The following is a 56,301-nucleotide window of genomic DNA, read 5'->3' on the forward strand; positions in this document are numbered from 1 at the left end:
GCGAGCTAGGCCGCGGCCGAGGCGGCAGCCATTGCATGAGCTGCCCGATCGCGCGCGATCCGATCGAGATCTGACGCGAGCCGGTCAACCCGAAACAAGGCTAAGGAAAATCACATGTTCAATGTCCACAATCGTAGTTATCTGTCGCTCATGGAGTACACGCCGCGTCAGATCCGTTATCTGCTCGATTTGTCGCGCGACTTGAAGCGCGCCAAGTATGCCGGTATCGAGACGCCGCGGCTGACCGGCAAAAACATCGCGCTGATTTTCGAAAAGACGTCGACGCGCACGCGCTGCGCATTCGAGGTGGCCGCGCACGATCAAGGCGCGCATGTGACGTATATCGATCCGACGGGCTCGCAGATCGGTCACAAGGAGTCGATGAAAGATACGGCGCGCGTGCTGGGCCGAATGTACGACGCGATCGAATACCGCGGCTTCGGGCAGGAAATCGTCGAGGAGCTGGCGCGCTATGCGGGCGTGCCCGTCTATAACGGCCTGACCGACGAATTCCATCCGACGCAAATGCTCGCCGACGTCATGACGATGCACGAATTCAGCGACAAGCCGCTGCACGACATCGCCTATTGCTATATCGGCGACGCCCGCAACAATACCGGCAACTCGCTCATGATCGTAGGCGCCAAGCTCGGCATGGATGTGCGGTTGTGCGCGCCGCGTCACCTATGGCCGCAAGAGGCGCTGGTCGAGGAGTGCCGCAAGATCGCCGCCTCGACGGGCGCACGTCTGACGTTGACGGAAGCCCCGCAAGAAGCGGTGAAGGGCGCCGACTTCATCTATACCGATGTTTGGGTATCGATGGGCGAGCCGTTCGAGAAATGGGGCGAGCGCATCGAGCAGTTGCTCCCGTATCAAGTGAACGCCGCCTTGATGGCGGCCAGCGGCAATCCGCGCGTGAAGTTCATGCACTGCCTGCCGGCGTTTCACGATGCGAATACGCACGTCGGCAAGCAAATCGCCGATGCCTATGGACTGCGTGACGGCGTGGAAGTCACGGACGAGGTGTTCGAATCGGACGCATCGATCGTCTTCGATCAGGCCGAGAATCGGCTGCATACGATCAAGGCGATTTTGGTCGCCACGTTGGCGATGTAAGCGCGGCGCGAGGAACGACACTATGCGAATCGTGATCGCATTGGGCGGCAACGCGCTATTGAAGCGCGGGCAGAAGATTAGCGCCGAGGCGCAACGCGCCAACATTCGGCTGGCGGCGGCGCAACTCGCGCAGGTGGCCGAGGGCAACGAAGTCGTGATCGTGCACGGCAACGGGCCGCAGGTGGGGCTGCTGGCGTCGCAGGAGCGCGAGGCCAGTACAAGTGCGGGTTTTACGCTCGACGTCCTCGATGCCGAAACCGAAGGGATGATCGGCTATCAGCTCGAACTGGAATTGCGCAACTGTCTGCCGAAGGGGCGCGTATGCGCGACGCTGTTGACGATGGTCGAAGTGGACGCCGGCGACGGTGCGTTCGAACGTCCCGATAAACCGATCGGCGCCATGATGACCGAGGCGAGTGCGCTCGAGGCGGCAAAGGCGAAGGCATGGTCGATCGCTCGCGACGGTACGGGCTACCGGCGCGTCGTACCGAGTCCGAGCCCGAAACGCCTCGTGCAATTGGCGCCGCTGCGTTGGCTCCTCGAACAGCACGCGATCGTCATTTGTGCTGGCGGGGGCGGCATCCCTGTCGTCGCCGACGAAGACGGCACGTTGCGCGGGATCGAAGCGGTCGTCGACAAGGATCGCAGCGCAGCGCTCGTGGCCGAGGCGATCGACGCCGATTTGTTCGTCATCGCGACGGATGTGGCCGGCGTGTTCGCCGATTGGGGCACGCCCAACGCGACGCTATTGCGGCATTTGGAGCCGAGCGTATTGCGCGAGCGTGCATTTGCGGCGGGTTCGATGGGTCCGAAAGTGGAGGCGGCGGCGCAGTTCGCCGAACGCACGGGGCGTCGGGCCAGTATCGGCGCGTTGACCGAGGTTGCCGCGCTCGTCGAGGGTACGGCGGGTACGAGCATGTTCGCACAGCGCAGCGAAGCCGGAGGGAAAGATTCGGCTGTTGCCTTGAAGACCGACTGAACGCGGCAAGCCGAACCGGATCGCTCGGCTCGGCTCGTATCTATCGAAACGAGCCGAGCGATCGAATACGACTCGATACTCGATACTCAATAACCGGTCAGCACGATCCGCCCATCGACCTTACCCTCTTTGAGCTTGGCGAATACGGCGTTGATGTTGTCGAGGCGGTCGTGGTGAATATGCGCACGCACTTTGCCTTCCGCCGCGAAATCGAGCGATTCCTGAAGATCGCGCCGCGTGCCGACGATCGAGCCGCGCACAGTGATGCCGTTGAGTACGGTCGAGAAAATCGGCAGCGGAAAATCGCCGGGCGGCAGGCCGTTCAGCGAAATCGTGCCCCCGCGCCGCACCATCCCCAACGCTTGAGCGAATGCGCTGCGCGAGACGGCAGTGACGAGCACGCCATGCACGCCGCCGATTTCCCGCTGAATGACGGCAGCCGGATCTTGGGTGGCCGCGTTGACGGTCAACGTCGCGCCGAGCTTGCGCGCGAGTTCGAGCTTATCGTCCGCGACGTCGACGGCAACGACATGCAGGCCCATGGCCACTGCATATTGCACGGCTACGTGCCCGAGTCCCCCGACGCCCGAGATGGCGATCCATTGGCCGGGACGCGTGTCTGTCACGCGAATGCCTTTATAGACCGTCACGCCGGCGCACAAAATAGGGGCGATTTCGTCGAAGGCCACATTGGCTGGGAGGTGGCCGACATAGTTCGGATCGGCCACGACGTATTCGGCATAGCTGCCGTTGACCGAGTAGCCCGTGTTCTGCTGATCGTGGCAAAGCGTTTCCCACCCTGTCTGGCAGTACTCGCAATGGCCGCAGGCGGTGTACAGCCAGGGCACGCCTACACGGTCGCCTTCCTTCAAGTGTTTGACGCGCGATCCGGCGGCCGCGACGTAGCCCACGCCTTCGTGCCCCGGAATGAACGGCAGCGCGGGTTTGACGGGCCAATCGCCGTCGGCTGCGTGTAGATCGGTGTGGCAGACACCCGATGCTTCGATTTTGACGAGCACCTGTTCGGGCTCGGGTGTCGGGACCGGGACTTCCTCGATACTCAACGGTTCGCCAAATGCATGCACGACAGCAGCTTTCATGACTCGGGCCATCGCCGACTCCTATTCGGTTGGGAGAGATGGCCAGTATCGATTCCTCGGCCGCCTACGCGGTTGAGGCAGATCAACTCAAGCGAGCGGATGCGCCTGCTTGAGCGTGTCGGAGGGGCGTACGCCGAATAGGCGGCGATAATCGGCCGAGAATTGGCTGAAATGCCAGAAGCCCCAGGCGGTGGCGATGTCTTGTACCGAAAACGCATGCGGCGCGGCCTGAGCGGCCTCGGCCAACTCGCGGCGAGCACCGTTCAGTCGCAGCGCGCGCAGGTAAGCCGCGGGTGCGAGGCCCGCGACGTCTTGGAAGCAGTATTGCAGCGTGCGACGACTCACATGCAATTGCTCGCACAACTCGGGCACGCCGATCGGCCGATCGCGATGGGCGATCGCATAATCGCGTGCGTCCATCACGAGCGCGAGCCGCCGGCGATAGGTCGATGTGCGCATCGATTCGTTCTCGGCGCGCGGTTGTGTAACGCATAGATCGAAGAGCGCCTCGAGCACCGACGATTGCAATTGATTGCGCGAAAACGCACTCGGTGGCGCGCCGAGGTGTGCGCTGTGATCGAGGATCGTGCGTAGCGACGCCACGAGCCGTGCCTTGCCCGCGGCGCCGATCGCGACGACTGAGCCGTCGAATAGCGGCTGCCCGAGCGCAAGGTGTTCGACGTCCGATGCATAGCGCCGCAGCGCCTCGCCTTTGACGACGATGCCGAAAAATTCGTGATGCGCGGGCGTGAAGAGTTCGAATTCGACGCCACCGGGCCGCAGCGCGAGGGCGTCTTGCCCGATCGGCTGTCCGTCGATACGACCGGCGCCCGCATCGCAGACGGGAATGCCGAACCAATAGGCATCCGATTTCACTTCGCAGCTTTGGCGTAGCGTATGGCTCGTCGTTTCGCGAAAGACGGTCATGCGATCGAGGAACAGTTCGACAAGCGTGCCCGTGAAGCGCCCGGCGCTCAACTGATCGTAGGTCTGATGCCAACCGTGCAAATTGCGGGCGTGCTCGTCGGCATCGTGCGCGATCGACATGCACAGCGGCTGGGCGCCGCCGGCCTCGCTGCGGTGCGGCGCATCGAAGCAGGGCAGCGAATGAGGGGAAGTGGGCGTCATGGCCGCTGCGATGCAAGAGCCACGCCAGAGGCTTCGAGCGCGTCGCTGTCGTCCTTTAGCGCGACGCCGGTCAGCGCGAGGCGCCTCGCTTGCGTTAGCAAATAGTGCAGCTTATGCGCGGCCTGCGCATAGCCGAGCCCTTCGGGCCGAACATTTGAAATGCAATTGCGTTCGGCGTCGGTGCGTCCCACGCGGGGACCGTACGTTAGATAGATGCCGAGACTGTCGGGCGAGCTCAAACCCGGGCGCTCGCCGATGAGGACGGCCACGATGTTTGCGCCGAGGACTTCGCCGATCTCGTCGCCGAGCGCGACACGCGCTTGCTGAGCGAGTACGACGGGACCGATGCGCCATCGCGCGAGCCTTTCGCGCGCGGCCACGAGAACGGGGAGCGCATGATTGGCAACGGCGAAGGCGGAAAGCCCATCGGCCACGACGAACGTCAGTTCCGGCGCATCGGCGCGCGCCTGTTCCAGCGTGCTGCGGCTCTCGGGCGAGAGGCGCCGTCCGAGATCGGGGCGTCGCAAGTATTGCGCGCGATCGCCGGCGGCGCTCAGCGCATCGAGCGTGGCGAAGCCGGCGTCTTCCAACGCCGTCCGCAACGGTTCGATCGCGAACGGGTGATGCACGGCATCGCGGGCCTTGGCATGCGAAAGTTCGAATGCGAGCAGTGCCTCGGTGGGCAGGCCGTGTCCCGTTCGGCCCAAGGCGATGCGCGCGCGCGTGAAGCGGCGTAGCGCGTGCCACGGATCGGGGGCGATTGAGCGATTCATGGCGAGTCCACCCAAGCCGATGCACTCTCCAGCAGCGGCTGGCGTGGGGAGGCCGGCAAGAGGGCGCCGCGCGCATCGACGATGCGCATCGATTCGAGCCAAGCCTCGAACTCCGGTGCGTGACGTAGACCCAATACGTCGCGCAGATACAGGGCATCGTGAAACGACGTGCTTTGGTAGTTGAGCATGATGTCGTCGGCGCCGGGAATGCCCATGATGAAATTGACGCCTGCCACGCCGAGCAGCGTCAGCAACGCGTCCATATCGTTCTGGTCGGCTTGCGCGTGATTCGTGTAGCAGATATCGCAACCCATCGGGACACCTAGCAGTTTTCCGCAGAAGTGGTCTTCGAGTCCCGCGCGCGTGATCTGCTTGCCGTCGTAGAGGTATTCGGGGCCGATGAATCCCACCACGGTATTGGTGAGCAGCGGTTCGAAGCGCCGGGCCACCGCATAGGCACGTGCCTCGCAGGTTTGCTGATCGACGCCGTGATGGGCGACCGCCGAGAGTGCGCTGCCTTGTCCGGTTTCGAAGTACATGACGTTCTCGCCGACGGTGCCGCGACCGAGCGAGCGCGCGGCGTCATGCGCTTCGCCGAGCAGCGCGAGCGAAATGCCGAAGCTCGCATTGGCCGCTTGCGTGCCGGCGATCGATTGGAAGACGAGATCGACGGGTGCGCCGCGTTCGATCGCCGCGATCGTGTTCGTCACGTGGGTGAGTACGCACGATTGGGTCGGCACTTGGTGGCGCTCGCGGAACTCGTCGATCATGACGAGCAGCGTCGTGATTGCCGTCAAACTGTCGGTGGCCGGATTGATGCCGATTACGGCATCGCCGCAGCCGTACATGAGGCCGTCGAGCATCGAGGCGGCGATGCCTTTGACGTCGTCGGTGGGATGGTTCGGTTGCAGGCGCACGGAAAGGCGGCCGGGCAGCCCGATCGTATTGCGAAAGCGCGTGACGACGGGCCGCTTGCGCGCAACCGAGATCAAATCTTGATTGCGCATGAGCTTCGATACGGCGGCCGTCATTTCGGGCGTCAGCCCCGGTGCGATACGAATCAGCGCGGCGGTATCGGCGTCATCCGAGAGCAGCCAATCGCGGAAATCGCCCACAGTCAGATGATCGATTTCGGAGAAGGCATCGGTATCGTGCCCATCGACGATGAGACGCGTGACTTCGTCGTCCTCATAGGGGATGACCGCTTCGCTCAAGAACGTACGCAGCGGGGTGGCCGCGAGCGCGAGTTTGGCGGCGACGCGTTCTTCCTCGCTCGCGGCGGCTAGACCTGCGAGTTCGTCGCCGGAGCGCTGCGGGCTCGCTTTGGCAAGCATCGTTTTCAAATCGGCGAACCGATATACGCGTGCGCCGACCGTCTCCTTGTAGCCCATGCGAATGACTCCCGTCGATGCTCAGTCTTCGATGAGTGCGTCGGCGGGCGCGAGGGCGCGCCGATGGCGTGTCGTCAAGAAGTAACCGTAGCCGAGCGCGACGAAGAGCGCAAATACGACTGCCACTTCCTGGTTGTAATAGACCATCGCCAGGAGGGAGACGACGGCGGCGGCCAGTGCAAAAGCCGGGAAATAGGGGAACAGCGGCGCGCGAAACGGCCGTTCGAGCGCCGGCTGCGCGCGACGAAGCTTGAACAGGGAAAGCATGCTGATGATGTACATGACGATCGCGCCGAAGACCGACATCGTGACGATGTTCGCCGTGAGCGTTTGGCCCGCGAATTGGACGAGCTCGTCGCTATAGATGGCGGCGATGCCGATCACGCCGCCCGCGATGATCGCCCGATGCGGCGTTCTGAAGCGCGGATGGACCTTGGCCAGCCATTCGGGGAGGTAGCCGGCGCGCGCCAGCGCGAAGATCTGACGCGAATAGCCGAGGATGATGCCGTGAAACGAGGCGACGAGGCCGAAGAGACCGAGCCAGACGAGCATATGCATCCAGCCGCTGTGCTCGCCCACGATGTATTTCATCGCTTGCGGCAGCGGGTCGTTGATGTTGGACAGGCGCGTCCAATCGCCCGCGCCGCCGGCGAAGATCATGACGCCGAGCGCCAGCGCGACGAGCGTAAGGATCCCGCTGACGTAGGCGATGGGAATCGATCGCTTCGGGTTGCGGGCTTCCTCGGCGGCCATGGCAACCCCCTCGATCGCTAGGAAAAACCAAATGGCAAACGGGATCGCGGCGAACATGCCGTGGAACGCACCGGTTTGGAAGTGCTGCGCGCCGGCCCAGCCGCCGTGCGCGAAGTGGCTCCAACTGAATCCCGGTGCGACGACCCCCATGAATACGAGCAACTCGAAGATGGCGAGCAACGTCACGACGAGTTCGAACGCCGCGGCGATTTGCACGCCCACGATGTTCAATGCCATGAACACGAGGTATGCGGCGAGCGCGGCATGCTTGGGCTCGAGCGAGGGAAACTGCACGTGCAGATAGGCGCCGATGGCGAGCGCGATTGCCGGTGGCGCGAAGACGAACTCCACGAGCGTTGCCATCCCGGCCAGATATCCGCCGAACGGTCCGAATGCTTGATGCGCATAGGCGAATGGCCCGCCCGCGTGGGGAATCGAGGTCGTCAGCTCGGTGAAGCTGAAGATGAACGTCGTATACATCGCCGCAACGAAGAGCGACGTCACCATAAATCCCAACGTGCCGGCGCTCGCCCAGCCATAGCTCCAGCCGAAGTACTCGCCCGAGATGACGAGTCCCACGGCGATACCCCACAACTGCCAGGTACCGAGCGTTTGCTTCAGTTCGTGATGATTGACGGCTCGCGCGGGGGCGATGTTTAAGTCGGGCGTCATGGATCTCTCTCCGGTGAGGACGGGGCGGCAAACGCCAAGCGGCATAAGGATCGATAGTAGGGAGCCATATTTCGCCCTGTTATCGAAATTCGGCAAAGTTGGCGCGATTCGCGGGAGGAGGAGAGAGCAATGCCGTATAGGCCGCACCGTCTTACGCGTGCTTGCCCGTACCGGCCGAGCGCCAGCCGGTGCGCGACAGACGCGCGAGCACCTCGGCGCCGTGCGGTGTTACGCGCAGCGCCGCGCGCTCGCCGGGGGCCGACACGCACTGAATGAGGTCGTGTTCGACAAGCGCTTCGAGTTCGGGGCTCGCGGTATCGGCGGTCTCGGGTTCATAGACGATGACGAAGAGCTGAGCGAGTTCGTGCGGCGACAACATAGGCGGGCTCCTGTATGCGAGAGGGGCGAGTCGGGCTTGCGATCCAACCTTGCAAGATGCCTTCAATGAAGCGTTCTTGCAGTTTCTCCGAAAGCTTTCGGCCGGACTATCGGTCGCTTGCCCCGTTTCGCGTCGGCAATGGCTGCCCGTGCGTAGGAATCGTTCGAGTTGTCGGATGATAGGAGGAATGCGCGCGGCCGGCCGACGGCGTCAAAACGTCGCGCGTCAGGCGATGGGCGTGCTGGCCCGGTGGGGGGAAATTAGAATGAAAGCATGGCCAAGTGGCTGCCCAATTCGTTAGGAGTCCTCCGATGATTCGTGTGCTCCTCGCGGATGACCATGCGGTCATGCGCGAATGTCTGCTGCACATTCTCGAAGCGGCGCAGTCGTTCGTCGTGGCCGGCCAGGCACACGACGGCGAATCGACGCTCGCACTCGTACGGGAGACGAATGCAGACGTACTCGTGCTCGATCTGACGATGCCGGCGGGCGGCGGCATCGCGCTCATCGAACGCGTGCGGACCGCAAATCCGCATCTACGCGTGCTGGTACTGAGCATGCACGTGGAGTCTCACGTGATGGAGCGGGCCTTCAGAGCGGGCGCCTCGGGCTATTTGACGAAGGAAAGCGCCGGTGTGGAGCTTGTAGCCGCCGTGCGCAAGATTGCGCGCGGCGAGTTGTATGCTGACCCCGGCGGCGCCCGGCACGGGGCGCAAGTCGACCGGCCGGCGGTGCGCCGGCCGCAGGATGTGCTCACGAGCCGGGAGTGCGACGTGCTGCGCCGTCTGGCCGCGGGAGAAACGAGCCGGCGTATTGCGCAGGTACTCGATCTCACGCCGCAAACGGTCAGCACGCACAAAAAGCGGATCCTCGAGAAGCTCGCGCTCGCGAACGATGCGGCGCTGATCCGCTATGCGCTACGCAATGGGTTCGGGGAGGAAGGCGACGAACTGAATCAGCCCTAGGTGTTTACGCGGACCTAAAGTATTAGGGCCGGACGCCGTAATCCTATGGAGCCATGCTGGCCGGTATTCGTGCTTCGACATCGCGCTAACGTTTGCGCGCTCCAGTCTGTCTGTCCTCTTGCGACTTCGTCTATGCAATCGACCGTGATTGATCGGAACGGCACGTGCGCCGCCTCGGTGCGCGCTGCCTTCAAGGCGCTGTACCTCGTGTCGGGCGCGGCCGCGCAGCTCGGCGCGCACGGCTTGCGTGTCGAAGACAGCCAATGGCAGGCGCTGGCGCAGGCCGCGCGCGATGCGAATACGGCGTTGCAGGCCCATGAGGATGCGAAGGACGACGCCACGACGGCGATTCGGCGTTTGTCGACGGTGTGCGATCACCTGCTCGAACGACGCGCGACCGGCCATCCGTGCCCGTCCACCGTATGGCGCGATCTCATGCGCGCCGGGCGCGACGCCTACGAGCAATTGGATCTCTAGCATCGCGCTCGATATCGCAACCTCAGAGTCCGCTCGACGCGGCGCGCTGACGCAAGAGCCCGAGCACGGCGTCGCAAAAGGGCGTCGGCACGTCGAGCTTTCGTCCGAGTTCGGGGAATACCCCGAGGATCGGGTCGATTTCGAGCGGACGTCCCGCTTCGACATCTTGCAGCATCGAGGTTTTGAAGGCGCCGAGTTCACGCGTGACGGCCACGCGCTGCGGGGCCGACATGCCCGTCGAGAGACCGAGGCGCCGGCCGATCGTATCGGCTTCCTCCATCATCCGTAAAACGAGCGCATGCGTGAGCGGATCGTCGAGCAGACGATCGGCCGTCGAACCCGTCAGCGCGCTGAGCGGATTCATATTCATGTTGCCCCAAAGTTTGGCCCAGATCTCGTTGCGAATGTCGTCGGTTGCGCTCGCATCGAATCCGCCGGACGCGAGCGCCGCGGTCAGCTCGCGCGCCGCCGGTGCGCATCGCGCGTCGGCGGCGCCGATGACAAGGCGATTGCCGCGTCCGCGCTTGACGAGTCCGGGCTCCACGCTGGTCGACGACAGATGGACGACGCAGCCGATGGCTCGCTCGGCGGGCAGCACGGCCGACACGCGCCCATCGGGATCGACGGCTTGCAAGGGCTCGCTGCGCGGGAAGCCCGTCAGTCCGTGCGCAAACCACCACGGCAGCCCATTCATCGCACTGACGACGAGCGTCTCGGGTCCGATCAACGGCCGCAGCGACTCGGCGAGTTCGGGCAGCGCTTGCGCTTTTAGTGCGATGACCACCACGTCTTGCTCGCCGATGAGGTCGGCCCGGTCCTCTGTTTGGACATGCACTGCGTCGGCGGGTCCGTCTTCAAGAAGGATTCGGATTCCGTGCGCTCGAATCGCGGTCAGCGTCCGGCCTCTGGCCAATACCGAGACCTGTTGACCCGCATGCGCGAGCGCGGCGGCCAGTAGCGCGCCGATTGCACCGGCGCCGACGACGCAGCTCCGCACCGGGCGCATGCCGTTTCGATTGTGCACGTCCATTCGCTTACTCCTTGTATGACGGATCGATTTTATCCACCTGACGCAATAGGGCGTCGAGTACGTCTTGGCCGGCTCCGTGGGCGGGATCGAATTGCAATGCGTCGCGCGTGCAGCGGGCCGTGATGTCGGGCGCGATCGCTCGAGCGCCGCCGAGCGCCGCCGTGGCAAGCTGAATCTCGCAGGCGCGATTGAGCGTCCACAGCCGCGCGAAGGTCTGCGCAATCGTCGAGCCAACCGCGAGCAAGCCGTGATTGCGCAAGATCATGAGGCGCCGCGCGCCGAGATTGGCAACGAGCCTAGGTCCTTCGTCCGAACGCACCGTGATGCCTTCGAAGTCGTGGTAGGCGACCATGCCGTCGAGTTGGGCCGAATAGAAGTTGGCGTTTTCGAGCCCTTGTTCGCAACACGCGACGGCCAAGCCTGCCGTCGTGTGGGTGTGCATGACGCAGTGGGCGTCGTCGACCGCGCCGTGGATTGCTGCATGAACGACGAACCCGGCCGGGTTGAACCTGTAAGGCGAGGGCTCGAGAACATTGCCCGCTAGATCGATCTTGAGAAGATTCGAGGCGGTGACTTCCGTGTAGTGCAGCCCGAACGGGTTGATCAGGAATTGCGTCCCGGGGCCGGGGACTCGCAGCGTGATGTGGTTGTAGATCAACTCGGTCCAGCCGAGCATGGCGAAGATGCGATAGGTGCCTGCGAGTTCGATGCGCAACGCACGTTCGGTGTCGTTCATGACCATCTCCTAAGCGCCGGGATGCGGCGCGGGTCCGGTCCAGCATAGTTCAAACTAGTTGCGCGCACAACTAGTTTGGCATGCGCACGGCGCGGGGCTGTCCGTGGATCGAGCGGCACGGATCTAGGGATCGAACGAAGCGGGAGCTAGAGGCGGGGGCGAAACGACAAACGCCTACCGGCAGGCGGTTGAGTACCGTCTGCCGGTAGGCGATATGCGGGGGTGAACCGATGAAAGAGATGGTGCGAGGAGCGGGACTCGAACCCGCACACCATTGCTGGCGTCAGGACCTAAACCTGGTGCGTCTACCAATTTCGCCATCCTCGCGCCGAAGCGGCACATATCGTGCGCTTCGATGTGTGGCTTGCTTCCATCTCACTGCATGAGCCCGCGTTAGCGGCGCTCCATGTGAGCGAAAGCGTAAGCGCGAGATTCTAACCTATCTGCGCGCGTTGTGTCGACGATTTCGGCAAGCGAGCGTGGACCTACGGGCGGCTACCGAGCGAATCCGAGTCTGAATCTCGTCCGAATCCGCGATGCGCCGCCGCGATTCATTGGCTGCCGGTCAGGGCATGCGCGATCACTTTATCGAGCGCTTGCCCGAGCGCTTGCGCCTGTGCTTCGTCGAGACAAGCGAACAAATCGGCATTCCATTTGCGCGCGATCGGCATCACTTTGCGAAAGAGCGCTCGGCCCTCGGGCGTGAGCGAAATGACGACCGAACGTCCGTCCTCGGGGCTCGGCGCTCGGGCGACGAGGCCGCGTTGGATCAGCGCTTCGGCCGCGCGGCTCGCCTGACTCTTGTCGAGATTCGCGTGCTTGGCCAAGTCCATGATCGAGAACGGCCCGAACGAGCCGACCGATGCGATGACGCGCGCCTCGGGCAACGTAATCCCGAGCTTGGTTTGATAGCGTTCGCTGATGCCTCGATCCGAGAGCTTGTTCAGCACGTGCATGCGGTAGGTCAGAAACTGCTCGAGCCCGGCTTTGGCTGCGGCCTTCATAGGTCGTATCGATCTCGTCGAGAGTGGGCGGGAAAGAGGCGTTGGGGCAGTGATTGTTGCCGCATCCGGCGCGCTCGGTCAACGCGGTCTTTCCCGGTGGCGGCCGGCGCGCAGGCTCGTAGGAGACGCGCCGGCCGGCGCTCAGGCGCCGAACTTCAAGCGCGCGAGTTGCTCGGCTTCGTTGGCGAGCAGGTGCGCCGCATCGCGAATCGCGACGTCGAGCGAGATCGGCCCGGGCGCGGGCGAGAAACATCCGCTGAAATGTTCGCTCAAGCGCGCGAGCGCTTTCGAATCGACGCCGCCCGAGAGCAAGGTGGCCGGCACGCCGGCCGCGCGCGCATGGCGACATGCGATGAAAGGTGCTTTGCCGTGCAGCGTCTGGACATCGGAGCGGCCCTCGCCGGTGATGAGCCAGTTCGCGCCGTCGAGCGCCGCGTCCAGCCCGACCTGAGCGGCCACGACTTCGGCGCCCGGCTCGAAGCGCGCGCCGAGCAGATGCAGCGCGAAACCGAGCCCGCCGGCGGCGCCGGCGCCCGGCAACGCACGGCCTTCGCGGCCGAGCGTGCGCTCGGCGAGTTCGGCGAAGTGGCCAAGGATGGCATCCAGCACGCCGACCCGCTCGGGCGTCACGCCTTTTTGCGGTCCGAAGACGGCGGTGGCGCCGTGTTCGCCGGTCAACGGATTGTCGACGTCGGACATCGCAACGAACGACGCTTGCGCGAGTCGCGGATCGAGCTCGCCGGCATCCACGCTCGCGAGTTTGGCGAGCCCTTCAGGCGTCGGTTCGAGCTCGCGCCCGTCGGCATCGAGCAGTTTCAAGCCGAGACCTACGAGCAGACCCGCGCCGCCGTCGTTCGTGCTGCTGCCGCCGAGCGCGACGAAAAAGCGGCGCGCACCGGCGTCGAGTAGCAGCCGAACGGCTTCGCCCATCCCGCGCGTGCCGCGCGCCTCGACACCGGTTTGCATCGCTGGCTCATCGGTGATGCCGACGATTTCCGCGGTCTCGATGATGGCGCTACCGTCGGGCAAGAGCCCCACGGCCGCTTCGCGTTCGGCGCGTGCCGCACCGCGTACGCGAAGCATGCGCCGCTCGCCGCCGCGCGCGAGCATCGCGTCGAGCGTGCCTTCGCCTCCGTCTGCCATCGGGCACAACCGCACGGTCGCATCGGGCAGGGCACGCCGCACGCCTTCGGCGATGGCTTCGGCAACCGCTTGAGCGCTCAGCGAGCCTTTGAACGAATCGGGGGCGATGACGACGGTGGGTGTGCTGCGAGGCATGGTGTCTCCGGATGAGGGTGGCGCAGGGCGTTGACGCTTCGGCGCTCGGTTTTTTCGCGGTGTGCTCGAACGCGAGCTTATCAGTGCGCGCGCCTCGTTGGATATACGCGAGCGCATGTCAGGCATCGCGCGGCGTTAAGGCTTTTAAGGCGGCTTCGCAGAAGGGCAAGGGCGCGGCGGCGGCTCGGCTCGGTAGGCTCCGCGTTGCGGCAAGCCCCAAATCAGGGTTGTACCGATCAATAGTTTGCTAGAATGTCCGATTCTTCCGATCCAACCCGTGCCGAAGGCGGCAAGATTCAAGCAGCCTGGGGCGGTGATTGCGGCATCCCCCAGGGCAAGACGCAACACGTGGGCACGGCGAGAGATAACTGATTCGCTTGAACAATTTAGGACGATTGAAGCCATGGCTAACGTTGTTGAAAACCTCGGCAAGCTTGAACGCCGTGTAACGATTTCCCTGCCGAAAGACACGGTGCAGAAGGAAATCGATTCGCGCATCCGCCAACTCGCGAAGAACGTCCGCATGCCGGGCTTCCGCCCGGGCAAGGTGCCGCTGAAGATGGTGACGCAGCAATACGCTGGTCAAGTCGAAGCCGAAGTGCTGAGCGACAAGGTCGGCAAGCAATTCTTCGACATCAGCCGCGCCGAAAATCTGCGCGTGGCCGGTCAGCCGAGCTTCAGCCCGAAAGAGGGTGCGGCCGAAGACATCTACGCGTTCGACGCGACGTTCGAGGTCTACCCGGAAGTGAAGATCGGTGACCTCGCCACTGCCGAAGTGGAACGCTCGGTTACGCAGATCTCGGAAGCCGAAGTGGATCGCACGCTCGACATCCTGCGCAAGCAGCGCGTGCACTACCACGCGCGCGGCGAAGCCGGCGAGCACGGCGACGGCGGTGCCGACGTCTCGGCCAAGAGCGGCGATCGCGTGACGGTCGATTTCGTCGGTAAGCTCGACGGCGTCGCATTCGAAGGCGGCACGGCCGAAGACTTCGCGTTCGTACTCGGCGAAGGCCGGATGCTGCCCGAGTTCGAGCAAGCCGCGACGGGTCTGTCGGTTGGCCAGCAGCGCGAGTTCGATCTGAAGTTCCCGGACGACTACCACGGCAAGGATGTGGCGGGCAAAACGGCTCAGTTCACGATCACGATGAAGACGATCGAATGGCCGCACCTGCCCGAAGTCGACGCCGAATTCGCGAAGACGCTTGGTATCGCCGACGGCGATTTGACTAAGATGCGCGCCGAGATCAAAGAAAACCTCGAACGCGAAGCCAAGCGCCGCACGCAGTCGCTGGTGAAGAACCAGGTGATGGATGCGCTGCTCAAGGTTTCCGAACTCGAAGTGCCGAACGCGCTGATCGAGCAAGACCAGCAGCGTCTGGTCGAAATGGCGCGTCAAGATCTCGCGCAACGCGGTGTTCCGAACGCAGCCGACGCACCGATCCCGGCCGAAATGTTCAAGGAACAAGCCGAACGTCGCGTGAAGCTGGGCCTCGTGCTGGCCGAGCTGGTCAAGGAAAACGGCCTCGAGGCGAAGCCCGAGCAAATCCGCGCGGAAGTCGAGGAATTCGCTAAGAGCTACGAAGACCCGAAGGAAGTGATCCGCTGGTATTATTCGAACAAACAGCGCCTCGCCGAAATGGAAGCGTACGTCGTTGAAAGCAACGTCGTCGAATTCATACTCGGCAAGGCGAAGGTGACGGATAAGGAAGTCAGCTTCGAAGCACTGGCGAGCGCCTCGGCGCAAGCGTAAAGCATCGCCCGAAACGGCGTGCAGGCTGTCGAGGCGACGGCCGCACGCCGTTTTTTATGCTGCGCGGATTTGTTGCGTCGCAGCGAGCGCGCGCTGTCTTCCTGCCGTTTCTAGACCCATTCCGAACAAGGATCCATTGCATGATCTCTCGCGCTCAACTGTTGGACACGTTGGCTTCCCACGCGCCGCGCGATTTCGAGGCGCAAGCGCTGGGGCTCGTTCCGATCGTCGTCGAAACGAGCGGCCGCGGCGAGCGTTCGTACGATATTTATTCGCGCCTGCTCAAAGAGCGTGTGGTTTTCATGGTCGGCGAAGTGAACGACCAAACTGCTAACCTGGTCGTGGCTCAATTGCTGTTCCTCGAGAGCGAGAATCCCGACAAGGACATCAGCCTGTACATCAACAGCCCCGGCGGCTCGGTGTCGGCCGGGATGGCGATTTACGACACGATGCAGTTCATTAAGCCCGACGTCTCGACGCTGTGCATGGGCCTCGCGGCCAGCATGGGTGCGTTCTTGCTGGCATCGGGCGCGAAGGGCAAGCGTTTCGCATTGCCGAATGCGCGCGTGATGATTCACCAGCCGCTCGGCGGCGCGCGTGGCCAGGCATCCGATATCGAGATTCAGGCGCGCGAAATCCTGTATTTGAAGGAACGGCTTAATCAGTTGCTCGCTCAGCATACGGGGCAGCCGGTCGAGCGTATCGCGCGCGATACCGATCGCGATAATTTCATGTCGGGCGACGACGCGCAGGCTTACGGCCTCATCGATCAGGTCCTCCAAAAGCGCCCTTGATGCATCGTGCGTGGGCTGGCGCTTCTCCGAGTTTGTTCTTAGGGGCGACGGCCGACTCAAGCGATGTTATAAATGGTCGATAATAGGTCTGGGCGCTGACGTCATTGCATATGCCGTCGCGCCGGCCAGCCGATTCGATCCGACCCTGCGGTAGGGCGGCGAACGGCGTGCCAGTCATTCGAGTGTCCGGAGGCTCGTATATCCATGGCGGACAAGAAAGGTTCGAACAGCGAAAAGCTGTTGTATTGCTCGTTTTGCGGCAAGAGCCAGCATGAGGTCAAAAAGCTCATCGCAGGCCCGTCTGTGTTCATCTGCGATGAATGCATCGACTTGTGCAACGAGATCATTCGCGACGAAGCCGCGGGAGCTGGCACGGACGCAGGCTTGTCGAAATCCGATTTGCCTAGCCCGCAAGAGATCCGCGACATCCTCGATCAATATGTGATCGGGCAGGAGCGCGCAAAGAAGATTTTGGCCGTGGCGGTGTACAACCACTACAAGCGGCTCAAGCATCTCGACAAGAAAGACGAAGTCGAGCTCTCGAAGAGCAATATTCTGCTGATCGGACCGACCGGTTCGGGCAAGACCTTGCTCGCGCAGACGCTCGCGCGGCTGTTGAACGTCCCGTTCGTCATCGCAGACGCAACGACGCTCACCGAAGCCGGCTACGTCGGCGAAGACGTCGAGAACATTATTCAGAAGCTGCTGCAAAACTGTAACTACGAAGTCGAAAAGGCGCAGCGCGGCATCGTCTACATCGACGAAATCGACAAGATCAGCCGTAAATCGGATAACCCGTCGATCACGCGCGACGTGTCGGGCGAGGGCGTGCAACAGGCCCTGCTCAAGCTCGTCGAAGGCACGATGGCTTCGGTGCCGCCGCAAGGGGGGCGTAAGCATCCGAACCAAGACTTCATCCAGGTCGATACGACGAACATCTTGTTCATCTGCGGCGGTGCGTTCGACGGTCTCGAAAAGGTCATCACGGACCGCACAGAGAAAACCGGTATCGGTTTCGGCGCGAGCGTGAAGAGCAAGCAAGAGCGCGACGCCGGCGAGGTGCTGCGCGAAGTCGAACCCGAGGATTTGATCAAATTCGGGTTGATCCCCGAACTGATCGGCCGTCTGCCCGTGGTGGCGACGCTCGGCAAGCTCGACGAAGCGGCGCTCATGAAGATCTTGGTCGAGCCGAAGAACGCCCTCGTGAAGCAGTACAACAAGCTGTTTGCGATGGAGCGTGTCGAGCTCGAGATTCGTCCGGCGGCGTTGCAAGCCGTGGCGCGTAAGGCGATTCGCCGCAAGACGGGCGCACGCGGCCTGCGTTCGATTCTGGAACAGGCGTTGCTCGACGTCATGTACGAATTGCCGGCGATGAAAGGGGTCAGCAAGGTCATCATCGACGATAACGTTATCGACGGCGACGGCAAGCCCCTGCTCATCTATGAAGAATCGCCTAAGGTTGCGGGCTCGAATTGATTAGCCCTAAACCTTTCGCAGGAATGGCCGTTCATGGAGACGTGAACGGCTTTTTTCGTTTATCTTGTGGGTAACACTGACTGCTTCTGCACACATCGAACTTTTCCCACACGCGCAGGCTTGCAATTCGCACCGCGGGCCTCAACTACCGAACGAACTGATTCCACTCATGGGGAAATGAAATGTCAGGAACCCAACTCCTCCCTCAAGAGCGCATTACGCTCCCGTTGCTGCCGTTGCGCGACGTCGTCGTTTTCCCGCACATGGTTATCCCCCTGTTCGTGGGGCGGCCCAAGTCGATCAAGGCACTTGAAGTCGCGATGGAAGGCGGCAAGCACATCATGCTCGTCGCCCAGAAGACCGCGGCCAAGGATGAGCCGACCGAAAAGGACATGTATGAAGTAGGGTGTATCGCCAACATCCTACAGATGCTGAAATTGCCCGACGGCACCGTAAAGGTGCTCGTCGAGGGCTTGCAGCGCGCGAAAACGCTGACGATCGAAGAGCAGGAAACGCAGTTTTCCTGCGAAGTCATGCCGCTCGAGCCGGATCACGCCGATAGCGCCGAAACCGAAGCGCTGCGCCGCGCGATCGTGTCGCAGTTCGATCAGTACGTGAAGCTGAACAAGAAAATCCCGCCGGAGATTCTTACGTCGCTCGCGGGCATCGACGAAGCCGGGCGTCTGGCCGATACGATCGCCGCGCACTTGCCGCTCAAGCTCGATCAAAAGCAGCACATTCTCGAGATGTTCCCGGTTGTGGAACGGCTCGAGCACTTGCTCGCTCAGCTCGAAGCAGAAATCGACATTCTTCAGGTCGAAAAGCGCATCCGTGGCCGCGTCAAGCGCCAGATGGAAAAGAGTCAGCGCGAGTACTACCTGAACGAGCAGGTCAAGGCGATCCAGAAGGAGCTGGGCGAAGGCGAAGAGGGTGCCGATCTCGAGGAACTCGAGAAGCGCATCGAAGCTGCTCGCATGCCGAAGGAAGCCAAGAAGAAGGCCGATTCGGAGCTCAAGAAGCTCAAGCTGATGTCGCCGATGTCGGCGGAAGCCACGGTCGTGCGCAACTACATCGACACGCTGATCGCTTTGCCGTGGCGTAAGAAGAGCAAGGTCAACAACGACCTCTCGAACGCGGAACGCGTGCTCGACGAAGATCACTTCGGCCTCGAAAAGGTCAAGGAACGTATTCTCGAGTATCTCGCGGTGCAACAGCGCGTGGACAAGGTGAAGGCGCCGATTCTCTGCCTCGTCGGGCCTCCGGGTGTCGGTAAGACGTCGCTGGGCCAGTCGATCGCACGTGCGACCAACCGTAAGTTCGTGCGTATGGCGCTTGGCGGCGTGCGTGACGAAGCCGAGATCCGCGGTCACCGCCGGACGTATATCGGTTCGATGCCGGGCAAGATCCTGCAAAGCCTGACGAAGGTCGGCGTGCGCAATCCGCTCTTCCTGCTCGACGAAGTCGACAAGATGGGTATGGATTTCCGCGGCGATCCGTCGTCGGCGCTGCTCGAGGTGCTCGATCCCGAACAGAACCATACGTTCGCCGATCACTATGTCGAGGTCGATTTCGATCTGTCGGACGTGATGTTCGTGGCTACGTCGAACTCGCTGAACATTCCGCCGCCGCTGCTCGATCGGATGGAAGTGATCCGCTTGTCGGGCTACACGGAAGACGAGAAGGTCAGCATCGCGCAACGTTATCTGTTGCCGAAGCAGAAGAAGAACAACGGCCTGCGCGACGGCGAAATCGAGGTTACCGAAGCCGCGATCCGCGACATCATTCGCTACTACACGCGTGAGGCGGGCGTACGTTCGCTCGAGCGCGAAGTGTCGAAGATCTGTCGTAAGGTCGTGAAGATGTTGCTGCTCAAGAAGGCCGAAGGCGCCGTGAAGGTGGACGGCAGCAATCTCGACACCTTCCTCGGCGTGCGCAAGTACGATTTCGGTCTGGCCGCGAAGGAAAACCAGATCGGTCAGGTCACGGGTCTCGCTTGGACGGAAGTGGGCGGCGATCTACTGACGATCGAAGCGGCGGTGATGCCGGGCAAGGGCAACGTCATCCGTACGGGTTCGCTCGGCGACGTGATGAAGGAGTCGGTCGAAGCGGCTCGTTCGGTGGTGCGTTCGCGCTCGCGTCGCCTTGGCGTCAAGGACGAAGCGTTCGAGAAGCAGGACATTCACATCCACGTGCCGGAAGGCGCGACGCCCAAGGACGGTCCGTCTGCCGGTATCGCGATGACGACGGCGCTCGTGTCGGTGCTCACGGGTATCCCCGTGCGGGCTGACGTGGCGATGACGGGTGAAATTACCCTGCGTGGCGAAGTGCTGCCGATCGGCGGGTTGAAGGAGAAGTTGCTGGCGGCGCATCGTGGCGGCATTAAGCTCGTGCTGATCCCCGAGGAGAACGTCAAGGACTTGGCCGACATCCCCGATAACGTGAAGAACGCGATCGAGATCGTGCCGGTCCGGTGGATCGACAAGGTGCTCGAGCTTGCCCTCGAACGTACGCCGGAACCGCTGGTTGAGGAAGAGGTGAAGGCTGCGCCGGTTGGCGAGGCAGCGAAGGATGCGGGGGCGACGGACGTCGTGAAGCATTAACGAGACTTAACGGCCGCTTAAGTGCGGCTGGTAAAACCCGCTAGCTATGCATCATGCAACGCTAGCGGGTTTTTTTATTTGTTTTTGCAAAGGCTTTCGTCGCTTATGCATCCGCGCCGCTCATATCGAATGCGACGGCAACGGCATGGCGCACATCCGGCACAACCCCCGTTGACACTCCCGTTTCGGCTACTTTTAATGGAGCGCGCGCAGCATTGATTGCGCTTTCTTGCGGCCGGCTCACGGGCCCATTCAGATGTTGGGAAACAATCATCATCGGGGATTCGGATGAACAAGACGGAACTGATCGACCACATCGCACAACAAGCGGATCTATCGAAGGCAGCGGCGGGCCGGGCGCTCGAGGCCGTGATCGGCGGCGTGAAAGGCACGCTCAAGAAGGGCGGCACCGTAACGCTCGTTGGCTTCGGCACGTTCGCCGTAGGCAAACGCACGGCGCGAACCGGCCGCAATCCGCGCACCGGCGCAGCCATCAAAATCAAGGCCGCGAAGGTTCCGAAATTTAAACCTGGCAAAGCGCTGAAAGATGCGTTAAACTAGCGGGCTCGCTGGTTGTGAATGTTCAAGCGCTCGCAACCCAGGCGAAATCAGCAAGCGAACGGGGTGCTTAGCTCAGTTGGTAGAGCGGCGCCCTTACAAGGCGTAGGTCGGGAGTTCGAGCCTCTCAGCACCCACCACCGTTCGCATTGATTCAGTTAGGTCCTTGGTGATCTAGCGTGGTACCCGGAAACCCGCGTCGGCATTTTAGGCCTCGCGGGTTTTTTGTTTGGGGCGCGGCTTTTTCGTCGGCAGTCTCACGTCGCAGCCCAGCATTGCCCAATCGAAGCACCCACGGCGGCTCCCGAGGAGCGATCGCCGCATGCCGCCATCGCCGCCAGCATCGCAGATGCCCACGCACCCGCGAAACCTTACAGGTTGACGGATGGCGCGCTTATATTTATTGATGAATTCCAATTAAATATAAACGCAGTCATCATGCGGATCGAACAATGTATGTCCCAAGACAAGCGGTATGCATCCGTCTTCGTCGACGGGAAAGACAAAACAGCTCAGATCAGCGACTGGGAGCTTTGGTGGGGTGATAAGCGCGACGAGTTGATGCTGACCTGTCATTTTCCCTCGGGAAAATCGTACTTTCGTCCGCTCAGCGAGTGCAAGATCGTCCCCACCGAGGTGGCGACCGGCAGATACCTCGTCAAGAAGGGAAGTGCCATATTCAGTGCCGTCGAAAAGGCCGTCATTTATGGCGGCAAATATGCCGTCGTCCAATACGCAGGGAATCCGAAAAACTATGTGATGCCTGCCGATGGCATCGCGTTCATGTCGGAGGCGTCGTTCAAGAACGAGGCGCCGTTCGAGTACTTTCTCTCCGTCGCGCAGGCTCGAGCGGACGAGGCAAAAACCGATAAGAATATTGCGGCCAATGTCCTGCGGCAGCTCGAGACGGTGGTTGCTCATGAGGACACGGCGCTGCATGCCTACTGCACGCGTCAAAATCAACCGCGGGTGCAAGCGGATGATTTCCTCATCTATCCATTCGGCGTAAACGAGAGCCAGTTGAAGGCCGTCGAGCGCGCTTTCTCTTCCCAGATCAGCTTGATCGAAGGTCCGCCGGGCACGGGGAAGACGCAAACGATATTGAACATCCTTGCCAATATAGTCGTGCGCGGGCAGAGCGTCGCGATCGTGTCGAACAACAATGCCGCGGTCGAGAATGTCTACGAAAAACTCGAAAAGGTTGGCCTCGAATATCTCGTCGCTAAGCTAGGCAACGCCGAGAACCGAGCCGATTTCTTCGCCGACCTGGCCGCGATGCCGTCGGAGCCGCCCGAGCCCGCGCCCAGCACGAGCAGCATCCAGTCTGTACTGACCAAGCTCAAACGGCTTTTACAAGCCCAAAACGAGGCGGCGCGCTTACAAGCCTCGATCGATGAACTGATGGTAGAGCAGCGGTACTTGCAGCAATGGCAGCTAGAGAACATGGAAGCGGGACCGGTCTCGCTGGAGAAATACAAGCTCTCCCCGCGGAAAAGCGCCGATTTGATGGCCTATCTAACGTACCTCGCCGAGAAGCGCATCAGCCTGAAGGACAGGATCGATCTGCTGCTCAACTTCCGAATTTTTCGCGCGAAGCCGTTCGGCGAACCTGAGCAGCGACGGTCCGCAATTTATGCGTTGCAACTGGAATTCTACGAAAAGGCGCTGCGGGAGAAGCGATCGGCATTGACGGCGCAACAAGCGGTTTTGGAAAGCGGCAACTTCGAGGCCTTGCTATACGAGCTACGTCGGGGATCGATGGCGTATCTCAAGCACTACCTCCATCGACATATCTCCGGCGAGGAAGTATTCGATTCGCTAACCTACCGGAGAAACTTCGACGCGTTCCTCAAGCGCTACCCGATTGTCGGCAGCAGCACGCATTCCATCGTCAACTCTATCGCCGGCGGGGCGATCCTAGACTACGTGGTGATCGATGAAGCCTCGCAGCAAGATATCGTGCCCGGCATATTGGCGTTGGGCTGTGCGCGGAACCTGATCGTCGTCGGCGATAGAAAGCAGCTTCCGCATATTCCGGCCAAGCTCTGCATTGCGCCGCCCGACCCATTTTACGACTGTGACAAGTACAGCTTGCTCGATTCGTGCGTCGGCCTATTCAACGATGCGATGCCGATCACGCTGCTGAAAGAACACTATCGGTGCCACCCGAAAATCATTCAGTTCTGCAATCAACAGTTTTACGACAATCAGCTTATCCCGATGACCCGTGACGCCGGCGAGCCCGCCTTGAAGCTCATCGTCACCGCGAAGGGAAATCACACGCGAGGCAACACGAACCGGCGCGAGTTGGATTCGTTGCTCGACAGGTTGGACAAGGTGGACGAGGCGGACTGGGACGGCGAGAACAGTAGGGGATTCATCGCGCCGTACAACGCGCAAGTCGCGCTCTCGCGCACGCAATTGCCCGGTGATTTCGTCAATAACACCGTGCATAAATTTCAGGGCAGGGAGTGCGATGAAATCGTATTTTCCACGGTGCTCGATAAGAAGCGTGCAAGCCAGGCCCGCTTGGGGTTCGTCGACGATCCTCACCTAGTCAATGTAGCGGTATCGAGAGCGAAGAACGCGTTCACCCTCGTGACGGGCGATAATGTTTTCGCGCACAACAACGGACACATCGCCGCCTTGGTGCGCTACATCGAATACTACGCTCACGAGCAGCAGATCCTGCGCGCCCCGGTCATCTCCGCCTTCGACCTGCTCTATAAGGAATACGATCGATCGCTGGAGCGGCTCAATGCCCGGCTGCGACCGAGCGATTCGAAATTCAAGTCGGAGCAAATCGCGGCGCAGTTATTGCGCGATGCGCTTTCCGTGAAGGCTCATCAGTCGATGATGTATCACGCGCAAGTGCCGTTGATTCAATTGGTCTCGTCGGCCAACGTGGCATTGACGCCGCGCGAGCGCTCCTTCATGAAAAACCGCGCGAGCTGCGATTTCGTCGTCTATTTCAAGGTGGGGAAGATGCCGTTGGGGGTGATCGAAGTGGACGGCGGCATGCATGACACGGTGGAGCAGACCGAGCGCGATGCGCTAAAAAACAGCATCCTCGAAAAGGGCGGCATTGCTTTGCTTCGCTTGCGAACCGTCGAGAGCCATATCGAAGAAAAGATCGCGGCGTTCTTGAGCCGATGGGCAAACGGGACCTCTACCACTTGAATCTTCCGTGAGCAGTCGACGACGCGAGCGGCGAAATCCGTTCGCGCCGGAATCGCGGCGCTTACGCCGCCTGCGCCCCCACGCTTGCTTTAGTACGAGCCGCCGTCTGCATCAGCGGCTCTCGCGCGAATACTTCGGCGACCCAATCCGCGAACACACGCACCTTGCGCGGCAAGTGTCGATTGCGCGCATACATGATCGAAATCGGCCGCGGCGGCGAGCAGTAGTCTTTCAAGATTTCGACGAGCTCACCGCTCTCCAGATGCGGCGCGATCGGATAGATCGCGCTCTTGAGCAGCCCGAGCCCATGTAGGCCGCAAGAGATATAAGCGTCGACGTCGTTTACGGCAATCAGCCCGTGCATGTCGACTGTCTCGACGACGCCGCCCACGACATAATCCCAGCCGCGCACGCGACCCGTGTTGCTCGAAACGTAGTTCACCCCAATGTGGGTGTGAAGATCGGCAATCGTTTTGGGCTCGCCATATTTCTCGAGGTATTTAGGCGATGCGCATGTGATGCGCCGCATATTGCCGATGCGCCGCGCCACCAGCCCCGAATCCTCGAGCTCCCCTGTCCGTATCACACAGTCCACACCTTCCTCGACGATGTCGACTTGCCGGTCGCTCAAGCCCATTTCGATTTCGATATCCGGATAGCGTTCGAAGAAATCGGGCAGGGCGGGGATGATGATCATCTTTGCGATCAGCGCGGGCAGATTCACTTTCAGCCTTCCCTTGGGGTTCAGCTTCGCGTGCGTGAGTTCGGCCTCCATTTCATCCACTTCGGCCAACACGCGGATGCTGCGCTGATAGTAGGCCTCGCCGTCGTCCGTGACGCTAATGCTGCGCGTCGTGCGATTGAGCAAACGGGCGCCTAAATGCGCTTCGAGCGCTTGCACCGTGCGCGAGACCTGCGGCGCTGCCAATTGCAGCGATTCGGCCGCCTTGACGAAGCTGCGCGACTCGACAACGCGCGTGAACACCTTCATTGCAAAGAAGCGGTCCATGACCTGACTCCCTCCGTATCGTTCTTTTATCGCCGCCCAATGGCTCGTGATCGGACAGCCGCGCGGTGCTGCGCCGAGCATGCCAGCCACGCCCGCCGATTGTTATCCCAGCGGCACCAATGAATTCCGGAAAAGCGGCTTTATCCGGGAAGACCCTAAGCCTACACTGCATTCACCTGCTGCACACGACTGTGTTCGCAGCTCCTTATAACAGTAGTCGGAGGTCGTCATCATGAATACGCTCATCAAGCAACTCGTCGTTGCCGTCGCGCTCGTCGCCCCTGTCGCATCGTCGTTCGCTCAGTCGAATCAACCGCTCACGCGCGAACAAGTGCGTGCCGACTTGGTGCGCCTAGAGCACGCCGGTTACAACCCGCGCGACTGGCTGCACTACCCGGAAAACGTTCAAGCCGCGGAACAACGCGTCAGCGCCGAACAAGGCGCGGCCAATACGAGCGGCTACGGGCCGAGCGTCGAAGGCACGTCGCAAGCGGGCCACAGCGTAAGCAGCGGTGCGGCTAGCTCGTACTCGCCGCCGATTTATCAGCACAACTAAGCACTCGAGCTTGCACAAGTTAAGCAACTGGGCGATGCGCTTTTGAGGCATCGCCCAGTTGGCGTAGCGCCGGAAACGGCGTATTCGTCCTTTCGTCCTTTCGTCCTTTCGACCTGCGACGCAATGCAAGTAGCCCGGCCCCTGTCAGGGCCGGGCAAGCGTAGCTCAATGTCTCCGAGCCGCTGGGTTTCCCGGTGGTGTTTGCCCAGGCCATCTCGGCCTGGGCTTTTTTCTTCGTACGCGCTTTAGACGAGCGTCAGCGTCACGTCGATGTTATTGCGCGTGGCGTTCGAATACGGGCAGACCATGTGCGCTTTTTCGATCAGCGCTTGTGCGCTCTCGCGGTCCATGCCGGGCAACGAAATCTTCAATTCCACTTCGATGCCGAAGCCGTTGGGAATCGCGCCGATGCCGACGCTGCCTTCGATCGATACGTCTTGCGGCAGGGCGATCTTGTCGCGTGCCGCCACGAATTTCATCGCGCCGATGAAGCAGGCGCTATAGCCCGCCGCGAACAATTGCTCGGGGTTTGCGCCGTCGCCGCCGGCACCGCCCAACTCGCGCGGCGTCGTCAAGCGCAGGTCGAGACTGCTGTCGGCCACCACAGCACGGCCGTCACGGCCACCCGTTGCACGAGCGTGAGCACGGTAGAGAACTTTTTCGATCGACATGATGCAACTCCTATCGGTAATTGAATGTTGAGGGTTCAGTCGCCCAGCCGATTCAAGCCAGGCCATTCATACAACACTGCCGGTTGCTGCGAACTGCTCGACCACTACTGCGTCGATATTATATCTATCTACTAGGAGATAGATAATCGAGCCAACAGAAAGGGCGCCAAAACACGCCCCGACTTCTAGTGATGCCGCTTTACCTCTACTTCGACGACTTGAACGTCGCTTCGACTTCCTCCAGCCGGCTCTTAGTGCGGAACAGTCGGCTAGCTAACCCGGCGCCCTGGAGTGCCGCGAAGAAAGCGCGTGCCGCTTGTTCGGGCTCGGCTTGCGTTGTCAGGGTGCCGTCGTGCGCGCCCTCGGCAAAAACTTTCGCCAGCCAAGCCTCATTGGCCTTGAAAAACGCTTGCACCGCGAGACGAACGGGCTCCGGCAACGTTTCGATATCGGCGGCAAGCATGCCGCATAGGCAAATCTGGTCGCCGTCACCAAGCGTTCGGCCGAACATCTTCGCGAACTTCGCGAGTTTGCCCTCGGCCGAAAGCCCGGCATCGATCGTTTGCACCGCGTCCTGCACTTCTCGCGTATAGGCCTGAACGGCTTCGAGCACCAGGTCGTCTTTCGACGGGAAATAGTAGTGAATGCTCGACGTCTTCACGCCGACGAGGTCCGACAAGTCGCGATAACTAAACCCGTTGTAACCCCGCAACATCATTAGGGTGACGGCGTGATCGAGGATTTGCTCGCGGACTGTCTTCGTCGTTTCCATGTGGCGTACTTTATCTACTAGTAGGTAGATAGTCAAGCGCTTTGTGCGTCGAGTCGAAGTTAGGCCTCGGATTCGGTCTCGGGCGCGTGGTGCCGGCGCTTGTCCTCGTACATGGCCACGTCGGCCTCGCGCAACATGTCTTCGAGTCGTTCGCCGCGGTCGCACGTCGACCAACCCATCGAAAAGCTCAAAGTCGGCCCCGAATAGAATTGATTGTTCAGCTCGACGATCTGACGAATCCCGTCGGCCACAACCTCCGTTTCGCGCTCGTTGGCGCCGGGGAGCAACACAGCGAACTCGTCGCCGCCGATGCGCGCGGCTTGATACGGTTTGTGGATCGCCTTGGCGAGCACCTCGCCGGCACGGCGCAGCAAGGCATCGCCGGCGGCGTGGCCGAGTTGGTCGTTGACCGTCTTCAGATGATTCAAATCGACGATGATCGCGCTCACGGGGAAGGGCCCCTTACGTTCGAGCCGGTTCAATTCGTCGACATAAAACGAACGGTTCTTCAGCTTGGTCAGTACGTCGTGCTTGCCGAGATACTCGAGGTAGGCCTCGGCCTTTTTCCGCGCGGTGATATCGGTGAGCGCGAGCAGCACGAGATCCCAGTCGCGCTCGTGGCCCGGAAAGACCGAGAATTGCAGGTGCAAATGCACTTCGCTGCCGTCGAGCGAGTAATTCAAAACCTCGCGTTGCTGAAAGAGGCGGCCCTCCCAGAGATCGATCAACTGCTCGCGGAAGTGCGGGCGCATGTCGTCGCGAAAGACTTCAGGCAGGCGGCCCAAGAGCGAGGCCTTGTCGTCCGCCTTGAACAAGTCGACCGTGTAGCGGTTGACGTCGAGCACGACGATTTCCTCCATGCAGCGCTCGACGAATTCCGGGTGAACATCGGTGAACGTGCGAAAGTCGCTGATGCCTTGCTCGCGTACTTCGTCGAGGAGCGTCTTGATGCGGCGGAAATCCTCGATCCACAACGACACGGGGGCATGCTCGAACAGCCCTTGCGCGTACTGATGACTTGCAAGCGCCCGCCGGCGTGCGTCTTCGAGGTCGGTGATGTCGTCGATGGCGACGAGCACGCGATCCCAGGTCGTTTCGTGCCCCGGCATGATGACGCCCTTGAGCATGATGTCGAGGCGCCGGCCGTCGAGCCGGTAGTTGACGCTCTTGCTCTCGAACGTCAGGCTGCCCGACCACATTTGTTCGAGCTCTTCGATATGCGCTTCGAGCATGTCGTCGCGCAGCACGTCCGCTAGGCGCGACGAGAGTTCGTCGAAGTCGCGCGCGCCGTACAGCGCTAGCGTCCGGCGGTTGACTTTGAGCACCCGGATGCAGGCGGAACATTGTGCGACGCGCTGGGTGTCGGCTTCGAGGAACGCGCGGATATCGGTGACGCCCTCGTCGCGCCAGGCGTCGAACAGGGCGCGCAAGAGGCTGTAATCCTCGAGCCATAACGACGTGGGTGTGAGATCGAATAAGTCGAGCGGGGCAACCCTCGATGCGTCGAGGGCCGGTCCTTCGTTCAATGTGGCTGATTTCATAGGGCGCTTTTCGGCGATGAGCATCGGGCGATGCGGTGATGCCGCATGGAAGTTCTCATCTCGGTTAACGGCGGCTCGGCATCCAAACTAAAGGCGGGAACGAAGCGGCAAATTGCCCCATTCGCAGGCCGGCGTTAGTGTGCCTCATGCATGCACAAGTTGGCTGCGGCCGCTTCCAGCATCGTCGTCACCTGGTCGAGCGAAGGCGCGACGTATTCGTCGATGCGCCGCATATACGGCGTCGTCAGCGACGCGATCGCATGGCCCGCCGGACCCAGGATCGGGAACGTCACGTCGGTCACCCCGAACGTCTGCGCGCTGTCTTTGCGCAAATGGCCGTGGTCGCGGATCGACGCCAACGTCGAGTGGAGCGCGTTCTCGTCGAGCGCGATTTCACCCTTGACCTTCGTGTGTTCGGCCAGCATGCGCGCTCGCTCGCCCTCGCTTTGGAACGCCAGCATGACTTGCCCTGAAGCCGTATCGATCAACCCCACGTGCGAGCCGAGCCGAATCGACAGTCCCCAGGTACCGGGCCCGTCGACTTGGGCGATGACGAGCAAGTTGCCGCGGTCGTAGACCGTTAAGTGGCACGACTGCTCGGCCTCGTCGGCGAACGACTGCATGACGGGCAGCGCTGCCGAGATAAAGCGATTCATCGGCGGGTGACGATGCGCCAGCGCGAACAGCTTCAAACTGAGCGAGTAGCGATCGCCGCCCGCGGAGCGCACGACGTATTGCCTCGCGACCAGGCGCTCGAGCATCCGGTAGATCTCGCTCGCGTTGCGGCCGAGCGCTTTCATGATTTCGGCGCGCGTTAGGCCGTCTTTTTGTTCGGACAACAACTCCAGGATGTCGAGTCCTTTATCGAGCGCCGGGGCACGGTAACGGTCCGCTTCGTCGAGCGCTGCGTCGACGGTGCTGTCGGCCGAGGGAGTGGATTTCGCGGATTTCACAGAGCGCAGCCTCGGAACATAGGGGTACTTAAGGGAAAACACGGGCAAGCGTCGGTCTTGACGTTCGACCGTCCGTATATGAATAATAAGTTCATCCATGAATCAATGCATCGGCGACGATCGCCGCCGGCGCACGGCACGGACCGACGCATCTTCGTCGCCTCCGATGCCCAAAGCAGCAGCATAACGAAGCCGCCGTAGAGCGGACCATAAGATCGGGCCAGATCGGCCCGCCCCCGTTGCGTCTTGCCGACGCAATATCGCGAAGCATGGAGCTCAAGGCAGCGTGAAAGCGCGCATTTGAGCCAGGAGACGACTATGACACCGAGCATGGAACCGGTTAGCGCCGGGCGTTGGGTAGTTCGTGCAGTTCGTTTCGCATCGAAGCGCTTGAGTGCGCCGATGCGTAGGGGCGGATCCGCTTCGCCCGCCAAGGGACGGGCGCGGCGCGCGGCCTCGATACTGGCCGTGGCGCTCGTCGCGGGCAGCGCGACGGGGGTGGCAAACGCGGCAAGCGACGCCATCGGCGCGAATCTGCCGTTGCTGACTTCGCCCTTCTGGCAGGCCTACAACAACTACCTGCCGCAATACGCCAAGCAGCTCGGGCTCGACATGCTCGCCCCCGTCAACTCCAACGGCGACCCGGCTCAGCAGATCACCGACATCAACAATTTGCTGAACCAAGGCGTGAAGGGCATCGTGACCGGACCGCTCGATTCGGCCGCCATCAGCCGCGCGCTGGCTGCGGCGTCGGCCAAGCAGGTGCCCGTCGTGGCGGTCGACGTGGCGCCCACGCAGGGCAAGGTGGCGATGGTCGTGCGCGCCGATAACCGCGCCTACGGCGAAAAAGCGTGCATGTACATCGGCGATCACGTCAGCGCGGGCAAGGTCGTGCAGATCATGGGCGATCTGGCTTCGGTCAATGGCCGCGACCGGTCGGAAGCGTTCCGGTCGTGCATCAAGAGCCACTATCCGAAGCTGCAAGTGCTCGAAATTCCGGCGGCGTGGAAGGGCGATGTCGCCGCTTCCGCGCTCGATAGCTTGCTGACGGCGAACCCCGACGTCAAAGGCATCTATATGCAGGCGGGCGGCGTCTATCTGTCTCCGACGCTGCAAACGCTGCGTCGCAAAAACATGCTGTTTCCCGTGGGCGACGCGAAACATATCGTCATCGTCAGTAACGACGGCATTCCGCAAGAGTTCGATGCGATCCGCAAGGGCGAGATCGATGCGACGGTCTCGCAGCCGGCCGATAGCTACGCCAAGTATGGCCTCTGGTACATGAAGGAAACGCTCGCCGGCAAAACGTTCAAGCCTGGCCCGACCGATCACGGCAGCACGATCGTTCAACTGGCGCCCGGCATCTTAGAAGACCAATTGCCGGCTCCGCTCGTCACGAAAGCGAACGTGGACGATAAGAGCTTGTGGGGCAATACGCTCAAGTGACCGGGGCGTATCCCCGGTGCGAACGCGACAGCCATCGACCCACCGTTTGAAGCGAGCCGATATGGGAGCCGTTCCTCTTTTTAGCGAAGCATCCGAGCCTTCGACGCCGCCGGTCGTCGAGGCGCTCGGCGCCACCAAGCGTTTCGGTTCGACCACGGCGCTCGCCGGCGTCGATCTGCGTGTTATGCCGGGCGAGTCGCATGCGCTCGTGGGCCGCAACGGAGCGGGCAAGTCGACGCTCGTTTCGCTGCTGACGGGCCTGCGCAAGCCCTGCCAAGGCGAAATCCGTTTCGGCGGCGAGAGTGCACCGCCTATCGCCGATCGCGATGCTTGGCGCGAGCGCGTGGCCTGCGTCTATCAGCATTCCACCGTCATCGCGGAACTGAGCGTCGCGGAGAATCTGTTCGTCAATCGGCAACCGGTGCGGCGGGGCATGATCGACTGGCGGGCGATGCGTCGCGAAGCGCGCGCACTGCTCGATCATTGGCATATCGATGTGCGCGAGGATGCGCGCTGCGGCGATCTGGGCGTCGAGGCGAGGCAACTCGTCGAGATTGCACGCGCCTTGTCGCACGGCGCACGCTTCATCATTCTCGACGAGCCCACCGCGCAACTCGACGGCGACGAGATCAAGCGGCTCTTCCGTCGCATCGAGGAGTTGCAGCGCGAAGGCGTGACTTTCTTGTTCATCTCGCATCACTTGCAAGAGGTCTACGAGATTTGCCAAGCGGTTACGGTGTTGCGCGATGCGCGCCGGATTTTGACTGCGCGCGTGGAGCAATTGCCGAGGGAAGCGTTGATCGAAGCCATGACGGGCGAGGCCGGTGGCGTCGCGTGCGCCGATGCCTCGCGCCGGGCCCCGCTGACCGGCGCCGCCGTTGCGCTCGAGGTCGACGCGCTCGGCGGTGCCGATTTCGAGGCGGTCTCGTTCGGCGTACGGCGCGGCGAAGTCGTCGGCCTCGCCGGCGCAACGAGCAGCGGACGCACGAGCGTCGCCGAAGCGATAGCGGGGCTACGCCGGCCCCAAGCCGGCGCCGTTCGCGTTCATCCGGCCGACGGCGCGGCCAGCGTGACGCTGCCCTATGGCGACGTGCCGGCCGCGCTCGATGCGGGAATCGGGTGCGTGCCGAAGGATCGTCATCGCGAGGGCCTCGTGCTCTCGCAGTCGATCGCCGAAAACGCCACGATGACGCTCACGCGCAAACTGGCTCGGTTCGGGTTCGTGCGCCCCTCGGTCAAGGCCCGGCTCGCCGGCGACGCGATCGATACGCTCGGCATCGTCGCTTCAGGGCCGCTCGTCCCGGTGTCCGGTTTATCGGGCGGCAACCAGCAAAAGGTCGTCATGGCGCGCGCATTGGCGACCAATCCACGCGTGCTCGTGCTCATCGATCCCACCGCAGGCGTCGACGTCAAGTCGAAAGAGGCGTTGCTCGCGATGGCCGAACGCGCGCGCGAGGAGGGCCGCGCCGTTGTCGTCGCGAGCGGCGAAATCGACGACTTGCGCGGCTGCGATCGCGTACTCGTCATGTTCCGCGGACGCATCGCCCGCGAGTTCACGGCCGGATGGGCCGATCAAGAAATGATCGCATCGATCGAAGGAGTCGATCTCAATGAAGCCTAGTTTCTCGAGCCCGGGGCCGCAGGCACGCGCGGCCGGATTTGCCGTCGCAAGCAGGGATCGCACGATCCGCGCTCGCATCGATCTCGCGCGTTGGCGCGATCTGGCGCTATTGCCCGCGCTGGCCGTATTGATCGCGGTCGGCGCCTGGGTCAGCCCGAGTTTTCTGACGCGCGCAAACCTCGTCAGCGTACTCGGCGCATCGGCGGCGCTCGCGCTGGTCGTACTCGCCGAGTCGTTGATCGTCATCGTCGGCAAGTTCGATCTATCGCTCGAATCCACGGTGGGCTTCGCGCCCGCGCTCGGCGCCATGCTCGTGATGCCGGCGAGTTCGGCGGGCTTCGGCTGGCAGTGGCCGCCGCTCGCGGGGCTTGCGGTCATCGTCGCCGTGGGCGCGCTCATCGGCTGGGTCAACGGGCTGCTCGTCGTACGGCTGCGCTTGAATGCATTCATCGTCACGCTGGCGATGCTGATCGTCTTGCGCGGCATGCTCGTCGGTGCAACCAAGGGCGGCACGCTGTTCGATATGCCGCCGTCGTTTTTCGCGCTCGCCACCGTGACCTTGTTCGGTTTGCCGCTTTCGGTGTGGCTCGCGGCCGCTGCTTTCGCGTTCGCCGCGTTCATGCTGCGGTATCACCGGCTCGGCCGCGCGCTCTATGCGATCGGCGGCAATGCGCAGGCGGCGCGAGCGGCGGGTATTCGCGTCGAGCGCGTGATCTGGGGCGTGTTCGTGCTCGGCAGTGCGCTTGCGTCGATCGGCGGGCTCATCGTGACCGGTTATGTCGGAGCCATCAACGCCAATCAAGGCAACGGGATGATCTTCACCGTGTTCGCCGCGGCCGTGATCGGGGGTATTTCGCTCGACGGCGGCAAGGGGACGATGTTCGGCGCGCTTACCGGCGTGCTGCTGCTAGGCGTCGTACAGAACCTGTTGACGCTGGCTCAGGTGCCTTCGTTTTGGATTCAGGCGATTTACGGCGCGATCATCCTCGGCTCGCTGATGATCGCTCGCGTAGCCGGCAGCCAGGAGTGACGAACGATGACGCTCGATTCACGTCTACTTTTGCTGTCGCCCGAGGACAACTGCCTTATTGCCGCGACGACGCTCGCCGCGGGTACGGCGCTCGAGATCGAAGGCGATACGGTCGTGCTCGCCGAGACGATCGCGCTAGGGCACAAGCTCGCCCGCCGCGCCTTGCCTGCCGATGAGAAGGTCGTGCGCTACGGCGCGCCGATCGGTCATGTGACGCGCGCTATCGCCAAGGGCGAGCACCTGCATACGCACAACCTGGAAAGCGACTATCTCCCGACGTACACGCTCGATGCGGGCCATGCCTACGTCGAGCGCGACAAGTCGTAACCGCTTCTTGACCTATTCGCCGAGACGTTCATGAACGAAATTCACACCGACGGCGCACCGCTTCTCGGATATGCGCGCAGCGATGGCCGCAAGGGCATCCGCAATGTCGTTGCCGTGGCTTATCTCGTCGAGTGCGCGCATCACGTCGCGAGCGCCATCGTCTCGCAGTTCGCGCCGCGTTTGGCCGATTTCGATGGCGGCGAGACCGGCTCGTCTGACGACGATTTCGAGCCACGCAACGCACACGAGGCGCCGCCCGAGGTTCACTTGATCGGCTTCCCCGGCTGCTATCCGAACGCCTACGCCCAAAAGATGCTTGCCCGGATCGCGACGCATCCGAACGTCGGCGCGGTGCTGTTCGTGTCGCTCGGCTGCGAAAGCATGAATAAGCATCGTTTGGCCGAGATCGTCAAAGACAGCGGGCGGCCGGTCGAGGTGCTGACGATTCAAGAGCGCGGCGGCACGCGCAGTACGATCGCTCGCGGCGTAGAGTGGGTGCGGCAAGCGCGGGCGACGCTGGCCCAGATGCGCCCGGTGCCGATGCGCCTCGACGAACTCGTCGTCGGCACCGTCTGCGGCGGTTCGGATAGCACGAGCGGCATTACGGCGAATCCTGCCGTCGGACGGGCCTTCGACGCCATGATCGAGCGCGGGACCGCTTGCGTCTTTGAGGAAACGGGCGAACTCGTGGGCTGCGAGCACCACATGAAGGCGCGCGCGGCGCGCCCGGAGCTAGGCGAGGCGATCGTCGCGTGCGTCGAAAAAGCCGCGCGCTATTACACGATCATGGGGCACGGCAGCTTCGCCGTCGGCAATGCCGATGGCGGGCTCACGACGCAAGAGGAGAAATCGCTGGGCGCCTACGCGAAAAGCGGTGCGTCGCCGATCGTCGGTATCGTCAAGCCGGGCGACATACCGCCGACCGGCGGCCTTTATCTGCTCGACGTCGTGCCCGACGGCGAACCGCGTTTCGGTTTCCCGAACATTAGCGACAACGCGGAAATAGGCGAATTGATCGCTTGCGGCTGTCACCTGATTCTATTTACGACCGGGCGCGGCTCCGTGGTCGGTTCGGCCGTGTCGCCGGTCGTCAAGATTTGCGCGAACCCCGCGACGTATCGCAACTTATCGGGCGATATGGATGTCGATGCGGGGCGCATTTTGGAAGGACGGGCATCGCTCGACGAAGTCGGACGGGAGATTTTCGATCTCACGCTGGCGTTGGGCCGCGGCGAACGGTCGAAGTCGGAAATGCTCGGGCATCAGGAATTCATTTTGACTTACAAGGCGTTCGATCCGATCGGTCCCGGCTGCCTGCCGATCGTGCCGGCAACGAACGTGCGGGTGAGCGCATGAATACCAGCGCGCTAGCGCAAGTGGGGCAGCGGCGGCGCATCGGACGCACTTCGCTCGAGGTCACGGCGCTCGGGCTTGGCTGCGCGGGGCTTGGGGGCTTGTATCGCGATGTGTCCGAAGCGCAGGCCCGCGCGACGATCGATGCCGCCTGGGATGCCGGCGTGCGGCTATTCGATACGGCGCCGTATTACGGCTACACGAAGAGCGAGCATTATGTCGGCGCGGCGTTGCGCGAACGCGAGCGCAACGCCTACATCCTGTCGACGAAAGCCGGCCGGCTCATGCGGCCGGACCGCGGCGATGGTGCGCGCGCGCCGCGCGACGGCTGGGCGCATCCGCTGCCGTTCGAACCCGTCTACGACTACTCGTACGACGGCATCATGCGTTCGTTCGACGACAGCTTGCAGCGGCTGGGCGTGGCCCGCATCGACATCTTGCTCGTGCACGATATCGGCACGTTCACGCATGGCGAGCGCAATGCGCACTATTGGCGGCAACTGAGCGAGGGCGGGTTCAAGGCGCTCGATGCGCTGCGGGGGGCGGGAGCAGTTCGCGCCGTAGGACTCGGCGTCAACGAAGAGGCCGCCGTTCTCGACGCGATGCGCGAGTTCGAGATCGACTGCGCGCTATTGGCGGGCCGCTATACGCTGCTCGAACAAGGCACGCTAAACGGACTGCTGCCCGAATGCGAACGCCGCGGCGTATCGATCCTCCTGGGCGGCGCGTTCAACTCCGGCATCCTCGCACGCGGCGTCAGGCATCTGCGCGAGGCACCCGGCGCCGGATCGAGCGCGCTCAAGTTCGATTACGGCGAGGCGCCGAGCGCGATCGTGGAACGCGTCGAGCGGATCGAGGCTGTGTGCGACGCGCACGGCGTGGCGCTGCCGAGCGCCGCCTTGCGCTTTCCGTACGCACACGATGCGGTCGCGAGCGTGCTGACAGGCGCCAGTAGCGCGGGTGAGTTCGAACAAAATGCGGCCGCCTTCTCGGCGCCGATTCCCACCGGTTTTTGGCAAGCGTTGCGCGAGCAGGGGTTGCTAGATGCCCGCGCGCCTACGCCCGGCGCATAACCGACACGCGCACCGACTCGCCGAAACGTGCTATCCGAAACCGACCGAAGCCGACCCATGATGGACACGATCGACGCACATCAGCACTTCTGGCAACTCGCACGCGGGGACTACGGTTGGCTGACGCCGGCGCTGGCGCCGCTCTATCGCGATTTTTCGCCGGAGGATTTGCGGCCGCTCGCGCGGGCCGCGGGTATGGGCCGAAGCATCGTCGTGCAGGCGGCCCCGACGCTCGCCGAGACGCGCTATCTGCTCGACTTGGCGCGCGACGATCCGTCGATCGCGGGTGTGGTCGGCTGGGTGCCGCTCGATGGCGCCGATGCGCACGCAGCGATCGCCGAGTTCGCGCGCGACGCGAAGTTCAAGGGCGTTCGGCCGATGTTGCAGGACCTGCCCGAGGACGACTGGATCGTTCGTCCTGAGTTGGACGGCGCGATCGATGCGCTGGTGGAACGGGCGCTCGTCTTCGACGCCCTCGTGACGACGCGTCATTTGCCGTATCTAACGGCTTTCGCACGGCGGCATCCGCGTTTGCGAATCGTGCTCGATCACGGCGCGAAGCCGCCGATCGTCGACGGCGCCGCCGGTTGGCTGCCGTGGGCCGAGCGCGTCGCCGAACTCGCGGCGCTGCCCAATGTCTTCTGCAAAATGTCCGGGCTCGTGACCGAGGCTGCCGCCGCGTGCACCGATTCGATGCTCGAGCCTTACCTTGCGCACCTCATCGAGCGTTTCGGCGCTGCTCGGACGATGTGGGGCAGCGATTGGCCCGTCGTCGACATGAACGGCGGTTATCTCGCCTGGCACGCCTGCGCCATGCGTTTTGCCGAGCGGCTGCGAGCCGACGAACGCGCCGCGCTGTTCGGCGGCACCGCACGCGCTTGCTACGGTATTTGAACGTCTTTTTTACACGGAGCCTCGTACGCAATGACCGCTATCGCCACGAACTTCCCCGAGCCGGGCGCGCGCCTGGCCGGTAAAACGGCGCTTGTCACCGCAGCCGCGCAGGGCATCGGCCGTGCCTGTGCCGAGCGCCTAGCTAAAGAGGGCGCGCGCGTCGTCGCCACCGACGTGCGCCCCGAGTTGCTCGACGGCGCGCCGTTCGAATGCCGTCCGCTCGACGTGCGAGACGGTGCCGCGATCGCGGCGCTGGCCGAGGCGATCGGCACCGTCGACGTCCTCGTCAATTGTGCGGGTTTCGTGCATGCGGGCAGCGTGCTCGAATGCGAGGAGGCCGATTGGGATTTTTCGTTCGATCTGAACGTAAAGTCGATGTATCGGACAATACGGGCGTTTCTACCCGCGATGCTCGAGCGGGGCGCCGGCTCGATCGTGAATCTGGCCTCGGCCGCATCGAGCGTCAAAGGGGTGCCCAACCGTTTCGTCTACGGCACGACCAAGGCGGCCGTGATCGGGTTGACGAAATCGGTGGCGGCCGATTTCGTGACGCGCGGCATCCGCTGCAACGCGATTTGCCCCGGGACCGTTGCCTCTCCGTCGCTGACGGCGCGCATCGCCGAGCAGGCGCTGGCGCAGGGCAAGTCGGTGGCGGAAATCGAGGCCGCGTTCGTCGCGCGTCAGCCGATGGGACGCATCGGCCGGCCCGAGGAAATCGCCGCGCTGGCTGCTTACCTGGCGTCGGACGAGGCCGCCTTTACGACGGGACAGATTCATCTCGTCGACGGCGGTTGGTCGAATTGATCGATTGGGTGCCGCGTAGGCGCGGTGCTTGGGTTAGCTATCTTTGGAACTAAGCGACAGATGAAACTTCTTCGATATGGCCCCAAGGGCCAGGAAAAGCCGGGGCTTCTCGACGCCGACGGCGTGATGCGCGACCTCTCGGCGGTCGTCGACGACATTGCAGGCGACGTGCTCGGCGAGTCCGGCCTAGCCCGGCTGCGCGGTCTCGATCCGTCGGCGCTGCCGCGTGTTCCCGACGGCGTGCGGCTGGGCGCTTGTGTCGGGCGCGTCGGCAAAATGGTCTGCATCGGCTTGAACTACGCCGACCATGCGGCCGAATCGAACCTGCCGGTGCCGACCGAACCGGTCGTCTTCAACAAATGGACGAGCGCGATCGTCGGCCCGAACGACGACGTCGAGATCCCGCGCGGGTCGACCAAGACGGACTGGGAGGTCGAACTCGGCGTTGTGATCGGCAAGGCTTGCAAGAACGTCGAGGCGGCCAATGCACTCGATTATGTCGCCGGCTATTGCGTCGTCAACGACGTCTCCGAGCGCGAATGGCAGATCGAGCGAGGCGGGCAATGGGACAAGGGGAAGGGCTTCGACACGTTCGGCCCCATCGGTCCGTGGCTTGTCACGCGCGACGAGGTGCCCGACCCGCAGCAACTCGACTTATGGCTCGAAGTGGACGGCCATCGCTATCAGAACGGCAACACGCGGACGATGATCTTCGGCGTCGCGCAGGTCGTCGCTTACTTGAGCCGCTGCATGAGCTTGCAACCGGGCGACGTCATCTCGACGGGCACGCCGCCCGGCGTCGGGCTCGGCATCAAACCCTCGCCGATCTACCTGAAGGCCGGGCAGACGATGCGCCTCGGTATCGCCGGGCTCGGCGAGCAATTGCAACGGACCGTGGCGGCCGAGTAACGCTTGGGCTCTACGCCGGCTGCGTCACAGCCCTTCTTCGTCGGCGAATAGGCTGTGCTCCGGCAGTGCCAGCTCTTCGTCGACGCATTGAACGTGCCAATGGCCGCGCGCCTTGGCGCTGCACAAGCGCGCGCTGCCGGCTTCGCCCTCGAACGGGCCGCCCTGGCTTTCCAGCTCTAGACCATCCAGTTCGCACAGCGGCGTGCCGTCATGGGGGTTACAGAGCAGCGTCGCGTCCGGGCGGGCGTGGACGACGCCCCATGTCGGTAGGTCGAGCCCGAAATGACTCTCGCGAGACCAGCGCTGCGCGTCGCGATCGATCCAGACGATCGCGTAGGCACAGGGATTGGTTTCCTCGAACGTGCTGAGATGGATCGTGATGCGCATCGTCGTATCCTCGTTTGCGCCGTAGGTAAGTTCGGTTGAATCGATAAGGGGCGCCGCCTTACTGGCTCAGCACCCACTGCACCAGCGTATGCGCGTCCTCGGCCGAGAGCGGTCCGCCGCGTTCGGCCGGCAACGGCATCGACATATCGCCCCAGTGCGCTTTGCCGCCGTGCCTAAGTTTCGCTTCGAGCATCGCACTCGCATGCGGCTGGTCGCGGTAGCGATCGGCGATCTGGCGGAACGACGGCGCGAGAAACGGTTTATCGACCGTATGGCAGAACATGCAATGCTGATGGTCGATGAGCGCGGTGGGCTCGGGCGGCTGCGCGAGCGCGCTCGTCGCCGCGGCGGCGCAAGCGGCCAAGCTCGCCACTGCCCTACGTATATGCGCGTTCATCGCTTGAACTCCTGCGTTCGTGGCCGTTCGTCGACCTTGAAAACAGTCTAGGGGCGTGGCAGGCGGACAGGGTTGACCCAGGTCAAGCGTCGCCGGCCGCCGCATCGACTATGCTTGACTCGACGGCGGCTCCGTACTGGGCCGCATTCTTCGAGGTGGCAGACATGCAGATCAGCTTTCCGCAAGAGCCGGCCGAATACTGCGGCCGGGATCTCGTGCTCGCGTTTCCCGCGATCGTCGACGATGAACGCGTGCAATGCGCGATCACCGCAGAGGCGCTCGAGGATCACTTCGGCGCCGCGTCGCTGCGAGAGCAGGACCTTGTGAGCGCGTTCGAGGGGCATCGCCGCGAAATCGAGCGCGCGGCGCGCGAGCTTTTAGCCGAGATCGGCAAAAAGCCCGTCCTATTGCATAGCGGTTTTTTCCGTTTCTACAACGCATAACGGATAAGCGCGGGGCGCCCGCTAGGGGCGCTCCGGCTGCGTTGCGGCGCGAGGGCAGGCGCGCTTGCGCCTTGCAAGGCTAGGAGACGACATCGGACAACGGGCGCCGCGGCGCGTGAGCGATACGCGGGCCGCGCCCGAGGCGCAGCAGCAGTTGCGGCGCGCCGTCGATGCTCAAAGTCACCCGCAGCCGTTCGCGCATCGACTCGACTTCGATCGGCTGATTCAGATACGACGCGGTGAGACCCTCCGTGACGCCGGTGAGCAGCAACCGCTCCAACGCCTGTCCGGCGGCGAGCCACGATTGGGCATCGTCGGCGCTGGTTGCAATGCATGCGATTAACGGCGACCCGGTCGCCAGCGCCTGATGCGCGGCCGCCACGCCCCCGCCGATGTCGAACGTGCGGATCGCGAGCGAGACGAGCGGCGAGGCGAAATCGAGCAATGCGCTCAAGCCTTCCGCATAAGCGGGCATTCCGTCGTCGTGACGGCTCGAATGGATCCAGCCGGCTAGCTCGCGGCGAAAGCGCGGGTCGTCGAATTGCCGTCGATCGGCCTCGGCGATCCATTCCGCGAGCCGCACGCGCGCCTCGTGGGCATGGACGCAGGCCAGCTCGGCGCCCTCGGCCTGGACCGCTTGCGTCAGTCGCGCGCCGACTTCCGGCGCGATGGGAGCTTCTGAGAACGGGAGCCGCGTTGTGACCCGCGCCGTGATCGCATCGAATAAATCGGCGAGCCCCGTGTCGACATGTCCGCCCGGTACGAGCCGCAGGCTTGCCAACATGTCCGGGTCGGCCGGCGACGGAAACAGCGTGATGGCATAGGCGAGCCCGAAGCGGCTCAAGGCGACGCGAAGATTGAGCAGCGCGGCGCCGCAACTGATGACGAGCTCCCGGTCGTACGGATCGGCCACGGGCAGTGCGCGAAGGCGATCGGCGTTCAACGTGACCGTATCGCCGTCGACGATGAAGCGCCACGGCTGGGTGTTATGGCTCGACGGTGCGAGTACCGCGTATCGCAGCGCGAACCGCAGCTTCTCGGCCGGGGTGGCATCGGCCGCCAGTGCGCTCGCATCGACGGACCAAGCGTCTTGAATGTGTGTATCCATCGCAAAGCCTCCTAGAGGAATGCATGTGGTGAGTACTGGCCTCATGGCCGTCGTCGTTGCCGCGACGTTGGCGGCGCACCGCACCCGTCATGAACGATGGTGACGCGTGCGCACGGCGATCGCTTTGCTCTGCATCAAGACAAACCAGACGAATTGCGCTGAAATGAACGGCGAACGAGGCGGGTGAAACACTTCAGGCAACCGTCGGTTTCCGAGGGAGGCAGCGAAATGCGAGCAATGGTCTTCGATGGACGTAGTCCCGTGTTGCAACTGCGCGATCTGCCCGAGCCGCGGCCACGGCCGGGGCAAGTTCTGATCGACGTGCGCGCCTGCGGCGTTTGCCGTACCGACCTGCACGTCGTGGACGGCGAATTGACGCACCCGAAGACGCCGCTCGTGCCGGGGCACGAGGTGGTCGGGATCGTGGCGGGGCTCGGCGAAGGGGTGACGCAGTTCGCTTTGGGCGAACGCGTCGGCGTACCTTGGCTCGCGCATTCGTGCGGCCATTGTCCGTTTTGCGCGCGCGGCAAGGAAAATCTCTGCGATGCACCGGGCTTCACCGGCTATACGATCGACGGCGGCTACGCCGAGCGAACGGTCGCCGACAGCCGATATTGCTTTCGCCTGCCGGCGCGTTATTCGGACATCGAGGCCGCGCCGCTGCTCTGTGCGGGGTTGATCGGATATCGAACGCTGTCGATGGCGGGCGATGCCGAGCGCATCGGCATTTACGGATTCGGCGCCGCGGCGCACATCGTGGCGCAGGTAGCGCGTCATCAGGGCCGCGAGGTCTATGCGTTCACGCGCCGGGGCGATACCGCGGCGCAGGCGCTCGCGCTCAAGTTAGGCGCGAATTGGGCCGGCGCGAGCGACGAGGCCGCGCCTCGCCCGCTCGATGCGGCGCTGATCTTCGCGCCGGTCGGCGCGCTCGTGCCCACGGCGTTGCGCGCCGTGGTCAAGGGTGGGGTGGTGGTCTGCGGCGGGATATATATGAGCGATATCCCGTCGTTCCCTTACGACATGCTCTGGGGCGAGCGCCGTATCGTCTCGGTGGCGAATCTCACGCGCGACGACGGTCACGCATTCATGCGGCTCGCCGATACGATCGCGCTCGACATCGCGACCACGGTCTACCCGCTGGCCGAAGCGAATCGGGCGTTGGCCGACCTGAGAGAAGGACGACTCGCAGGCGCGGCAGTGCTCGCCGTGAGCAACTGATACCATCGCAAGGGCGGGCGGAGATCATACGCGCCCCAACTCGTCGAGATTGACGATACGGATTTGCTTGCCGTGCGATTGCACGAGTCCGTCGCGCTGGAATTTGGAAAACATGCGGCTCACCGTCTCGAGTTTCATACCGAGGAAGTTGCCCATTTCCTCGCGCGTCATCCGGAGATTGAATTCGGCCGCCGAATACCCGCGCGCTTTCATGCGGCTCGACATGTTCAGGAGGAACGCGGCAACGCGTTGCTCGGCGCTCATCGTGCCGAGCAGCATCATGAGCGACGATTCGCGGACGATTTCGCCGCTCATCATGCGCAGAACCTGCTGTTGAAGACGTTTGGACTCGGCGCACATCGACTCGAGCAGCGCGTAGGGAATGATGCATACGCTGCTGTCTTCGATGGCGATGGCGTCGCTGCTATGGTGTTCGGTGCACACGCCGTCGAGCCCAAGGACTTCGCCCGCCAAATGAAAGCCCGTCACCTGCTCGCGGCCGTCGCGATGCATGACGACGGTCTTGAACGATCCGGAGCGGATCGCGTAGATGCTTTGGAAGGTATCGTTTGCGCGATACAGCGCGTCGCCGCGCTTGATGATGCGCGTTGCGCTGACGATCGAATCGAAGCGCGTCAGCTCCTGTGCGCTCAGCGTCTGCGGCATGCACGCGGAGCGCATCGAGCAGCTCGCGCAATGCTGCGCGGTGCGGCGTTCGACTCCCTTGGGGGGCGCGCAAGCCGAGGCGGATTCTCTTGGCGCCGTCGCGACATCGGCGGCGAAGGTTGCTTCGTTGAACATACGACCTCCTCAAAAGGGCGGCGCGAGCGCAAAGCAGCGCGAGAAGTCCATCTCTTGATTGGCAGTATCGGAGGTCGGGCGCTATAAAGAAATCGGCGGCGTATGAAACTGCGGTAAGTGTTGTGGAAGCTTTGTAAGGGTTGTCCTACATCAACGCGTGGTAAATGTAATAAGCCCGACGAATGGACCGTTGATCGCCGTCAAGTCCGATGTTCCGTAGCGGACGCAGACTGTATGCCGTAAGCATAAAAACCATGGGCGATAGGCCCAGGAGGAATAACTTATGTACAAACGGATCCTGGCTGCCGTGGACGGCAGTCGTGGCGCGCGTCTCGCCCTCGATGAAGCCATCAAGATCTCCAAGGCGTCGGGTGCGGAAATCGTCGCCGTGTTCGTGGTCGAACACGCACCGCAGCTTGTCGACGTCGGTGCGGTTTATATGCCCGAGCAAGGCGCCGATACGGTGCAAGTCGATGCGGCGACCGCGGCGCTCGACGAAGCGCGCGAGTTGTTGCGCGAGCATGGCGTGAGCGGCGTCGCGCGCGCGCTCGACGCCTACGGCGACGGTATCGCCCAGGTGCTCGCACGCGCGGCGGACGAGTGCGAAGCGGACCTCATCGTCATGGGCACGCACGGCCGGCAGGGCATGCGTCGCGTGCTGCTCGGCAGCGTGGCCGAGGCGCTGCTACGCAAAGCGCATATACCCGTATTGCTCGTAAGGCATACGCCCGATAAGCAGGCCGACGAGCAAGCCGATACCCTCTAATCGTTGCGCGATAGGGCCGAGTGCCATCAAACCGGACTCGGCTCGAGACGAAATCCGCATGGCAACGATAACGAAACTGCGCCGGCCGATCGTGAGATGGGCCGGCGCAGTTCGTTTAAGTTTAGGTGCGGGCGCTTCGCATCGAATCGTGCGAAGTTTATCGAGCCGGTGCGGGAGCGACTTCTGCCGTGGCGTCGTGCGCCGGAACCAATAGCACAGGGCGCGACGAGATGCGTAGGAAGCGCTCGGCCACGCTACCGAGTATGAGACGGCGAAATCCGCGGCGGCCATGCGTTCCCATGACGACGAGATCGGCGCCCGTTTCGACGGCGACACGCAAGATGCTGTGCGCGATATCGTCTCCGAGTGCGCTTGTTTCGACGACTTTGGGGGTGCCGGTCACGCCTTCGCGTTCCATCTTCGCGAGGGCCTCCTTGTTCACGCGCGAGCCTTCCTCGAACAACGCGTCGCGCACGATCGACGGATCGTAGCCGGGTGCGTCGGCGCCGACGAGCGGCACGTCGACAACGTAAAGCGGGAACACTTCCGCGTTGAATTCACGTGCCAGGCGCAGGGCCGAATCGAATGCGCGCGCGGACGTTTCACTGCCGTCGATCGGCGCGAGAATGCGTTTATACATGTCGGTGCCTCGTCGTTTAATAAGAAGTAACGCCTTTATGATCGGCGGCAACGCACTGGCGTGTGCTGATCCAAATCAAGCGAGCCGCGTGCGCTCGCCCACGAGCGACCAGGCCGCGCGCGCGGCGATCCAAGCTTCGTTCGTCGGCTCGACGACGACCTTGACGCGGCTGGTCGGGCGCGAGATGACGTGCGCATTCGCGCGATTGGCCTCATCGTCGAGTTCGATCCCGAAGAGTCCGAGCGCGCCGCATATGCGCGCCCGAATCGGGGCGCTATGCTCGCCGATGCCGGCCGTGAAGACGAGCATGTCCAAGCCGCCGAGGGCGGCAGCGAGCGCGCCTGTCTCACGCACGATGCGATGGACATATAGGGCAAGCGCTTCTTTGGCGCGTTCGTTTTCGTGTTCTTGCGCGAGCAGTACACGCGGATCGCCCGATAAGCCGGATACGCCCTGCAATCCGGAGTGATGGTAGAGCAACGTGCCGAGTTCCTCGTGCGACAGGCCGCACACCTCGATTAGATGGAGCACGACGCCGGGATCGATCGATCCGCAGCGCGTGCTCATCATCAAGCCGTCGAGCGCGGAGAAGCCCATTGTCGTCGCTACGCTCGACAGGTCGTGCAATGCGCATAGACTCGCGCCGCTGCCCAAATGCGCGGCGATGACGCGGCCATGCGCGAGTTCGCCGAACGCCTCGTCGAGTGCGATCGACAGGTATTCGTACGACAGACCGTGGAAGCCGTAACGCCGCACGCCATCGTCGAACCAAGAATGCGGAAGCGGCAGCAATTGTTCGACGCGCGGCAATGTCCGATGAAACGCCGTGTCGAATACTGCCACTTGCGGGACGCCGGGGCAGGCTGCGCGCAGCGTATCGATCGCATCGATATTGTGCGGCTGATGCAGCGGTGCGAGCGGAATCAGGGTGCGCAGCTCGCTCAGCACGTCGTCGTTCACGATAACGGGCTCGAAATAGTGCTGACCGCCGTGCACGACGCGATGCGCGACGGCGGCCAAGCGCAGATCGGGCCACGCGCGGCGCAGCCATTCGATGACGGGCGTAAGCGCCTCGCGATAAGGGTCAACGTTTGGGGCGCCGTTACTGCGCGCCAGCGTGCGCGGCGCGGCGCCGTCGACGACGAACGTCATTTCGCCGTCGATGCCGTCGGTGCCGCCGATTCCCTCGACTTCGCCGCTCGCAAGGGCGAGCCTGCCCGCTTGGCCGGAAGAGCAATCGAACAAACCGAACTTGATGCTTGATGAACCCGCATTCAGGACGAGAACGGCATGCTGCTCTGGCATTTTTTCACTCCTTTAGTCGGTCGATATGGCGGGGACTGTAGTCGGCGCGGCGGCTGACCCCGTTGACGCCGATCAACCCAGAGACCTTGCGAGGCCACTAGAGTGGAGCACGACCCTTTGTTGTTATTGGCCGGATGCGGCACCCACTTCGCTTCCGCGTTTCCGGGGTCTTCTCACTACTTCGAGGAGCAGCCATGTCCGCTTCAGTTCGACGCATCGCATTCGTAACCGGGGGGATGGGCGGCCTGGGCGCCGCCATCAGCCGCCGTCTGCACGATGCCGGCATGACCGTCGCGATGTCGCATTCCGAGCATAACGATCACGTCTCGACGTGGCTTACGCGCGAGGCGGAGGCCGGGCGCCACTTCCACGCCTATGAATTGGACGTTGCGGACTTCGATTCGTGCGAGCGTTGCGCGCGGCGCGTGCTGGACGAGTTGGGTCCGGTCGATATGCTCGTCAATAATGCGGGCATTGTGCGCGATGCGACGTTCTCGAAGATGACCAAGCGCGAATGGGATGAGGTGATGCATACCGATCTCGATGCACTTTTTAATGTCACCAAGCAGTTTTTCTCGAGCATGCTCGAGCGCCGCTTCGGGCGCATCGTCAACATCGGCTCGGTAAACGGTTCGCGCGGCGCGTACGGGCAGGCGAACTATGCGTCGGCCAAGGCCGGCATCCACGGGTTCACGCGCACGCTCGCACTCGAGAGCGCACGCCATGGGGTGACGGTCAACACGGTCTCGCCGGGCTATCTCGACACGGCCATGCTGGCTTCCGTGCCGGAGGACGTCATGCAGAAAAAGGTGTTGCCCCAAATCCCCGTCGGCCGCCTGGGCCGCCCGGAGGAAGTCGCCGCGCTGGTTGCATTTCTTTGCTCGGACGATGCCGCATTCATCACAGGCGCGGATTTGGCGGTAAACGGCGGGATGCACATGCAATGAGCGACTCGACGGATGGACAAACGCAGCCGGTCAGCACACCGGATATTCGCCGCGAGTATGACCGCGGGACGATCGCGCACGCCGACGGCGACGACGCGTCGATCGCGCTGTTGGACGCCCGGATGCGAGAAGGCGCGGGCCGCGCGGTGCAAGCGGACCCGACGTGCGATTGCGCATCGCCGCAGGCCACGCCCGCCGATGCGCTCGATCGCGCCGCGCACGCCCTGATCGCCGCGGCGACCGGCGGGCTTTCGCCGGCCTCGGCACTACTCGCATGGATCGACTGGGCCGTGCATCTGGCGGTCTCTCCGGGCAAGAATGCCTCACTCGCGGTCCAAGCCATGCAAGACTGGCTGCGAACTTGGCCGGAATGGACGTACGGCCTCGCGGCATCGCGTACGGCCAAGGAAGACGACCAGGCCGATCCTCGTTTCGCCGATGCCGCTTGGAATGCATGGCCGTTCAATGCTTACCGGGACGCGTTTCAATTGACCCAGGCTTGGTGGCAGCAAGCGAGCTCGGGCGTTCGCGGCGTCGAGCCGCATCATCAGCGGCTCGTGCAATTTTTCGCGCGCCAGTGGCTCGATGCGTTGGCGCCGAGCAACTTCGCGGCGACCAATCCGGTCGTGCTCTCGACAGCCATGCGCACGGGCGGGGCGAACTTCGCGTTCGGCGAGCGCAATTGGCTGGAGGACTACGGGCAATGGGTCGAGCGCTTGTCGGGTTCGAGCCGCAAAGCCAAGCCTACGTTCAAGCCGGGCCGGGACGTGGCGACGACGCCCGGTAAAGTCGTTTGGCAAGGCCCGCTGTGCGAGCTGCTGCAATATTCGCCGACGACGCCGAAGGTCGCACGCGAGAGCGTCTTCATCGTTCCGGCTTGGATCATGAAGTACTACATCCTCGATTTGAAACCGCACGATTCGTTGGTGCGTTATCTGGTCGACGCCGGTTATACGGTGTTCATGATCTCGTGGCGCAATCCCTCGAGCACGGCCCGCGATCTCGGTCTGAACGACTATTTGGAGCAAGGTTTGTTGGCTGCTCTGCGGGAGGCTCGCGCGCGCACGCACGGCGAGCGCGTGCATGCGGTGGGCTACTGCTTGGGCGGCACCTTGCTTTCGATTGCCGCCGCGTCGCTGGCCCGCGAGGCGAAACTCAAGCCCGATACCGCCGACGATCCGTTTGCTTCGGTCAGCTTGCTCGCCGCGCAAACCGACTTCAGCGAACCGGGAGAACTGGGCAACTTCATCGATGCGAGCGAACTCGCGGCGCTCGATGCGCTGATGTGGGAGCAGGGCTATCTCGACGGTTCGCAAATGGCCGCGGCGTTTCAATTGCTCAATGCGCGCGATTTGATTTGGTCGCGCATGATGAGCGAGTACTTGCTCGGGCGGCGCTCGAAGTCGAGCGACCTCATGTCGTGGAACGACGATACGACCCGCATGCCCTATCGGATGCACAGCCAGTACTTGACGCAGCTCTTTCTCGGGAACGATTTGGCCGAGGGACGGTACTGCGTGGGCGGCCGTCCGATCGCGCTCGTCGATATCGAGGCGCCGCTATTCGTCGTCGGCACCGAACGCGATCATGTCTCGCCGTGGCGCTCGGTCTACAAGCTGCACCTGTTCACCCATCAACCGTTGACGTTCTTGCTGACGGCGGGAGGCCATAATGCCGGCATCGTCTCCGAGCCAGGGCACCCGGGCCGGCACTACCGCGTAGGCACGCGCTCGCTCGATGCGCCTTACCGCAGTCCCGATGCTTTCGTCGCAGAGAATGCGCCGATCGAAGGCTCGTGGTGGCCCTATTGGACGCAGTGGCTCGACGAGCGCTCGAGCGCAGCGGTGAAGGCGAGGGCGCTCGAGGCCCATTGGCCCGATGCGCCGGGCGACTATGTATTCGAGGGGTGACTTGCCGCAAGCCGCGCGCCTTGCCCGGTCTCGGCCCAAAACGCCTGTAGCGCCGGGTGAACGACGTCATGCCAGCGCGGCCCCGTGAATAGGTCGTAGTGATCGCAATCGTCGACGGTCATGCGCCGGCGCATCGTCTCGGGGATCGCGCGGCATACGTCATGTGCCGCATGCGTTTGTCCGGCGCCGGTGATGTCGTCGCGATCGCCTTCCACGGTGCACAGCGCCGTCGCCGTCAGCACCTCGGGTAGCACGCGGCGCGCGCCGACCGACCAGGTGCCGCGCGCCAAGCGCTGCTCTTGGAACACAATGCGCAAGGTGTCGAGAAAATAGTCTTCGTCCATGTCGAGGACGGCCGAGTATTCCTTGAGCGAGCGCAGGCTCGTCGCGATCGCCGCTTCGTCGCCCGAGACACGGCTCGTCCAATATCGAGACTCGAGCGCGACTTGGCGGTGAGGATGCGCGGCGACGATCGCCGCATGCTGAACGTAGCCCGGATAGATTCGTCGCCCCGCGCCCGGGTAGCGCGGCGGTACGACGTCGATCACGGTATGGCGAAACCATTCGATATCGTGCGTAGCCGCAAGGCGGTCGATCATGGTCGGATGCACACGCGTGTCGATCGGGCCGCCCATCAGCGTCATACTGAGCGGGGCGCAATGTTCGTCGGTGGCGGCCGCGAGCGCCGATGCGGCGAGCGCCGGCGGTGCCGCTTGGCAGATCGCGAGCAGATGGACCCCTCGCGCGGCAAGCATGCGCAAGAAGCGTTCGACGCTTAGAACGTAATCGCAAAGACCGAACCGGCCTTCGCTAAGCGGGACGTCGCGTGCGTTGGCCCAGTCGGTGACGTAGACGTCGGCATCTTCAAGCAGGGTTTCGACCGTCTCTCGAAGCATGACGGCGTGATGTCCCGCCAGCGGCGTGACGAGGAGTACGCAAGCTTGCGCCCGCTCGGGGAGCTCGAGTTCCGATGTCGATCGGTGCTCGGACGACGCAGGCTCGAACCGCCGCTCGAACCGGCGCAGCGTGCAAAAGGGCGTGCGGTCGACGACCGCTTCGCTCACCGGCACACGACGCGCCCCGATTCGCACCGAGTCGATCCCGAACGGCGGTGGTTCGGGCGTGGCTTGCAACAGCCGATACATCCAATCGCACCCGGGCAGCGCGACGCTGGCCAAGCGCGCATCGCCCTCGTAGGGGGCGCCTGCCTCGGCATCGGTCGGCGCCGGAGGCGAAACGCCCCACGGCGCCGCGGCGAGCGCGGTCCACGCGTCGAGCGAGCGCATGAGCGCGCGCTGGGTTTCGAGCCATTGGTAAAGCATCGTCGCCTCCGGCCGGGTACCGCGTTGCAGGGTGTGCGCGGCGCGACGCCGGTGCATGAGATGCGGCGCGTCGTCAGCGGGCGCGAGCGGTCCGGCCCCGCATGCGGCAAAGACTGCCGCTCAGCTATTTTGCGCAGTGCCGAGATCGGCTGGCAACCCCACCGTTTGCGCAAGGATCGGGGTCTCGTCCTCGTTCAAGCTGAGCGCCTCGGCCAAAAGCCGTCGGTTGATCCAGCCGCGCACGACCGTGGCGAGCCCCGCCGAGGCGCAGTACAGCGAAACGTTCTGCGCAATGGCGCCGGCGGTGACGGCCGAGAACGTCTCGCGCTGCGATGCCGGCATGTCGAGCAGCTTCGAGCCGCGCACGACATAGATCAGATCGAGCGGCGCCTCGCCGACGAAATCCTGGTATCCGGTCATGCCCCGAGCGTCGACGGCATGTTTCAGCATCAGCCGATGCGTCGCGGCATCGTAGCGATAGACGCCTTGAGGCAGCGCGGCGTAGACGTCGATCTCTTGCACGCCGTGCGGCGACGGCGCGGTGCGTCCGCCCGAGAGCGGACGGTTCAGCCCGTCGGCGGCCCAAAAGAGCTCGCCCAGCGTTGCCAGCGAAAGCGGACGAGGCAGAAATTCGCGGGTGCTCGAGCGAAACGATAGCGCCGTCATCAACGGCACGCCCGAGCGCAGGTCGGGCCGGGGCAAATCGATCGCGGCGGGCGCCTCGCTCGGTGCGGGCCGGATGCGCGCCTCCTGAGAGGGGGCGTAGGTGAGCCAAGGGGTTAAGGTCATGGAACACTCCTTCGAACGGGGCGTGCCGTCGGCTTGACCCCATGTCTCGACGATAGCCGCCCGGGCGCCGGCGAGATTGATTTCAGTCAACGGGGGGCGTGCTCGGTGCAAATTGCCGAGTCGCACCGCACCTGTTGTACTATTGGGCGTTTTTGTCCAACGTAACCGGTCACGCATGCTCGATTTCTTTCGCAACCATCAGCGCTTGATGATGCTCATACTCGTCCTGGTCATCGTGCCGGGGCTGGGCGTTCTCGGCATACAAGGCTTTCGCGGCTTTTTCGATGAAAGTGCGAACGTCGCGAGCGTCAACGGACACAAGATCACCCGGACCGAGTTCGACGGTGCCATGCGGCAGCAACTCGATCAGGCGCGCCAGTTCCTCGGCGCGAAATTCGATGCCAAGACGCTCGATACGCCCGCTAGCCGCCGCGATTTGCTCGACAGTCTGATTCAGCAGCGCGCGCTGGCCGACGAAACGCAACGCGAATATCTGACGGCATCCGACGACGCCGTGCGGAGCACGCTGCTCCATGATCCCGTTATCGCATCGCTGCGCAAGCCCGACGGCTCGATCGACGTCGATCGCTACAAGCAACTGCTCGCGATGCAGGGCATGACGCCCGAGCAATACGATGAGCGCGTGCGCTATGGGCTCGCCATCGACCAAATTCCGCAGAGCATCGAGACGACAGCCTTCACGACGAAGGCGCTGGCCGAGCGGATCTCGCAATTGGCCGAGGCCCAGCGCACGGTGCAGCCGCTCGTCCTGCATGCAAGCGACTACGCGTCGAAGGTGCAGCCGACCGACGCCGAGCTTTCGGCCTACTACGCGGCTCACGGCGCGGATTTCGCGACGCCCGCCACGGCGACGATCGACTACCTCGTCTTGTCGCCCGCGACGCTTGCGACCGGTGCCGCCCCGAGCGATGCGGACGCGAAGAAGTACTACGACGACAACGTCGCCCGGTATACAACGCCGCGCGAGGTTCGCGTGAGCCAGATTCTGATCGCTTCGCCCACGTCGGCGAGTCCTGCGGACGATGCGAAGGCTAAGGCGAAGGCCGAGTCGGTCCTGGCCGAGGTCAAGGCGCATCCGGACCAATTCGCACAGATCGCGCAAAAGGAGTCGCAAGATCCCGGCTCGGCGGCGAAGGGCGGCGACCTGGGCTGGTCGACGAACGGCGTGTTGACGGGCGAAAAGTCGTTCGATACGGCCGCCATGACCTTGAACAAGGGGGAGATCGGCCCGCTCGTGCATTCGTCGTTCGGCTATCACATCGTCGAGGCGACCGACGCCAAGCCTGCTGCGACCAAGCCTTTCAACGAAGTGAAGGACTCGATCTTCAAAGATCTGAAGACGCAGCTTGCGGCGAAGGCGTTCAGCGACGATGCCGACGGCTTTACGTCGACCGTCTACGAGCAGGCTAAGAGCCTGAAGCCGGCCGCCGACAAGTACAAGTTGACGGTGCAAACGGCTACGGTGACGCCGACCGCCAATTCGGCGCTGCCCCCGGACAGCCCGCTGAACAATCCGAAGTTCCTCGCGGCGGTCTTCGCCAATGACTCGATCACGAAACACAACAACACGCAAGCGATCGACGTGGGCAGCAGCACGTTGATCGCGGCGCACGTGAACGAGTACAAGCCGGCCGCGACGCCGCCGCTGGCATCGATCAAGGATGCGGTGCGTGCCAAGTATGTGGCCGATCAGGCCGAGCAGCTTGCGCGCAAGGATGGCGAAGCGAAGCTTGCCGATCTGCAAAAATCGAAATCGACGGCCGGTTTCGGCGCCGAGCAGAAGGTGTCGCGCACCGACGCGCAAGGTACGTCGCCGCTCGCGCTCAGCGCGATCTTCAAGGCCGACGACACGAAGCTTCCGGCGTATGTGGGCGTCGACCTCGGCAAGGATGGCTACGCGATCTATCGCGTCAACGCCGTCGTCCCGCCCGCGCCGATCGACGCCACGCGCCTTGCGGCCGCCCAGCGCGATTTGGCGCAGGTCGATGCGCAGACGCAGTTGGAGGCGTATGTGGCATCGCTGCGCCAGCGTTCGAAGGTCAAGCTGTACGGTTCGCTCGAATCTTCGCAAGCCGATTCGCAATAAGCGAGCTTCCCGATGCCGATCGCCGCGCGGCGATCGGCTACTTCCGTAGCAGCGGAGACAAAACGGGCCAGACGTTATCGAGCAGTGCCGGCTGGGCTTGTTGCGCCGGATGCATCTGATCGGATTGGAACATTTCCGGCCGGTTTTCGATACCGGCCAACAAGAACGGCACGAGGTGCACGTTCATGTCGCGCGCCACCGAGTTATACATGGCGTGAAAGCGCTGCGTATAAGCCTGGCCGTAGTTCGACGGCACGTACATCCCCACCAGCACGACCTTGGCGTGGCCTTGCTGCGCCTGTTCGACGATCGTACGCAAGTTGTCCTCGCTCGTGGCGAGCGGCACGCCTCGCAGCGCATCGTTCGCGCCTAGCTCGACGATCACGATCGACGGCTTGAGTCTCGCCATCAATTCGGGCATGCGTGCCCGCCCGCCGCTTGTCGTGTCGCCGCTGATGCTCGCGTTCGCGACGCTATAATCGATTCGCTCCTGCGCGAGCCGCTTGCGCAACAAGGCGACCCATCCCGTATCGCGAGGCAGTCCGTATTCGGCCGAAATGCTGTCGCCGAGCACGACGATCACGGGCCGCGTCGTCTCCGCGCTGCGCGCGGGCGTTGCGTGCAGCGACGTGAGTCCAAAGAGGCCGGAGGCCACCAGTGCGGCCGTGGCCGCGGTACCGAAAATCCAGTGACGCTTGTTCATGCCAGAAAACACCAATGCCGTTATCGAAGTGCGCAGTTTATGCAAGCGGGTCAAGGATGCAACAGGCGAGCTGACGATACTTGACGACGTGCATTTCGACGTGGCCGCCGGCACCAGTGTGGCGATCGTCGGCGCGTCGGGATCGGGCAAGTCGACGTTGCTCGGCTTGCTCGCGGGCTTGGACAACGCCAGCTCGGGTTCGGTTCGCTTGCTCGGGCACGATCTTTCGACGCTATCGGAAGACGAGCGCGCGCGGCTGCGTAACGGCTCGATCGGCTTCGTCTTCCAGTCGTTTCAATTGATGCCGCATCTGACCGCGCTCGAAAACGTGCGGTTGCCGCTGGAGTTGCAAGGCGGCATCGATGCGCGCGAGGCGACCGAGCGTGCGCGCGCGCTGCTCGAACGGGTAGGGTTGGGGGCTCGCATGCAGCACTATCCGAAGCTGCTCTCGGGCGGCGAACAGCAGCGCGTCGCCTTGGCGCGCGCGTTCGTGACGCGGCCGGCGATTCTATTCGCCGACGAACCCACGGGAAGTCTCGACGCCGCCACGGGGCACGCGGTCATCGATTTGATGTTCGAGTTGAACGCGGCGCATGGGGCGACGCTCGTGCTCGTCACGCACGACATCGAATTGGCGCGCCGCTGTGCCCGCAGAGTGACGATCGAAGCCGGCCGGGTCGTCGCACCCGGCCGGGATGGCGCTTAGCCGCGTTGCGCAGCCTTACGCGCACGTTCGATCAGGGCCGAGGTCGACGAGTCGTGCCGCTTCGCGTCGAACGCCGGGCTCGTCAAATCCGCTTCGACGACTTTGCCGAGGATCTTGCCGAGTTCGACGCCCCATTGGTCGAACGGGTTGACGTTCCAAACCGCCGCTTGCACCAGGACCTTATGTTCGTACAGCGCGATCAGCGCGCCGAGCGAATGGGCGGTGAGCGAATCGAGCAACAGCGTCGTGGATGGCCGGTTACCCGGGAAGACGAGGTGCGGCACGAGTTCGGGCTTGTCCGGGCCCGCCACCTTGCGCGCTTCCTCTTCGGTGCGGCCAAGCATCAACGCTTCGCTTTGGGCGAAGCAATTGGCGAGCAGCTTCGGATGATGGTTCGTAAGCGGATGCTCGGGCGTTAGCACGGCGATGAAGTCGATCGGGACGATGGTCGGGCCTTGGTGCAGCATCTGGAAAAACGCATGTTGCCCGTTCGTGCCCGGTTCGCCCCACGTCACGGCTGACGTGGCGTAATCGACGTACGCGCCGTCGAGTCGCGCTTGTTTGCCGTTGCTCTCCATCTCGAGCTGCTGCAAATACGACGGCAGGAAGTGCAGCGCTTCGGAGTAGGGGGCGACCAGATAGCTCTGTAGGCCGAAGAAGTTGCGATACCAAATGCCGATCATGCCGAGCAGCACCGGCAGGTTGCGCGCGAGCGGCGCCTCGCGGAAATGCCGATCCATTTCGTGGGCGCCGGCCAGCAAGGCGTCGAAGTTCGCCGCGCCGACCGAGATCATGATCGACAAGCCGACGGCCGACCAGAGCGAGTAGCGCCCGCCCACCCAATCCCACATCTCGAAGACGTTTTCTTTGGCGATGCCGAACTTCACGACTTCGGCCGGATTGGCCGATACGCCGACGAAGTGCTTGGCAAGCGCGCTTTCGGGGCAGCCGTTTTGCACGAACCAGTCGCGCATCGAGCGCGCGTTCGTCATCGTTTCGAGCGTCGTGAACGTCTTCGAAACGACGATCGTCAGCGTCTCTTCGGGGTCGATCCGAGCCATGACGCGTGCGAGATCGGCGCCGTCGACGTTGGAGACGAAATAGCTCGAAATATCGGGATGCGCAAGGTGGTCGAGCGCATGCACGACCATCTTCGGACCGAGATCGGAGCCGCCGATGCCGATGTTGACGACATGGCGAATGCGCTTGCCCGTGTGGCCGGTCCAGGCGCCGCTACGCACGCGTTCGGCGAATTCGGCCATCTTCGCGCGCTCGGCCGCCACTTGCGCATGGAACGGGGCGTCGCTTTGCGTCGCGCGCAAGGCCGTATGCAGCGCCGCGCGACCCTCGGTGGGATTGACGACCTCGCCCGCGAACATCGCATCGCGCCGCTTGGCGACGCCCGCTTCGTCGGCGAGCGCGATCAAGAGGCGCAGCGTTTCGTCCGTGATCCGGTTCTTCGAGAAATCGGCAGTGAGCCCACCACCTGCGATCGTGAAGCGTTCGGCGCGCGAAGGTTGGCCGGTATCGGAGGCGAACCAATCGCGCAACCGCTCGTCGCGGATCTGTTCGTAATGCGCGGTGAGCGCGGACCAAGAGGAAAGCGAGTTCAGCGTCTTGTGCGTCATGGGCGTGGGTCTAACGAAGGGGCTCG

53 protein-coding genes and 2 tRNA genes (1 of these 55 only partly in view) are annotated in these 56,301 nt (G+C 63.1%); 29 read left to right on the top strand and 26 right to left on the bottom strand.

Going from position 1 to position 56,301, the window contains the following annotated elements:
* The 3 genes in view from AB1286_RS01320 to AB1286_RS01330 are tightly spaced (at most 40 nt apart) and all read left to right on the top strand, a layout consistent with a single transcriptional unit that may run on beyond the window.
* Positions 1-74, top strand: partial view of an arginine deiminase gene (locus AB1286_RS01320; protein WP_430361566.1) — the end only. Its footprint begins 1,150 nt before the window's first position; the window shows 74 of its 1,224 coding nt (coding positions 1,151-1,224); its start codon lies beyond the left edge, outside the window; its stop codon occupies positions 72-74.
* Positions 75-114: 40 nt separating this feature from the next.
* Entirely contained in the window at positions 115-1,116 is a 1,002-nt protein-coding gene (locus AB1286_RS01325) for an ornithine carbamoyltransferase (protein WP_430361567.1), read from the top strand.
* 22 nt (positions 1,117-1,138) lie between these two features.
* Complete coding sequence (locus AB1286_RS01330; protein ID WP_430361568.1) at positions 1,139-2,095, top strand: carbamate kinase; 957 nt, start codon at positions 1,139-1,141, stop codon at positions 2,093-2,095.
* Between the two features lie 86 nt (positions 2,096-2,181).
* Here the strand turns inward: AB1286_RS01330 and adhP are convergent, their stop codons facing one another.
* From adhP to AB1286_RS01360, 6 genes are all read right to left on the bottom strand, one after another.
* Complete coding sequence (adhP, locus tag AB1286_RS01335) at positions 2,182-3,207, bottom strand: alcohol dehydrogenase AdhP (protein ID WP_430361569.1); 1,026 nt, start codon at positions 3,205-3,207, stop codon at positions 2,182-2,184.
* A 75-nt stretch (positions 3,208-3,282) separates the two neighbouring features.
* The gene (locus tag AB1286_RS01340) at positions 3,283-4,323 is read right to left on the bottom strand and encodes a helix-turn-helix domain-containing protein (protein ID WP_430361570.1); all 1,041 of its coding nucleotides are present in this window, start codon (positions 4,321-4,323) and stop codon (positions 3,283-3,285) included.
* Positions 4,320-5,096 (bottom strand): ethanolamine ammonia-lyase subunit EutC, encoded by a 777-nt coding sequence (eutC, locus tag AB1286_RS01345; protein ID WP_430361571.1) that lies wholly within the window; start codon positions 5,094-5,096, stop codon positions 4,320-4,322. The genes AB1286_RS01340 and eutC overlap by 4 nt, the downstream gene beginning before the upstream one ends.
* Complete coding sequence (locus AB1286_RS01350; protein ID WP_430361572.1) at positions 5,093-6,487, bottom strand: ethanolamine ammonia-lyase subunit EutB; 1,395 nt, start codon at positions 6,485-6,487, stop codon at positions 5,093-5,095. Before AB1286_RS01350 ends, eutC begins: the two co-directional genes overlap by 4 nt.
* A gap of 21 nt (positions 6,488-6,508) precedes the next feature.
* Positions 6,509-7,912 carry an ethanolamine permease gene (gene eat / locus AB1286_RS01355; protein ID WP_430361573.1) on the bottom strand — a complete coding sequence of 468 codons (1,404 nt, stop codon included), beginning with the start codon at positions 7,910-7,912 and terminating at the stop codon, positions 6,509-6,511.
* Positions 7,913-8,063: 151 nt separating this feature from the next.
* Positions 8,064-8,291 (bottom strand): hypothetical protein, encoded by a 228-nt coding sequence (locus AB1286_RS01360; protein ID WP_430361574.1) that lies wholly within the window; start codon positions 8,289-8,291, stop codon positions 8,064-8,066.
* A gap of 311 nt (positions 8,292-8,602) precedes the next feature.
* Here AB1286_RS01360 and AB1286_RS01365 point away from each other — a divergent pair, with 311 nt between their 5' ends.
* Together AB1286_RS01365 and AB1286_RS01370 are read left to right on the top strand one after the other, a co-directional pair.
* Positions 8,603-9,256, top strand: a complete 654-nt coding sequence (locus AB1286_RS01365) for a response regulator (protein WP_430361575.1) — start codon at positions 8,603-8,605, stop codon at positions 9,254-9,256.
* A gap of 144 nt (positions 9,257-9,400) precedes the next feature.
* On the top strand, positions 9,401-9,733 hold the full coding sequence (locus AB1286_RS01370; protein ID WP_430361576.1) for a hypothetical protein: 333 nt from the start codon (positions 9,401-9,403) through the stop codon (positions 9,731-9,733).
* Between the two features lie 22 nt (positions 9,734-9,755).
* On the opposite strand, the gene AB1286_RS01375 is transcribed toward AB1286_RS01370, so the two are convergent.
* The 5 genes from AB1286_RS01375 to AB1286_RS01395 form a co-directional block, all read right to left on the bottom strand.
* On the bottom strand, positions 9,756-10,763 hold the full coding sequence (locus tag AB1286_RS01375; protein ID WP_430361577.1) for a 2-dehydropantoate 2-reductase: 1,008 nt from the start codon (positions 10,761-10,763) through the stop codon (positions 9,756-9,758).
* Positions 10,764-10,767: 4 nt separating this feature from the next.
* Positions 10,768-11,499: a class II aldolase/adducin family protein gene (locus AB1286_RS01380; RefSeq protein WP_430361578.1), complete on the bottom strand. Its 732-nt coding sequence runs from the start codon at positions 11,497-11,499 to the stop codon at positions 10,768-10,770.
* 240 nt (positions 11,500-11,739) lie between these two features.
* A tRNA-Leu gene (locus AB1286_RS01385) sits at positions 11,740-11,826 on the bottom strand.
* Positions 11,827-12,050: 224 nt separating this feature from the next.
* Complete coding sequence (locus tag AB1286_RS01390) at positions 12,051-12,503, bottom strand: MarR family winged helix-turn-helix transcriptional regulator (RefSeq protein WP_430361579.1); 453 nt, start codon at positions 12,501-12,503, stop codon at positions 12,051-12,053.
* A gap of 141 nt (positions 12,504-12,644) precedes the next feature.
* The gene (locus tag AB1286_RS01395) at positions 12,645-13,781 is read right to left on the bottom strand and encodes a glycerate kinase family protein (protein WP_430361580.1); all 1,137 of its coding nucleotides are present in this window, start codon (positions 13,779-13,781) and stop codon (positions 12,645-12,647) included.
* Positions 13,782-14,184: 403 nt separating this feature from the next.
* Between AB1286_RS01395 and tig the strand changes: the two genes are divergently transcribed.
* From tig to AB1286_RS01430, 7 genes are all read left to right on the top strand, one after another.
* Positions 14,185-15,531 carry a trigger factor gene (tig, locus tag AB1286_RS01400; RefSeq protein ID WP_430361581.1) on the top strand — a complete coding sequence of 449 codons (1,347 nt, stop codon included), beginning with the start codon at positions 14,185-14,187 and terminating at the stop codon, positions 15,529-15,531.
* A 140-nt stretch (positions 15,532-15,671) separates the two neighbouring features.
* Complete coding sequence (clpP, locus tag AB1286_RS01405; protein WP_102649167.1) at positions 15,672-16,325, top strand: ATP-dependent Clp endopeptidase proteolytic subunit ClpP; 654 nt, start codon at positions 15,672-15,674, stop codon at positions 16,323-16,325.
* Positions 16,326-16,529: 204 nt separating this feature from the next.
* Positions 16,530-17,801 carry an ATP-dependent Clp protease ATP-binding subunit ClpX gene (clpX, locus tag AB1286_RS01410; RefSeq protein ID WP_430361582.1) on the top strand — a complete coding sequence of 424 codons (1,272 nt, stop codon included), beginning with the start codon at positions 16,530-16,532 and terminating at the stop codon, positions 17,799-17,801.
* A gap of 182 nt (positions 17,802-17,983) precedes the next feature.
* Complete coding sequence (lon, locus tag AB1286_RS01415; RefSeq protein ID WP_430361583.1) at positions 17,984-20,401, top strand: endopeptidase La; 2,418 nt, start codon at positions 17,984-17,986, stop codon at positions 20,399-20,401.
* Positions 20,402-20,689: 288 nt separating this feature from the next.
* Positions 20,690-20,962, top strand: coding sequence for an HU family DNA-binding protein (locus tag AB1286_RS01420; protein WP_102649170.1), 273 nt, complete (start codon positions 20,690-20,692; stop codon positions 20,960-20,962).
* Positions 20,963-21,023: 61 nt separating this feature from the next.
* A tRNA-Val gene (locus AB1286_RS01425) sits at positions 21,024-21,099 on the top strand.
* A 316-nt stretch (positions 21,100-21,415) separates the two neighbouring features.
* Positions 21,416-24,139, top strand: coding sequence for an AAA domain-containing protein (locus AB1286_RS01430; RefSeq protein WP_430361584.1), 2,724 nt, complete (start codon positions 21,416-21,418; stop codon positions 24,137-24,139).
* 61 nt (positions 24,140-24,200) lie between these two features.
* Here the strand turns inward: AB1286_RS01430 and AB1286_RS01435 are convergent, their stop codons facing one another.
* Positions 24,201-25,148, bottom strand: coding sequence for a LysR family transcriptional regulator (locus tag AB1286_RS01435; RefSeq protein ID WP_430361585.1), 948 nt, complete (start codon positions 25,146-25,148; stop codon positions 24,201-24,203).
* 232 nt (positions 25,149-25,380) lie between these two features.
* On the opposite strand from AB1286_RS01435, the gene AB1286_RS01440 reads away from it, so the two are divergent.
* Positions 25,381-25,704, top strand: coding sequence for a DUF4148 domain-containing protein (locus AB1286_RS01440; RefSeq protein WP_430361586.1), 324 nt, complete (start codon positions 25,381-25,383; stop codon positions 25,702-25,704).
* A gap of 245 nt (positions 25,705-25,949) precedes the next feature.
* Here AB1286_RS01440 and AB1286_RS01445 read toward each other — a convergent pair whose 3' ends face one another.
* The 4 genes from AB1286_RS01445 to AB1286_RS01460 form a co-directional block, all read right to left on the bottom strand.
* A complete protein-coding gene (locus AB1286_RS01445; protein ID WP_430361587.1) occupies positions 25,950-26,375 on the bottom strand; it encodes an organic hydroperoxide resistance protein in 426 nt (141 codons plus the stop codon).
* A 205-nt stretch (positions 26,376-26,580) separates the two neighbouring features.
* Positions 26,581-27,147, bottom strand: coding sequence for a TetR/AcrR family transcriptional regulator (locus AB1286_RS01450; RefSeq protein ID WP_430361588.1), 567 nt, complete (start codon positions 27,145-27,147; stop codon positions 26,581-26,583).
* Positions 27,148-27,206: 59 nt separating this feature from the next.
* On the bottom strand, positions 27,207-28,688 hold the full coding sequence (locus AB1286_RS01455) for a diguanylate cyclase domain-containing protein (protein ID WP_430361589.1): 1,482 nt from the start codon (positions 28,686-28,688) through the stop codon (positions 27,207-27,209).
* Between the two features lie 134 nt (positions 28,689-28,822).
* The gene (locus AB1286_RS01460; RefSeq protein ID WP_430361590.1) at positions 28,823-29,641 is read right to left on the bottom strand and encodes an IclR family transcriptional regulator; all 819 of its coding nucleotides are present in this window, start codon (positions 29,639-29,641) and stop codon (positions 28,823-28,825) included.
* A gap of 402 nt (positions 29,642-30,043) precedes the next feature.
* On the opposite strand from AB1286_RS01460, the gene AB1286_RS01465 reads away from it, so the two are divergent.
* The 9 genes from AB1286_RS01465 (at position 30,044) to AB1286_RS01505 (ending at position 39,098) form a co-directional block, all read left to right on the top strand.
* Entirely contained in the window at positions 30,044-31,087 is a 1,044-nt protein-coding gene (locus AB1286_RS01465; RefSeq protein WP_430364953.1) for a sugar ABC transporter substrate-binding protein, read from the top strand.
* A gap of 61 nt (positions 31,088-31,148) precedes the next feature.
* Complete coding sequence (locus AB1286_RS01470; RefSeq protein WP_430361591.1) at positions 31,149-32,708, top strand: sugar ABC transporter ATP-binding protein; 1,560 nt, start codon at positions 31,149-31,151, stop codon at positions 32,706-32,708.
* Entirely contained in the window at positions 32,698-33,738 is a 1,041-nt protein-coding gene (locus AB1286_RS01475) for an ABC transporter permease (RefSeq protein ID WP_430361592.1), read from the top strand. Before AB1286_RS01470 ends, AB1286_RS01475 begins: the two co-directional genes overlap by 11 nt.
* 6 nt (positions 33,739-33,744) lie before the next feature.
* Positions 33,745-34,065: a UxaA family hydrolase gene (locus tag AB1286_RS01480; protein WP_430361593.1), complete on the top strand. Its 321-nt coding sequence runs from the start codon at positions 33,745-33,747 to the stop codon at positions 34,063-34,065.
* A 30-nt stretch (positions 34,066-34,095) separates the two neighbouring features.
* Positions 34,096-35,421 carry a UxaA family hydrolase gene (locus tag AB1286_RS01485; RefSeq protein ID WP_430361594.1) on the top strand — a complete coding sequence of 442 codons (1,326 nt, stop codon included), beginning with the start codon at positions 34,096-34,098 and terminating at the stop codon, positions 35,419-35,421.
* Positions 35,418-36,491: an aldo/keto reductase gene (locus tag AB1286_RS01490; protein WP_430361595.1), complete on the top strand. Its 1,074-nt coding sequence runs from the start codon at positions 35,418-35,420 to the stop codon at positions 36,489-36,491. The genes AB1286_RS01485 and AB1286_RS01490 overlap by 4 nt, the downstream gene beginning before the upstream one ends.
* Positions 36,492-36,548: 57 nt before the next feature.
* A complete protein-coding gene (locus AB1286_RS01495; RefSeq protein WP_430361596.1) occupies positions 36,549-37,385 on the top strand; it encodes an amidohydrolase family protein in 837 nt (278 codons plus the stop codon).
* A 30-nt stretch (positions 37,386-37,415) separates the two neighbouring features.
* On the top strand, positions 37,416-38,189 hold the full coding sequence (locus AB1286_RS01500; RefSeq protein ID WP_430361597.1) for an SDR family oxidoreductase: 774 nt from the start codon (positions 37,416-37,418) through the stop codon (positions 38,187-38,189).
* A gap of 60 nt (positions 38,190-38,249) precedes the next feature.
* Complete coding sequence (locus AB1286_RS01505; protein WP_430361598.1) at positions 38,250-39,098, top strand: ureidoglycolate lyase; 849 nt, start codon at positions 38,250-38,252, stop codon at positions 39,096-39,098.
* 24 nt (positions 39,099-39,122) lie between these two features.
* Here AB1286_RS01505 and AB1286_RS01510 read toward each other — a convergent pair whose 3' ends face one another.
* Positions 39,123-39,485 carry a DUF3564 family protein gene (locus tag AB1286_RS01510; RefSeq protein ID WP_430361599.1) on the bottom strand — a complete coding sequence of 121 codons (363 nt, stop codon included), beginning with the start codon at positions 39,483-39,485 and terminating at the stop codon, positions 39,123-39,125.
* Positions 39,486-39,543: 58 nt separating this feature from the next.
* On the bottom strand, positions 39,544-39,882 hold the full coding sequence (locus tag AB1286_RS01515; protein ID WP_430361600.1) for a c-type cytochrome: 339 nt from the start codon (positions 39,880-39,882) through the stop codon (positions 39,544-39,546).
* Positions 39,883-40,046: 164 nt separating this feature from the next.
* Here AB1286_RS01515 and AB1286_RS01520 point away from each other — a divergent pair, with 164 nt between their 5' ends.
* Positions 40,047-40,325 carry a DUF1488 domain-containing protein gene (locus AB1286_RS01520; RefSeq protein WP_430364954.1) on the top strand — a complete coding sequence of 93 codons (279 nt, stop codon included), beginning with the start codon at positions 40,047-40,049 and terminating at the stop codon, positions 40,323-40,325.
* A gap of 79 nt (positions 40,326-40,404) precedes the next feature.
* Here the strand turns inward: AB1286_RS01520 and AB1286_RS01525 are convergent, their stop codons facing one another.
* Positions 40,405-41,433 (bottom strand): Acg family FMN-binding oxidoreductase, encoded by a 1,029-nt coding sequence (locus AB1286_RS01525; RefSeq protein ID WP_430361601.1) that lies wholly within the window; start codon positions 41,431-41,433, stop codon positions 40,405-40,407.
* Positions 41,434-41,661: 228 nt separating this feature from the next.
* On the opposite strand from AB1286_RS01525, the gene AB1286_RS01530 reads away from it, so the two are divergent.
* Positions 41,662-42,651: a zinc-dependent alcohol dehydrogenase family protein gene (locus AB1286_RS01530; protein ID WP_430361602.1), complete on the top strand. Its 990-nt coding sequence runs from the start codon at positions 41,662-41,664 to the stop codon at positions 42,649-42,651.
* A gap of 24 nt (positions 42,652-42,675) precedes the next feature.
* Here the strand turns inward: AB1286_RS01530 and fnr are convergent, their stop codons facing one another.
* Positions 42,676-43,452, bottom strand: coding sequence for a fumarate/nitrate reduction transcriptional regulator Fnr (gene fnr, locus AB1286_RS01535; protein WP_430361603.1), 777 nt, complete (start codon positions 43,450-43,452; stop codon positions 42,676-42,678).
* A gap of 283 nt (positions 43,453-43,735) precedes the next feature.
* Between fnr and AB1286_RS01540 the strand changes: the two genes are divergently transcribed.
* A complete protein-coding gene (locus AB1286_RS01540) occupies positions 43,736-44,218 on the top strand; it encodes a universal stress protein (protein WP_430361604.1) in 483 nt (160 codons plus the stop codon).
* 157 nt (positions 44,219-44,375) lie between these two features.
* Here the strand turns inward: AB1286_RS01540 and AB1286_RS01545 are convergent, their stop codons facing one another.
* Together AB1286_RS01545 and AB1286_RS01550 are read right to left on the bottom strand one after the other, a co-directional pair.
* Positions 44,376-44,858 (bottom strand): universal stress protein, encoded by a 483-nt coding sequence (locus AB1286_RS01545; protein WP_430361605.1) that lies wholly within the window; start codon positions 44,856-44,858, stop codon positions 44,376-44,378.
* A 75-nt stretch (positions 44,859-44,933) separates the two neighbouring features.
* A complete protein-coding gene (locus AB1286_RS01550) occupies positions 44,934-46,163 on the bottom strand; it encodes an acetate/propionate family kinase (RefSeq protein WP_430361606.1) in 1,230 nt (409 codons plus the stop codon).
* A 194-nt stretch (positions 46,164-46,357) separates the two neighbouring features.
* Between AB1286_RS01550 and phbB the strand changes: the two genes are divergently transcribed.
* Together phbB and AB1286_RS01560 are read left to right on the top strand one after the other, a co-directional pair.
* On the top strand, positions 46,358-47,110 hold the full coding sequence (gene phbB, locus AB1286_RS01555) for an acetoacetyl-CoA reductase (RefSeq protein ID WP_430361607.1): 753 nt from the start codon (positions 46,358-46,360) through the stop codon (positions 47,108-47,110).
* 122 nt (positions 47,111-47,232) lie between these two features.
* Positions 47,233-49,020: a PHA/PHB synthase family protein gene (locus AB1286_RS01560; RefSeq protein WP_430364955.1), complete on the top strand. Its 1,788-nt coding sequence runs from the start codon at positions 47,233-47,235 to the stop codon at positions 49,018-49,020.
* On the opposite strand, the gene phaZ is transcribed toward AB1286_RS01560, so the two are convergent.
* Together phaZ and AB1286_RS01570 are read right to left on the bottom strand one after the other, a co-directional pair.
* Complete coding sequence (gene phaZ, locus AB1286_RS01565; protein WP_430361608.1) at positions 49,002-50,342, bottom strand: polyhydroxyalkanoate depolymerase; 1,341 nt, start codon at positions 50,340-50,342, stop codon at positions 49,002-49,004. The genes AB1286_RS01560 and phaZ overlap by 19 nt on opposite strands.
* Positions 50,343-50,462: 120 nt before the next feature.
* The gene (locus AB1286_RS01570) at positions 50,463-51,131 is read right to left on the bottom strand and encodes a nitroreductase family protein (protein WP_430361609.1); all 669 of its coding nucleotides are present in this window, start codon (positions 51,129-51,131) and stop codon (positions 50,463-50,465) included.
* A gap of 175 nt (positions 51,132-51,306) precedes the next feature.
* On the opposite strand from AB1286_RS01570, the gene AB1286_RS01575 reads away from it, so the two are divergent.
* Positions 51,307-53,238 carry a SurA N-terminal domain-containing protein gene (locus tag AB1286_RS01575; protein ID WP_430361610.1) on the top strand — a complete coding sequence of 644 codons (1,932 nt, stop codon included), beginning with the start codon at positions 51,307-51,309 and terminating at the stop codon, positions 53,236-53,238.
* Between the two features lie 37 nt (positions 53,239-53,275).
* Here the strand turns inward: AB1286_RS01575 and AB1286_RS01580 are convergent, their stop codons facing one another.
* Positions 53,276-53,941 carry an arylesterase gene (locus AB1286_RS01580; protein ID WP_430361611.1) on the bottom strand — a complete coding sequence of 222 codons (666 nt, stop codon included), beginning with the start codon at positions 53,939-53,941 and terminating at the stop codon, positions 53,276-53,278.
* Here AB1286_RS01580 and AB1286_RS01585 point away from each other — a divergent pair.
* A complete protein-coding gene (locus tag AB1286_RS01585) occupies positions 53,940-54,647 on the top strand; it encodes an ABC transporter ATP-binding protein (protein ID WP_430361612.1) in 708 nt (235 codons plus the stop codon). The two genes, AB1286_RS01580 and AB1286_RS01585, sit on opposite strands and share 2 nt — an antisense overlap.
* Here the strand turns inward: AB1286_RS01585 and pgi are convergent.
* Positions 54,644-56,275 carry a glucose-6-phosphate isomerase gene (gene pgi, locus AB1286_RS01590; RefSeq protein WP_430361613.1) on the bottom strand — a complete coding sequence of 544 codons (1,632 nt, stop codon included), beginning with the start codon at positions 56,273-56,275 and terminating at the stop codon, positions 54,644-54,646. The genes AB1286_RS01585 and pgi overlap by 4 nt on opposite strands.
* Between the last annotated feature and the right edge of the window lie 26 nt (positions 56,276-56,301).

It is taken from the genome of Trinickia sp. NRRL B-1857 (assembly GCF_050470685.1).
Lineage (GTDB): Bacteria > Pseudomonadota > Gammaproteobacteria > Burkholderiales > Burkholderiaceae > Trinickia.

Coding starts and splice junctions, on each gene's coding strand:
- clpX (WP_430361582.1), top strand. CDS start 16,530: ATGGCGGACAAGAAAGGTTCGAACAGCGAAAAGCTGTTGTATTGCTCG.
- AB1286_RS01445 (WP_430361587.1), bottom strand. CDS start 26,375: ATGTCGATCGAAAAAGTTCTCTACCGTGCTCACGCTCGTGCAACGGGT.
- AB1286_RS01560 (WP_430364955.1), top strand. CDS start 47,233: ATGCGAGAAGGCGCGGGCCGCGCGGTGCAAGCGGACCCGACGTGCGAT.
- AB1286_RS01455 (WP_430361589.1), bottom strand. CDS start 28,688: ATGAAATCAGCCACATTGAACGAAGGACCGGCCCTCGACGCATCGAGG.
- tig (WP_430361581.1), top strand. CDS start 14,185: ATGGCTAACGTTGTTGAAAACCTCGGCAAGCTTGAACGCCGTGTAACG.
- AB1286_RS01365 (WP_430361575.1), top strand. CDS start 8,603: ATGATTCGTGTGCTCCTCGCGGATGACCATGCGGTCATGCGCGAATGT.
- AB1286_RS01375 (WP_430361577.1), bottom strand. CDS start 10,763: ATGGACGTGCACAATCGAAACGGCATGCGCCCGGTGCGGAGCTGCGTC.
- AB1286_RS01325 (WP_430361567.1), top strand. CDS start 115: ATGTTCAATGTCCACAATCGTAGTTATCTGTCGCTCATGGAGTACACG.
- AB1286_RS01585 (WP_430361612.1), top strand. CDS start 53,940: ATGCCAGAAAACACCAATGCCGTTATCGAAGTGCGCAGTTTATGCAAG.
- AB1286_RS01450 (WP_430361588.1), bottom strand. CDS start 27,147: ATGGAAACGACGAAGACAGTCCGCGAGCAAATCCTCGATCACGCCGTC.
- AB1286_RS01525 (WP_430361601.1), bottom strand. CDS start 41,433: ATGGATACACACATTCAAGACGCTTGGTCCGTCGATGCGAGCGCACTG.
- phbB (WP_430361607.1), top strand. CDS start 46,358: ATGTCCGCTTCAGTTCGACGCATCGCATTCGTAACCGGGGGGATGGGC.
- AB1286_RS01515 (WP_430361600.1), bottom strand. CDS start 39,882: ATGAACGCGCATATACGTAGGGCAGTGGCGAGCTTGGCCGCTTGCGCC.
- AB1286_RS01495 (WP_430361596.1), top strand. CDS start 36,549: ATGATGGACACGATCGACGCACATCAGCACTTCTGGCAACTCGCACGC.
- AB1286_RS01530 (WP_430361602.1), top strand. CDS start 41,662: ATGCGAGCAATGGTCTTCGATGGACGTAGTCCCGTGTTGCAACTGCGC.
- eat (WP_430361573.1), bottom strand. CDS start 7,912: ATGACGCCCGACTTAAACATCGCCCCCGCGCGAGCCGTCAATCATCAC.
- AB1286_RS01430 (WP_430361584.1), top strand. CDS start 21,416: ATGTCCCAAGACAAGCGGTATGCATCCGTCTTCGTCGACGGGAAAGAC.
- AB1286_RS01470 (WP_430361591.1), top strand. CDS start 31,149: ATGGGAGCCGTTCCTCTTTTTAGCGAAGCATCCGAGCCTTCGACGCCG.
- AB1286_RS01510 (WP_430361599.1), bottom strand. CDS start 39,485: ATGCGCATCACGATCCATCTCAGCACGTTCGAGGAAACCAATCCCTGT.
- adhP (WP_430361569.1), bottom strand. CDS start 3,207: ATGGCCCGAGTCATGAAAGCTGCTGTCGTGCATGCATTTGGCGAACCG.
- phaZ (WP_430361608.1), bottom strand. CDS start 50,342: ATGCTTTACCAATGGCTCGAAACCCAGCGCGCGCTCATGCGCTCGCTC.
- AB1286_RS01485 (WP_430361594.1), top strand. CDS start 34,096: ATGAACGAAATTCACACCGACGGCGCACCGCTTCTCGGATATGCGCGC.
- AB1286_RS01540 (WP_430361604.1), top strand. CDS start 43,736: ATGTACAAACGGATCCTGGCTGCCGTGGACGGCAGTCGTGGCGCGCGT.
- AB1286_RS01350 (WP_430361572.1), bottom strand. CDS start 6,487: ATGGGCTACAAGGAGACGGTCGGCGCACGCGTATATCGGTTCGCCGAT.
- AB1286_RS01550 (WP_430361606.1), bottom strand. CDS start 46,163: ATGCCAGAGCAGCATGCCGTTCTCGTCCTGAATGCGGGTTCATCAAGC.
- AB1286_RS01580 (WP_430361611.1), bottom strand. CDS start 53,941: ATGAACAAGCGTCACTGGATTTTCGGTACCGCGGCCACGGCCGCACTG.
- AB1286_RS01435 (WP_430361585.1), bottom strand. CDS start 25,148: ATGGACCGCTTCTTTGCAATGAAGGTGTTCACGCGCGTTGTCGAGTCG.
- AB1286_RS01480 (WP_430361593.1), top strand. CDS start 33,745: ATGACGCTCGATTCACGTCTACTTTTGCTGTCGCCCGAGGACAACTGC.
- lon (WP_430361583.1), top strand. CDS start 17,984: ATGTCAGGAACCCAACTCCTCCCTCAAGAGCGCATTACGCTCCCGTTG.
- AB1286_RS01390 (WP_430361579.1), bottom strand. CDS start 12,503: ATGAAGGCCGCAGCCAAAGCCGGGCTCGAGCAGTTTCTGACCTACCGC.
- AB1286_RS01545 (WP_430361605.1), bottom strand. CDS start 44,858: ATGTATAAACGCATTCTCGCGCCGATCGACGGCAGTGAAACGTCCGCG.
- AB1286_RS01465 (WP_430364953.1), top strand. CDS start 30,044: ATGCGTAGGGGCGGATCCGCTTCGCCCGCCAAGGGACGGGCGCGGCGC.
- AB1286_RS01380 (WP_430361578.1), bottom strand. CDS start 11,499: ATGAACGACACCGAACGTGCGTTGCGCATCGAACTCGCAGGCACCTAT.
- AB1286_RS01490 (WP_430361595.1), top strand. CDS start 35,418: ATGAATACCAGCGCGCTAGCGCAAGTGGGGCAGCGGCGGCGCATCGGA.
- eutC (WP_430361571.1), bottom strand. CDS start 5,096: ATGAATCGCTCAATCGCCCCCGATCCGTGGCACGCGCTACGCCGCTTC.
- pgi (WP_430361613.1), bottom strand. CDS start 56,275: ATGACGCACAAGACGCTGAACTCGCTTTCCTCTTGGTCCGCGCTCACC.
- AB1286_RS01505 (WP_430361598.1), top strand. CDS start 38,250: ATGAAACTTCTTCGATATGGCCCCAAGGGCCAGGAAAAGCCGGGGCTT.
- AB1286_RS01575 (WP_430361610.1), top strand. CDS start 51,307: ATGCTCGATTTCTTTCGCAACCATCAGCGCTTGATGATGCTCATACTC.
- clpP (WP_102649167.1), top strand. CDS start 15,672: ATGATCTCTCGCGCTCAACTGTTGGACACGTTGGCTTCCCACGCGCCG.
- AB1286_RS01475 (WP_430361592.1), top strand. CDS start 32,698: ATGAAGCCTAGTTTCTCGAGCCCGGGGCCGCAGGCACGCGCGGCCGGA.
- AB1286_RS01570 (WP_430361609.1), bottom strand. CDS start 51,131: ATGACCTTAACCCCTTGGCTCACCTACGCCCCCTCTCAGGAGGCGCGC.
- AB1286_RS01440 (WP_430361586.1), top strand. CDS start 25,381: ATGAATACGCTCATCAAGCAACTCGTCGTTGCCGTCGCGCTCGTCGCC.
- AB1286_RS01340 (WP_430361570.1), bottom strand. CDS start 4,323: ATGACGCCCACTTCCCCTCATTCGCTGCCCTGCTTCGATGCGCCGCAC.
- AB1286_RS01330 (WP_430361568.1), top strand. CDS start 1,139: ATGCGAATCGTGATCGCATTGGGCGGCAACGCGCTATTGAAGCGCGGG.
- AB1286_RS01520 (WP_430364954.1), top strand. CDS start 40,047: ATGCAGATCAGCTTTCCGCAAGAGCCGGCCGAATACTGCGGCCGGGAT.
- AB1286_RS01420 (WP_102649170.1), top strand. CDS start 20,690: ATGAACAAGACGGAACTGATCGACCACATCGCACAACAAGCGGATCTA.
- AB1286_RS01395 (WP_430361580.1), bottom strand. CDS start 13,781: ATGCCTCGCAGCACACCCACCGTCGTCATCGCCCCCGATTCGTTCAAA.
- fnr (WP_430361603.1), bottom strand. CDS start 43,452: ATGTTCAACGAAGCAACCTTCGCCGCCGATGTCGCGACGGCGCCAAGA.
- AB1286_RS01500 (WP_430361597.1), top strand. CDS start 37,416: ATGACCGCTATCGCCACGAACTTCCCCGAGCCGGGCGCGCGCCTGGCC.
- AB1286_RS01360 (WP_430361574.1), bottom strand. CDS start 8,291: ATGTTGTCGCCGCACGAACTCGCTCAGCTCTTCGTCATCGTCTATGAA.